Origin of the sequence: Polaromonas sp. YR568 (assembly GCF_943369675.1) — a bacterium.
In the GTDB taxonomy this organism is placed as follows: Bacteria; Pseudomonadota; Gammaproteobacteria; order Burkholderiales; family Burkholderiaceae_C; genus Polaromonas.
Genome location: NZ_CALROB020000037.1, coordinates 1 through 52,462 on the forward strand (window position 1 = coordinate 1; position 52,462 = coordinate 52,462).

Annotated in this window: 48 protein-coding genes, 3 tRNA genes and 1 pseudogene; 28 read left to right on the forward strand and 24 right to left on the reverse strand. The window is 63.3% G+C overall.

Translation table 11 applies throughout. From position 1 onward, the window contains the following. Positions 1–2: 2 nt before the first annotated feature. The 4 genes from tuf to ACLV8F_RS18460 form a co-directional block, all read right to left on the reverse strand. Positions 3–1,193 carry an elongation factor Tu gene (tuf, locus tag ACLV8F_RS18445; RefSeq protein ID WP_411885659.1) on the reverse strand — a complete coding sequence of 397 codons (1,191 nt, stop codon included), beginning with the start codon at positions 1,191–1,193 and terminating at the stop codon, positions 3–5. 91 nt (positions 1,194–1,284) lie between these two features. Continuing rightward, positions 1,285–1,359, reverse strand: a tRNA-Thr gene (locus tag ACLV8F_RS18450). A 96-nt stretch (positions 1,360–1,455) separates the two neighbouring features. After that, positions 1,456–1,529: transfer RNA gene (locus ACLV8F_RS18455), tRNA-Gly, on the reverse strand. A 98-nt stretch (positions 1,530–1,627) separates the two neighbouring features. Then, positions 1,628–1,713 (reverse strand) — tRNA-Tyr (locus tag ACLV8F_RS18460). A gap of 130 nt (positions 1,714–1,843) precedes the next feature. Between ACLV8F_RS18460 and ACLV8F_RS18465 the strand changes: the two genes are divergently transcribed. Continuing rightward, positions 1,844–2,947, forward strand: coding sequence for a patatin-like phospholipase family protein (locus ACLV8F_RS18465; protein ID WP_411885660.1), 1,104 nt, complete (start codon positions 1,844–1,846; stop codon positions 2,945–2,947). Between the two features lie 47 nt (positions 2,948–2,994). Here ACLV8F_RS18465 and ACLV8F_RS18470 read toward each other — a convergent pair whose 3' ends face one another. The 8 genes from ACLV8F_RS18470 to trpE are packed head-to-tail and all read right to left on the reverse strand — an operon-like array spanning position 2,995 to position 9,774. Then, entirely contained in the window at positions 2,995–3,723 is a 729-nt protein-coding gene (locus tag ACLV8F_RS18470) for a uracil-DNA glycosylase (RefSeq protein ID WP_411885661.1), read from the reverse strand. Between the two features lie 18 nt (positions 3,724–3,741). Next, positions 3,742–4,548, reverse strand: a complete 807-nt coding sequence (gene trpC, locus ACLV8F_RS18475; protein WP_411885662.1) for an indole-3-glycerol phosphate synthase TrpC — start codon at positions 4,546–4,548, stop codon at positions 3,742–3,744. 5 nt (positions 4,549–4,553) lie between these two features. Next, positions 4,554–5,597 (reverse strand): anthranilate phosphoribosyltransferase, encoded by a 1,044-nt coding sequence (trpD, locus tag ACLV8F_RS18480; RefSeq protein WP_411885663.1) that lies wholly within the window; start codon positions 5,595–5,597, stop codon positions 4,554–4,556. Between the two features lie 33 nt (positions 5,598–5,630). Then, positions 5,631–6,296: a LysE family translocator gene (locus tag ACLV8F_RS18485; RefSeq protein ID WP_411885664.1), complete on the reverse strand. Its 666-nt coding sequence runs from the start codon at positions 6,294–6,296 to the stop codon at positions 5,631–5,633. A 31-nt stretch (positions 6,297–6,327) separates the two neighbouring features. Beyond that, complete coding sequence (gene ltaE, locus ACLV8F_RS18490; RefSeq protein ID WP_411885665.1) at positions 6,328–7,377, reverse strand: low-specificity L-threonine aldolase; 1,050 nt, start codon at positions 7,375–7,377, stop codon at positions 6,328–6,330. Next, positions 7,374–7,955, reverse strand: coding sequence for an anthranilate synthase component II (locus ACLV8F_RS18495; protein WP_411885666.1), 582 nt, complete (start codon positions 7,953–7,955; stop codon positions 7,374–7,376). Before ACLV8F_RS18495 ends, ltaE begins: the two co-directional genes overlap by 4 nt. A gap of 2 nt (positions 7,956–7,957) precedes the next feature. Beyond that, the gene (locus ACLV8F_RS18500; protein ID WP_411885667.1) at positions 7,958–8,278 is read right to left on the reverse strand and encodes a chorismate mutase; all 321 of its coding nucleotides are present in this window, start codon (positions 8,276–8,278) and stop codon (positions 7,958–7,960) included. Then, positions 8,275–9,774, reverse strand: coding sequence for an anthranilate synthase component I (gene trpE, locus ACLV8F_RS18505; RefSeq protein WP_411885668.1), 1,500 nt, complete (start codon positions 9,772–9,774; stop codon positions 8,275–8,277). Before trpE ends, ACLV8F_RS18500 begins: the two co-directional genes overlap by 4 nt. 446 nt (positions 9,775–10,220) lie before the next feature. Between trpE and ACLV8F_RS18510 the strand changes: the two genes are divergently transcribed. Continuing rightward, entirely contained in the window at positions 10,221–10,808 is a 588-nt protein-coding gene (locus ACLV8F_RS18510; protein WP_411885669.1) for a chalcone isomerase family protein, read from the forward strand. A 59-nt stretch (positions 10,809–10,867) separates the two neighbouring features. Here ACLV8F_RS18510 and gph read toward each other — a convergent pair whose 3' ends face one another. Further along, positions 10,868–11,560, reverse strand: a complete 693-nt coding sequence (gene gph, locus ACLV8F_RS18515) for a phosphoglycolate phosphatase (protein ID WP_411885670.1) — start codon at positions 11,558–11,560, stop codon at positions 10,868–10,870. A 168-nt stretch (positions 11,561–11,728) separates the two neighbouring features. On the opposite strand from gph, the gene ACLV8F_RS18520 reads away from it, so the two are divergent. After that, positions 11,729–12,298 carry a hypothetical protein gene (locus ACLV8F_RS18520; RefSeq protein ID WP_411885671.1) on the forward strand — a complete coding sequence of 190 codons (570 nt, stop codon included), beginning with the start codon at positions 11,729–11,731 and terminating at the stop codon, positions 12,296–12,298. 27 nt (positions 12,299–12,325) lie between these two features. On the opposite strand, the gene ACLV8F_RS18525 is transcribed toward ACLV8F_RS18520, so the two are convergent. From ACLV8F_RS18525 to rpe, 4 genes are all read right to left on the reverse strand, one after another. Further along, positions 12,326–14,842, reverse strand: coding sequence for a PAS domain S-box protein (locus ACLV8F_RS18525; protein ID WP_411885672.1), 2,517 nt, complete (start codon positions 14,840–14,842; stop codon positions 12,326–12,328). Positions 14,843–14,903: 61 nt separating this feature from the next. Next, on the reverse strand, positions 14,904–15,656 hold the full coding sequence (locus tag ACLV8F_RS18530; protein WP_411885673.1) for a response regulator transcription factor: 753 nt from the start codon (positions 15,654–15,656) through the stop codon (positions 14,904–14,906). A 152-nt stretch (positions 15,657–15,808) separates the two neighbouring features. Continuing rightward, positions 15,809–17,521, reverse strand: coding sequence for an adenylate/guanylate cyclase domain-containing protein (locus ACLV8F_RS18535; protein WP_411885674.1), 1,713 nt, complete (start codon positions 17,519–17,521; stop codon positions 15,809–15,811). 88 nt (positions 17,522–17,609) lie between these two features. Then, complete coding sequence (gene rpe / locus ACLV8F_RS18540) at positions 17,610–18,305, reverse strand: ribulose-phosphate 3-epimerase (protein WP_411885675.1); 696 nt, start codon at positions 18,303–18,305, stop codon at positions 17,610–17,612. A gap of 114 nt (positions 18,306–18,419) precedes the next feature. Here rpe and apaG point away from each other — a divergent pair, with 114 nt between their 5' ends. From apaG to thiL, 5 genes are all read left to right on the forward strand, one after another. Continuing rightward, entirely contained in the window at positions 18,420–18,839 is a 420-nt protein-coding gene (gene apaG / locus ACLV8F_RS18545) for a Co2+/Mg2+ efflux protein ApaG (protein ID WP_411885676.1), read from the forward strand. Positions 18,840–18,860: 21 nt separating this feature from the next. Continuing rightward, positions 18,861–20,822 carry a site-specific recombinase gene (locus tag ACLV8F_RS18550; RefSeq protein ID WP_411885677.1) on the forward strand — a complete coding sequence of 654 codons (1,962 nt, stop codon included), beginning with the start codon at positions 18,861–18,863 and terminating at the stop codon, positions 20,820–20,822. Positions 20,823–21,179: 357 nt separating this feature from the next. Then, a complete protein-coding gene (locus ACLV8F_RS18555; RefSeq protein ID WP_411885678.1) occupies positions 21,180–22,448 on the forward strand; it encodes a cation:proton antiporter in 1,269 nt (422 codons plus the stop codon). Next, the gene (locus ACLV8F_RS18560) at positions 22,438–23,577 is read left to right on the forward strand and encodes a YbdK family carboxylate-amine ligase (RefSeq protein WP_411885679.1); all 1,140 of its coding nucleotides are present in this window, start codon (positions 22,438–22,440) and stop codon (positions 23,575–23,577) included. The genes ACLV8F_RS18555 and ACLV8F_RS18560 overlap by 11 nt, the downstream gene beginning before the upstream one ends. Positions 23,578–23,620: 43 nt before the next feature. Continuing rightward, positions 23,621–24,607, forward strand: a complete 987-nt coding sequence (gene thiL / locus ACLV8F_RS18565; protein ID WP_411885680.1) for a thiamine-phosphate kinase — start codon at positions 23,621–23,623, stop codon at positions 24,605–24,607. 13 nt (positions 24,608–24,620) lie between these two features. Here the strand turns inward: thiL and ACLV8F_RS18570 are convergent, their stop codons facing one another. Beyond that, positions 24,621–25,994 carry an esterase-like activity of phytase family protein gene (locus tag ACLV8F_RS18570; protein ID WP_411885681.1) on the reverse strand — a complete coding sequence of 458 codons (1,374 nt, stop codon included), beginning with the start codon at positions 25,992–25,994 and terminating at the stop codon, positions 24,621–24,623. 135 nt (positions 25,995–26,129) lie between these two features. Between ACLV8F_RS18570 and ACLV8F_RS18575 the strand changes: the two genes are divergently transcribed. The 11 genes from ACLV8F_RS18575 (at position 26,130) to ACLV8F_RS18625 (ending at position 39,780) form a co-directional block, all read left to right on the forward strand. Beyond that, entirely contained in the window at positions 26,130–26,648 is a 519-nt protein-coding gene (locus tag ACLV8F_RS18575) for a phosphatidylglycerophosphatase A (protein WP_411885682.1), read from the forward strand. Continuing rightward, positions 26,645–27,118 carry a CinA family protein gene (locus tag ACLV8F_RS18580; RefSeq protein ID WP_411885683.1) on the forward strand — a complete coding sequence of 158 codons (474 nt, stop codon included), beginning with the start codon at positions 26,645–26,647 and terminating at the stop codon, positions 27,116–27,118. The genes ACLV8F_RS18575 and ACLV8F_RS18580 overlap by 4 nt, the downstream gene beginning before the upstream one ends. 136 nt (positions 27,119–27,254) lie before the next feature. After that, positions 27,255–29,750 carry an N-6 DNA methylase gene (locus ACLV8F_RS18585; protein WP_411885684.1) on the forward strand — a complete coding sequence of 832 codons (2,496 nt, stop codon included), beginning with the start codon at positions 27,255–27,257 and terminating at the stop codon, positions 29,748–29,750. Between the two features lie 208 nt (positions 29,751–29,958). Continuing rightward, entirely contained in the window at positions 29,959–31,779 is a 1,821-nt protein-coding gene (locus ACLV8F_RS18590; protein ID WP_411885685.1) for a restriction endonuclease subunit S, read from the forward strand. A gap of 9 nt (positions 31,780–31,788) precedes the next feature. Continuing rightward, complete coding sequence (locus ACLV8F_RS18595; RefSeq protein WP_411885686.1) at positions 31,789–33,207, forward strand: ATP-binding protein; 1,419 nt, start codon at positions 31,789–31,791, stop codon at positions 33,205–33,207. After that, a complete protein-coding gene (locus ACLV8F_RS18600) occupies positions 33,204–36,326 on the forward strand; it encodes a type I restriction endonuclease subunit R (RefSeq protein ID WP_411885687.1) in 3,123 nt (1,040 codons plus the stop codon). The genes ACLV8F_RS18595 and ACLV8F_RS18600 overlap by 4 nt, the downstream gene beginning before the upstream one ends. Continuing rightward, positions 36,326–37,045: a M48 family metallopeptidase gene (locus tag ACLV8F_RS18605; RefSeq protein WP_411885688.1), complete on the forward strand. Its 720-nt coding sequence runs from the start codon at positions 36,326–36,328 to the stop codon at positions 37,043–37,045. The genes ACLV8F_RS18600 and ACLV8F_RS18605 overlap by 1 nt, the downstream gene beginning before the upstream one ends. Before the next feature lie 156 nt (positions 37,046–37,201). Continuing rightward, complete coding sequence (locus tag ACLV8F_RS18610) at positions 37,202–37,693, forward strand: nuclear transport factor 2 family protein (protein ID WP_411885689.1); 492 nt, start codon at positions 37,202–37,204, stop codon at positions 37,691–37,693. A gap of 19 nt (positions 37,694–37,712) precedes the next feature. After that, the gene (locus ACLV8F_RS18615; RefSeq protein WP_411885690.1) at positions 37,713–38,645 is read left to right on the forward strand and encodes an alpha/beta fold hydrolase; all 933 of its coding nucleotides are present in this window, start codon (positions 37,713–37,715) and stop codon (positions 38,643–38,645) included. A 20-nt stretch (positions 38,646–38,665) separates the two neighbouring features. After that, positions 38,666–39,139 carry an OsmC family protein gene (locus ACLV8F_RS18620; RefSeq protein ID WP_411885691.1) on the forward strand — a complete coding sequence of 158 codons (474 nt, stop codon included), beginning with the start codon at positions 38,666–38,668 and terminating at the stop codon, positions 39,137–39,139. Then, entirely contained in the window at positions 39,136–39,780 is a 645-nt protein-coding gene (locus ACLV8F_RS18625) for a DUF2238 domain-containing protein (protein ID WP_411885692.1), read from the forward strand. Before ACLV8F_RS18620 ends, ACLV8F_RS18625 begins: the two co-directional genes overlap by 4 nt. Here the strand turns inward: ACLV8F_RS18625 and corA are convergent. From corA to ACLV8F_RS18640, 3 genes are all read right to left on the reverse strand, one after another. After that, positions 39,755–40,741 carry a magnesium/cobalt transporter CorA gene (gene corA, locus ACLV8F_RS18630; protein ID WP_411885693.1) on the reverse strand — a complete coding sequence of 329 codons (987 nt, stop codon included), beginning with the start codon at positions 40,739–40,741 and terminating at the stop codon, positions 39,755–39,757. The two genes, ACLV8F_RS18625 and corA, sit on opposite strands and share 26 nt — an antisense overlap. Positions 40,742–40,983: 242 nt before the next feature. Then, entirely contained in the window at positions 40,984–42,201 is a 1,218-nt protein-coding gene (locus tag ACLV8F_RS18635; RefSeq protein ID WP_411885694.1) for a patatin-like phospholipase family protein, read from the reverse strand. Continuing rightward, positions 42,168–42,491: a hypothetical protein gene (locus ACLV8F_RS18640; RefSeq protein ID WP_411885695.1), complete on the reverse strand. Its 324-nt coding sequence runs from the start codon at positions 42,489–42,491 to the stop codon at positions 42,168–42,170. The genes ACLV8F_RS18635 and ACLV8F_RS18640 overlap by 34 nt, the downstream gene beginning before the upstream one ends. 161 nt (positions 42,492–42,652) lie before the next feature. On the opposite strand from ACLV8F_RS18640, the gene hpf reads away from it, so the two are divergent. The 3 genes from hpf to hprK all read left to right on the forward strand — a co-directional run bounded on the left by hpf (position 42,653) and on the right by hprK (position 44,655). Beyond that, entirely contained in the window at positions 42,653–42,982 is a 330-nt protein-coding gene (gene hpf, locus ACLV8F_RS18645) for a ribosome hibernation-promoting factor, HPF/YfiA family (protein ID WP_007872838.1), read from the forward strand. Positions 42,983–43,197: 215 nt separating this feature from the next. Further along, positions 43,198–43,671, forward strand: a complete 474-nt coding sequence (locus tag ACLV8F_RS18650) for a PTS sugar transporter subunit IIA (protein ID WP_411885696.1) — start codon at positions 43,198–43,200, stop codon at positions 43,669–43,671. 33 nt (positions 43,672–43,704) lie between these two features. After that, positions 43,705–44,655: an HPr(Ser) kinase/phosphatase gene (gene hprK / locus ACLV8F_RS18655; RefSeq protein WP_411879630.1), complete on the forward strand. Its 951-nt coding sequence runs from the start codon at positions 43,705–43,707 to the stop codon at positions 44,653–44,655. A gap of 156 nt (positions 44,656–44,811) precedes the next feature. Here the strand turns inward: hprK and fur are convergent, their stop codons facing one another. Then, positions 44,812–45,264 (reverse strand): ferric iron uptake transcriptional regulator, encoded by a 453-nt coding sequence (gene fur, locus ACLV8F_RS18660; RefSeq protein ID WP_411885697.1) that lies wholly within the window; start codon positions 45,262–45,264, stop codon positions 44,812–44,814. A 126-nt stretch (positions 45,265–45,390) separates the two neighbouring features. Here fur and ACLV8F_RS18665 point away from each other — a divergent pair, with 126 nt between their 5' ends. From ACLV8F_RS18665 to lptE, 6 genes are all read left to right on the forward strand, one after another. Beyond that, positions 45,391–45,945: an outer membrane protein assembly factor BamE gene (locus ACLV8F_RS18665; RefSeq protein ID WP_411885698.1), complete on the forward strand. Its 555-nt coding sequence runs from the start codon at positions 45,391–45,393 to the stop codon at positions 45,943–45,945. Positions 45,946–45,956: 11 nt separating this feature from the next. Continuing rightward, positions 45,957–46,775, forward strand: a complete 819-nt coding sequence (gene dapB, locus ACLV8F_RS18670; protein WP_411885699.1) for a 4-hydroxy-tetrahydrodipicolinate reductase — start codon at positions 45,957–45,959, stop codon at positions 46,773–46,775. 40 nt (positions 46,776–46,815) lie between these two features. Then, positions 46,816–47,457 carry a MotA/TolQ/ExbB proton channel family protein gene (locus ACLV8F_RS18675; RefSeq protein ID WP_411885700.1) on the forward strand — a complete coding sequence of 214 codons (642 nt, stop codon included), beginning with the start codon at positions 46,816–46,818 and terminating at the stop codon, positions 47,455–47,457. A gap of 2 nt (positions 47,458–47,459) precedes the next feature. Next, positions 47,460–47,894 (forward strand): ExbD/TolR family protein, encoded by a 435-nt coding sequence (locus tag ACLV8F_RS18680; protein WP_411885701.1) that lies wholly within the window; start codon positions 47,460–47,462, stop codon positions 47,892–47,894. Positions 47,895–48,010: 116 nt separating this feature from the next. Further along, on the forward strand, positions 48,011–50,638 hold the full coding sequence (gene leuS, locus ACLV8F_RS18685; protein WP_411885702.1) for a leucine--tRNA ligase: 2,628 nt from the start codon (positions 48,011–48,013) through the stop codon (positions 50,636–50,638). Between the two features lie 29 nt (positions 50,639–50,667). Continuing rightward, positions 50,668–51,168, forward strand: coding sequence for an LPS assembly lipoprotein LptE (gene lptE, locus ACLV8F_RS18690; RefSeq protein ID WP_411885703.1), 501 nt, complete (start codon positions 50,668–50,670; stop codon positions 51,166–51,168). Positions 51,169–51,183: 15 nt separating this feature from the next. Here the strand turns inward: lptE and rocF are convergent, their stop codons facing one another. Both rocF and ACLV8F_RS18700 read right to left on the reverse strand, forming a co-directional pair. After that, entirely contained in the window at positions 51,184–52,098 is a 915-nt protein-coding gene (gene rocF, locus ACLV8F_RS18695; RefSeq protein ID WP_411885704.1) for an arginase, read from the reverse strand. Further along, positions 52,098–52,462, reverse strand: a pseudogene (locus ACLV8F_RS18700) (ornithine cyclodeaminase); the annotation flags it as partial. The pseudogene ACLV8F_RS18700 and the gene rocF, both read right to left, overlap by 1 nt.

A 52,462-nucleotide genomic window follows, 5' to 3' on the forward strand; every position in this document is an offset into this window, starting at 1 on the left:
AATTACGCAATGATCTTGGCAACGACGCCGGCGCCGACGGTCTTGCCGCCTTCGCGGATGGCGAAGCGCAAGCCCTCTTCCATGGCGATCGGGTTGATCAGCTTGACGGTGATCGACACGTTATCGCCTGGCATGACCATTTCCTTGCCTTCTGGCAACTCGATCGCGCCCGTCACGTCCGTCGTGCGGAAGTAGAACTGGGGGCGGTAGTTGTTGAAGAAAGGCGTGTGGCGGCCGCCTTCGTCCTTGCTCAGGACGTAGATCTCGCCGGTGAAGTGCGTGTGCGGCTTGATGGAGCCGGGCTTGCACAGCACCTGGCCGCGCTGCACGTCTTCGCGCTTGGTGCCGCGCAGCAGGATACCGACGTTGTCGCCAGCCTGGCCCTGGTCCAGCAGCTTGCGGAACATTTCCACGCCGGTGCAGGTGGTCTTTTGCGTGTCGGCAATACCGACGATCTCGATTTCTTCGCCGACCTTGACCACACCGCGCTCGACACGGCCGGTCACGACGGTGCCGCGGCCGGAGATGGAGAACACGTCTTCCACGGGCATCAGGAAAGCACCGTCAACAGCGCGCTCTGGCAGGGGAATGTAGGTGTCGAGGGCTTCAGCCAGTTTCATGATGGCCTCTTCGCCCAGGGGACCCTTGTCGCCTTCCATGGCGAGCTTGGCCGAGCCGTGGATGATGGGGGTGTTGTCGCCGGGGAAATCGTATTTGTCGAGCAACTCGCGCACTTCCATTTCGACGAGTTCGAGCAGTTCGGCGTCGTCAACCATGTCGCACTTGTTCAGGAACACGATGATGTAAGGCACGCCGACCTGGCGGGCCAGCAGGATGTGCTCGCGGGTCTGGGGCATGGGGCCGTCAGCGGCCGAGCACACCAAAATAGCGCCGTCCATCTGGGCTGCGCCGGTGATCATGTTCTTCACATAGTCGGCGTGGCCTGGGCAGTCCACGTGAGCGTAGTGGCGGTTGGCCGTTTCGTACTCGACGTGCGCGGTGTTGATCGTGATGCCGCGCGCTTTTTCTTCCGGCGCCGCGTCGATCTGGTCGTAGCCCTTGGCTTCGCCGCCGAATTTAGCCGCCAGAACCGTCGTGATCGCCGCCGTCAGCGTCGTCTTGCCATGGTCCACGTGGCCGATCGTGCCGACGTTGACGTGCGGCTTGGTCCGCTCAAATTTGCCTTTTGCCATTTTTCAACTCCAGAAATTTATAAAGAGTTACAAAACCAGTGAATCACTACAACCGGCAACAGCGCTTTGCGCGCCGCGCCAGCTCAAAATATGGTGCCCTTTGCGGGAATCGGACCCGCGACCTCCCCCTTACCAAGGGGGTGCTCTACCACTGAGCCAAAAGGGCTGAATTCAAAAAGCCAAAAGACTTCAAAACCTCTCACTGCAGTCCGGCGCAAGATCAACCAGCAGAGCCCGCAAACACCCCAAAACCGCAGTTTCGTGGAGCGGGAGACGGGAATCGAACCCGCGTCATTAGCTTGGAAGGCTAGGGTTCTACCATTGAACTACTCCCGCGCAGCTCTGCCAAATTCAACTCACATCAAACCACTCACAACCCAAACCCGCTTTACGCGAATGTTTGCGCCGGCCGCTTGCCAAAAATCAACAAAATCTGGTGGATGAGGCTGGATTCGAACCAGCGTAGGCGTTAGCCAACAGATTTACAGTCTGCCCCCTTTAGCCACTCGGGCACCCATCCTTCAAGCGAACCTCGGATTATGCCACGGTTTTATGTCGAACGAAATGCCGGGGCATCGCAAAAACATTAAAAAGTGCCGCCCAGGCCGGTTCCATGGCTGTCGCGGGTTTGTGCCTGTCAAACTACCGCCATGAGCGCCACACCCACCTCCCACCCGCCGCCAGAACCATCCTCCCTGCGCCGGGTCAACCTGGCGTTGCAGGGCGGGGGCTCCCACGGCGCATTCACCTGGGGAGTGCTGGACGCCCTGCTGCAGGATGAGCGCATCCAGTTTGACGGCATCAGTGGCACCAGCGCGGGCGCCGTCAATGCCGTGGCGCTGGCGCACGGGTTTGCCGCCGCCACGCAGCCGGACAGCGGAACGCCCAATCCCCGGGAAGCAGCCCGCGTATCGCTGGCGCGGATCTGGCAAGGTGTAGCCGCCATGGGCAGCCTGGGGTCCATGGCCGACGGCATCAGCAAAATGCTCCTGGGTGGCTGGCCTTCTGACAAAGTAGGCGCTAACTTTTTCAGCAATGCAATGAGCCAATGGCTCTCGCCTTACCAATCCAACCCGCTGGACATCAACCCCCTGCGCAAGCTGCTGCAGGCGGAAATCGATTTTCCCGCCATTGCCGGTCTGGACGTGCCCAGGACTTTTGTGTCGGCGACCCATGTGACGACAGGCCGGGCCGAGATTTTCTCGGGCAAACGCCTGACGCTACAGGCTGTGATGGCCTCCACCTGCCTGCCCACTCTCTTCAGGGCGGTCGAAATTGAGGGCCAATCGTACTGGGACGGGGGTTTTTCCAGCAATCCTTCGCTGCTGCCGCTGATCAGCGAGTGCAGCAGCCGGGACATCATCGTGGTGCAGATCAATCCCCTGCGGCGCCCCGAGACGCCCAACACGCCGCACGACATCATGGACCGCGTGAACGAGTTGACCTTCAACGCCAGCCTGCTGTCGCAGATGCGCACTATCGATTTCATCAACCGGCTGCTGGCCGACGGACGTTTGCAGGAAGGCGTGAAATACAAAAGCCTGCTGCTGCACCGCATCGACGGCGGCGAGGCCCTGGAGGACCTGCCCTCGTCGAGCAAGATGTCGGCCGACGGCGCCATGATTGAAAAGCTGTTCGACATGGGCCAGGGCGCGGCCAAACGCTGGCTGCGCCGCCACTTTGAGGCGCTGGGCCAGCAAAGCACGGTCAATATCCGGCGCGATTACGTGGGCAGCCTTCAGCAGCAGTTTTAACGAGGCCGGTCGGAGCCTCTATTTATCAGTGCGATGTTTGCGGCCCGCTAGCCTTTGGGATGCGCGTCGCGCCATTCCCGCGCCTGCGAAAAATGGCCGCAACCGATAAAAGGCAGCGGCGGACGCAAGGCGGACAGCGGCGAGGGATGGTTGGCCACCAGCACCTTGTGGCGCTTCGCGTCGATCAGGGCCCGCTTGCTCTGCGCATGGGCGCCCCACAGCATGAAGACCACCGGGTGGTCGCCGTCCGCCACCTGGCGGATCAGCGTGTCGGTCAGCACCTCCCAGCCCTTGCCGGCATGGCTGGCCGGAAGCCCCTCCTCCACAGTAAGACAGGTATTGAGCAGCAGCACGCCGTGCGTGGCCCACTTCACCAGGCTGCCGCCGGGCACCGGAAAGGCGGGCGGCGGCGTGCCCAGGTCGCGCTGCAATTCCTTGAAGATGTTGCGCAGAGAAGGCGGCAAGGCCACGCCGGGCGCGACGGAAAATGCCAGCCCTTCGGCCTGGCCGCGGCCATGGTATGGGTCCTGGCCCAGGATGACCACACGCACGTCTTCGGGCGGCGTGAGTTCCAGCGCGCGCAATGGCTGGGGCGGGAAGATCGTCGCGCCTTCCGCAAGCCGGCCTTGCAGGAAGTCCAGCAGCTTGCGGCCGGTAGGACTCTCAAAAAAGGCCTCCGCGGTGGCGCGCCAGCCCGGCGCCACCAGCCAGTCCGCCGGGTCCGCGCTCGCCAGTTGGTCGGGTGCGTTTTTTGACGTTTCAAGCGGAGGGCTCATAGTTGCCGCCTCAGGTAGTTACTTGCTGCCAAACAACTGGGCCAAAGCCAGCCCCGGATCTTCCGCACGCATAAAGGCCTCGCCGACCAGGAAGGCATTCACGCCGGCGTCGCGCAGGCGCTTCACGTCGGCAGGCGTGGCGATGCCGGACTCGGTGACCAGCAGTCGGTCCGCCGGAATCTTGCCGAGCATGCCCAGCGTGGTGTCCAGCGAGACCTCAAAGGTCTTGAGATTGCGGTTGTTGATGCCGATCAGCGGCGTCTTGAGCTTGAGCGCGCGCTCGAGTTCGATCTCATCGTGCACTTCGACCAGCACCGCCATGTCCAGCGACATGGCCAGCGCCTCGAGGGACTTCATCTGCGCATCGTCCAGGCAGGCCGCGATCAACAAAATGCAGTCCGCGCCCATCACGCGCGCTTCGTACACCTGGTATGGGTCGACCATGAAATCCTTGCGCAGCACCGGCAAGTCGCATGAAGCCCGGGCCTGCTTGAGGTAGTCGATGCTGCCCTGGAAAAACTGCTTGTCGGTCAGCACCGAAAGGCTGGCCGCGCTGAGCGTGCCGTCGCCCTCGGCGTAGCTTTGCGCGATGTCGGCCGGAATGAAATCGGCGCGCAGCACGCCCTTGGACGGGCTGGCTTTTTTGACTTCGGCGATCACCGCCGGCTGGCCGGCCGCAATCTTCGCGCGCAGCGCGCCGACGAAGTCGCGTGTCAGCACGCGCGATTCGGCGTCTTCACGCATGACGTCCAGCGGCTTGCGGCGAATCGCTTCGGCGATTTCCTGCCGCTTGACGGCGATGATTTTGTCGAGGATGTCGGACATGGTGTTCAGGCTGCCAGTTGTTGGGTGGTGGAAATCAGTTGCTGCAGGCGGGCCTTGGCGGCGCCCGAGTCCAGCGCCGCCCGGGCCAGCACGATGCCGGCTTTCATCGAGTCGGCCACATTGGCGGCATACAGCGCCGCGCCGGCGTTGAGGATGACGATGTCGCGTGCCGCGCCGGGCTGGTTGTCCAACACGCCCAGCAGCATGGCCTTGGACTGCTCGGGCGTTTCCACGCGCAACGCGCGGTTGCTGGCCATGGGCATGTCGAAGTCTTCCGGGTGGATTTCGTATTCGGTGATTTCACCGTTCCTGAGCTCGCCAACCACGGTGGCGGCGCCCAGGCTGACCTCGTCCATGCCGTCCTTGCCGTAGACCACCATCGCATGCTCGGCGCCCAGGCGCTGCAGCGCGCGGATCTGGATACCCACGAGATCGGAATGGAACACGCCCATCAGGATGTTGGGCGCGCCGGCCGGATTGGTCAGCGGGCCCAGGATGTTGAAGATGGTGCGCACGCCGAGCTCCTTGCGGATGGGCGCGACGTTTTTCATGGCCGGGTGGTGGTTGGGCGCGAACATGAAACCCACGCCGACCTGCTCGATGCACTTCGCGATGGCTTCCGGCGTCAGGCCGATGTGGATGCCCAGCGACTCGATCACGTCGGCGCTGCCGGACTTGCTGCTGACGCTGCGTCCGCCGTGCTTGCTGACCTTGGCGCCCGCGGCGGCGGCCACAAACATCGAGCAGGTGGAGATGTTGAAGGTGTGAGAGCCGTCGCCGCCCGTGCCGACGATGTCGACCAGGTGCGTCTTGTCGGCCACGTGGACTTTGGTGGAGAACTCGCGCATCACCTGCGCAGCGGCGGTGATCTCGCCTATGGTTTCTTTCTTGACGCGCAGGCCGGTGATGAGCGCGGCCATCATCACGGGCGACATCTCGCCGCTCATGATCAGCCGCATGATGTGCAGCATCTCGTCGTGGAATATTTCGCGGTGCTCGATGGTGCGCTGCAGGGCTTCCTGCGGCGTGATCTTGTGGGTATGGGGCATGAGGTTCTCCTGGTCGTTCTTATAAAGGCCGCATCAGCGGGCCGGATTTTCGGAAGTCGCGAGTTTGAGGCCGAAGCCGATGAACATCAGGCCCGCTCCGCGTTCCAGCCAATGCATGCCGCGCTGCACTGCGCCCACTCTTTTGGCCAGCCAGGCCGCCGCGAGCGCCCAGCCGAAATTGACCCACAGGCCGTTGAAGTTGAACAGCAGGCCCAGCAGCAAAAACGCCAGCGGCTTGTTCGTCATGTCAGGCGTGATGAACTGCGGCACAAAGGCCAGGAAGAACAGCGCGACCTTGGGATTGAGCGCGTTGGTCCAGAAGCCCTGGAAGAAGATGGTCTTCAAGACTGGAGCAGTCGAAGCGCGGACCTCATCGGCCGCGAGATTCATGGCGGAGGCTTCACCGGCTGCGGGCACCTTGGCCAGCAGCATGCGCAGCCCGACATACACCAGATAAGCCGAGCCAGCCCATTTGAGGACGGTGAAGGCCGTGGCGGACGCCGCCATCAAGGCGCTGACGCCCACGGCGGCCGCAAAGATGTGCACAAAACAACCGGCCGTGATGCCGAGCGCCGCCACCATGCCGGCGCGCGCGCCCGAGCGCAGGGCGTGGGTGACGATGTAGAGCACGTCCGGGCCGGGCGTGAGGTTGAGCAACAGGCCGGCGGCGATGAAAAAGAGCAGATGGTGAATGTCCATGGCGGTCTTTCAGCGTGAAGACGTGAAGAGTTCAGGCCTTGAAGAATTTCCGGATCGCTGCCACGGCGCGGTCCACGCCGTCCGCGTCCACGTCAAGGTGCGTCACAAAACGCAGGCGGTACAGGCCCGTGGCCTGTATGCCCTGGCTGCCCAGGTGCTTGAGCAGCGCCGCCGATTGCTCGCGCGCCGCGCCCGTCAGGTCGACGAACACGATGTTGGTCTGCGGCACTTCAACCTGCAGGCCCTCGATGCCGGCCAGGCCGTCGGCCAGGTGTCTGGCGAGCGCATGGTCTTGCGCAAGGCGCCCGACGTGATGCTCCAGCGCGTGCGAGGCCGCCGCCGCCAGCATGCCGGACTGGCGCATGCCGCCGCCCGCCATCTTGCGGATGCGGTGCGCCCGCGCGATGAACTCGCGCGAGCCGCACAGCGCCGAGCCGACCGGCGCGCCCAGGCCCTTGCTGAAGCAGACGGAAACGCTGTCAAAACAACCGGCAATGCGCTTGGCCTCGGCCAGCGCGCTGCTGCCGGTTTGCGCGGCCTGCGCAACGGCGGCGTTGAACAGCCGCGCGCCGTCGAGGTGGCGGCTCAGGCCGTGCTTTTTCGCGAGCGCGGTGGCCTGCTGCACATAGTCGAAGGGCAGCAGCTTGCCGCCCAGGGTGTTTTCCAGCGCCAGCAGCCGGGTGCGCGCGAAGTGCGCGTCGTCGGGCTTGATGGAGGCCTCGATTTCGGCCAGGGCCAGGGTGCCGTCGCTGTGGTGGTTCAGCGGCTGCGGCTGCACGCTGCCGAACACCGCCGCGCCGCCGCCTTCCCAGCGGTAGCAATGCGCCATCTGGCCGACGATGTACTCGTCGCCGCGCTGGCAGTGGCTCAGGATGGCGCACAGGTTGCTCTGCGTGCCCGTGGGCACGAACAGCGCCGCTTCAAAGCCCAGCAGGCCGGCGATCTTTTCCTGCAGCGCGTTGACACCGGGGTCGTCGCCGAACACGTCGTCGCCCAGCGGCGCGGCCAGCATGGCCTCGCGCATGGCGGCCGTGGGCCGGGTGACGGTGTCGCTGCGCAGGTCTGTGAAAGCTTGGCTCATGCGGTTTGCTCCAGGAAGTTTTTCAGCATGGCGTGGCCGTGCTCGGTGAGGATGGATTCGGGATGGAACTGCACACCCTGGATGGGCAGCTCCTTGTGGCGCACGCCCATGATCTCACCGTCGTCTGTCCAGGCCGTGACAGCCAGGGCATCGGGACAGGACGATTTTTCAATCGCCAGCGAGTGGTAGCGGTTGACGGTGAACTGCTCGGGCAAATCGGCGAACACGCCTTGCCGAATCGTGGTGATCACGCTGGTCTTGCCGTGCATGAGCTGCTGGGCGCGGATGATCTTGCCGCCGAAGGCCGCACCTATCGCCTGGTGGCCCAGGCAGACGCCCAGGATGGGCAGCTTGCCGGCGAAGTGTTTGATCGCCGCGACCGAAATGCCTGCCTCGGCCGGGGAGCACGGGCCGGGCGAGACCACCAGCAGGTCGGGCGCGCGCGCGGCGATGTCCGCCACACTGATTTCGTCATTGCGAAACACCTCGACCTCGGCGCCCAGCTCACCGAAGTACTGCACGATGTTGTAGGTGAAGCTGTCGTAGTTGTCGATCATCAAGAGCTTGTTGCGCTTCATGTTCAGGCCTCCTGGCGCAGGCGCTTGAATTCGCCGCGCTCAAAGTCAATGGATGCGGCAATCATGGCGCGGTAGGCCGCTTCCATGACACCTTCGGGAGCGCCGGCCGCGCGGGCCTGCGCGCGCACGCGGTCGACGATGAATTCGATGCGTACCTCGTCGACGATGTCGTCCGCGCTTTGTTTGATGCGCGCCGCCTGGGCGACATAGGCGCTGCGTTCGGCGACCAGCGCCACGATGCGGTTGTCGAGCGCGTCGATGTTACGGCGCACGTCGGCCATGCTGTGGCAGTGCTCGACGGTTGGGTGCCTGGACGTGCTCATTCCAGGCCCTCCTCGACCAGTTCGGAAGCCCGCAGCAGCGCGCGCGCCTTGGCTTCGGTTTCCTTCCATTCCAGCTCGGGCACCGAATCGGCGACCACGCCGGCCGCCGCCTGCACGTAGAGCGTCTGGTCCTTGATGATGCCGGTGCGAATGGCGATGGCCACGTCCATGTCGCCGGCATAGCTGAGGTAGCCGCAGGCGCCGCCGTAGAGGCCGCGCTTGGTGGGTTCAAGCTGGTCGATGATTTCCATGGCATGGACCTTGGGCGCGCCGGTCAGTGTGCCGGCCGGAAAAGTCGCTTTGAGCACGTCCATATTGGTCATGCCGTCAAGCAGCACACCTTCGACATTGCTCACGATGTGCATCACATGGCTGTAGCGCTCGACCGCAAAGGCCTCGGTGACCTTCACCGTGCCGGTCTTGGCGATGCGGCCGATGTCGTTGCGCGCCAAGTCTATCAGCATGACGTGCTCGGCGCGCTCCTTCGGGTCGTTGACCAGTTCGTGCTCGACGGCCTTGTCGGCTTCGGGTGACGAAGCGCGGGGGCGGGTGCCGGCGAGCGGCCGAATCGTGATCTTCTGGCCTTCCGCGACCTGTTCCTGCCGCACCAGGATTTCAGGCGAAGCCCCCACCACGTGGAAATCCCCGAAGTGGTAGTAATACATATAGGGAGAAGGATTGAGCGAACGAAGCGCGCGGTACAGGCTCAGCGGCGACTCGGTGTAACGCTTCTTGATGCGCTGGCCGACCTGCACCTGCATGAAGTCGCCGGCTTCGATCAGGCGCTTGGCCTTTTCCACGGCGGCGATGTAGTCGGCCTTGGCGAAATCACGTTCAGCCGGGTAACCCTGCGACGGCTTGACGACCGGCGCGCTGACCGAGTACTTGAGTTTTTCCTTGAGTTCGCGCAGCCGCTTCTTGGCGTTGGCATAGGCCTCGGGCTGGGCTGGATCGGCATAAACGATCAGGTAGAGCTTGCCCGAGAGGTTGTCGATGACGGCCAGTTCTTCGCACTGCAGCAACAGGATGTCGGGGCAGCCCAGGGTGTCGGGCGGACAGCTGGCCTCGAGTTTTTTCTCGATGTGGCGTACCGCGTCGTAGCCGAAGTAACCGGCCAGGCCGCCACAAAACCGCGGCAGGCCGGGCCGCAGCGCGACCTTGAAGCGCTTTTGGTAGTCGGCGATAAAGTCCAGCGGATTGGCCGCCGAGGTCTCCACGACACGGCCGTCCGTCACCACCTCGGAGACCCTCTCGGCGCCGAAGCCCGAGGCGCGCACCAGCGTGCGGGCCGGCAGGCCGATAAAACTGTAGCGGCCGAAACGCTCACCGCCGACGACCGACTCCAGCAGGAAGCTGAATTTGCCGCCGTCCTTGGAATGCGCAAGCTTGAGGTAGAGGGATAAAGGCGTTTCAAGGTCGGCAAACGCCTCCGCCATCAGCGGAATGCGGTTGTAGCCCTGGCCGGCCAGGCTTTTGAATTCGAGTTCTGTGATCACGTTGCTTCCTTCGCAAGGGGGCAAGGCACATGGGAGCGCCGCCGCCTGTCATTCAAAACGCCCCGAAGACCGGGGCCGGGATGCTGCGCGCTGGCTGCGCGAAGGCATCGATAAAAAAAGGGGGGTGCCGCGAAACCTGCGGCAAGTGCGCGGGCCGATGGCAGCGTTTCAGCGTGCCGGCCCGCATGCGCCTCAGGCGTGCGAGAAATGACAGGTACGCCAGGGCCAGGCTCCCCGGTCGCCACAACCTGTTTGAATGATGCGATGAATGAACATGAGGGGCAAAGTGTAGCAAACGGCAGCAAGGCCCCAGGCGCCGTTGGCAAAGTTACAACAACTGGTAGCAATGCCTATCGCAAACCCTGTTGTAAGGATCAGTAACTGAATTCAGAATTGGCTTATAAAAAAGAACGCTCGTTCTATTCCACCACCTTTGGAGACAAGCCATGATTTTGACCACACGATGCATGGCCGGCCTTGCCGGTTTGATGCTTTCATTCAGCGCCCTTGCCGCCCCCATGGAGGTTTCGGGCGTCAAGCTCGACGACCCGATCGAGGTTCAAGGCACCAAGCTGCAGCTCAACGGCGCCGGCATTCGCTACAAGGCCGTGTTCAAGGTCTATGTGGCCGCGATGTACCTGCCCAAAAAGGCCGCGACGCCCGACGAGGTCTACGCCATGCCCGGCCCCAAGCGCATCAGCATCACCCTGCTGCGTGAAATCGACTCCAATGAGCTGGGAAAAAGCTTTACCACCGCCTTCACGGAAAACGCGCCCAAGGCGGAAATGTCCAAGCTGATCCCTGGTCTGATCAAGATGGGCCAGCTCTTTGCCGACCAGAAGAAGCTGGTGGCCGGCGAAGGCTTCACCATCGACTGGATCCCCGGCACCGGCACCATCATTTCAGTCAAAGGCAAACCGCAAGGAGAGCCGTTCAAGGAAGTCGAATTCTTCAACGCCCTGGTGCGTATCTGGCTGGGCCCGCAACCCGCCGACTGGAAACTCAAGGACGCGATGCTGGGCAAGACGAACTGAGCACCAAGTCGGAGTTCAAACGATCAACGGGCGCAAGCCCCGTTGCCATTTGTGCCCGCTTATTTTTGAAAGCGCAGTTCGGCCAGCGAGTCGACAAAGCCGTCCGCATCCACACCGCGCACCGGCTCGCCATGGTTGTAGCCATAGGTCACCAGCAGCACCGGGCAGCCGGCAGCCCGCGCCGCCTGCGCATCGTTGCTCGAATCACCGACCATCAAGGTGCGAGCCGGCACGGTGCCCAGCGCTTGACAGGTCTTGAGCAAGGGCAGGGGGTCGGGTTTTTTGCGTTCAAAGGAATCACCGCCGAAAACTTCACTGAAGAAGCCCTCCAGGCCTTTGAGCTTGAGCAGCTGGCGCGCCATGGCCAGCGGCTTGTTGGTCAGGCAGGCCAGCTTGAGCCCGGCCTGCTGCAAGGTGCGCAGGCCTTCCAGCCCGCCGGGGTAAACCACGGAGTGCCGGCCGTTGATGGCGGCGTAGTGATGCTGGTAACTGCGGAAGGCCTGGTCGTACCGCGCAGGGAAATCCGCCGCCGCGTGTTCCAGCACCGCCTTCACGAGATTTTCCGAGCCTTTTCCGACCATGCGGCCCACGGTCGCGGCATCCAGTGGATGGTGCGCCTGGCCCGGCGTGTGAAGGTCGGCCAGCATGGCGTTCACCGCGGCCACAAAATCGCCGAGGGTGTCCACCAGCGTGCCGTCCAGGTCCACCATGGCGGCGTCGAAGTGGCTGCGGGTCAGGTCAAGAGGGTTCATGCAAAACGGCAGTGGCAGGTGGACCGGTGATCATGCCAGACCCCGGCCGCCCTCTCGCGGCAGGCCGGCTTTCTGCGGTACGCTAGCGCCATGCCCGGGTGATGTGCGCCGCGCAGGGCATGCCTGTTCAACTGCCTCAACTGCCGCCGGGCACATGCCGGGAATGCCATGAATTCTTTTTCTCAAGACAGCCGCAAACAGGCGGCCCGAAAACTGGCGGTGGTCTGCGCCGCATTGCTGGCCGCGACGGCGCCCGGGCCCACGATGACCCAGCCAGCACCACCGCCGCTGGCCGCCGCGCCGCCCGGCGCCAACACCTTTGAACGGCTCGCGACCGGCGCCGGAATCACCAGTTGCTCCAAAGCACTGCGCACGCTGGGGCCGGTGCTAACGGGGCCCGAAGGCAGTTATGCCGTGATGCTGATGGCCAACCGCGTGGCGCCCGCAACCTCGACCTTCTCGGCTTCGATTGAAAAAAACGGGCCCGCGGGAACGACGCTCGTCAGCGCGTTTTTCAGCCCGGGCCTGATGGGCGGCTGCGACGTCGGCTACGACACCGTCAGCACCTGGAACAAGTCCTGCCAGGACGTTGCCGAGCAGGATTTCCGTTATGCGCAGCCGCTCAACGTGATAGGGCGCAACGTCAGCGTCCTGCCCTATTCGGCGACCCACCATGTGTACCTGATCAGGATGCCGGGCGGCTGCATCAGCATCAACAAGGAAATGCTGTACCCCTGAACACGAGGGGCCGCGCGCGGCCGGGTGTCAGGCCGGCCTGGCGCCGGGCCGCGCCTTGATCGCCCGGCGCAGGCTGTCGAGCAGGCGCTGCTCATCCAGCGGTTTGTCCAGCCATCCCGAAATCCCCAGCGCCTGGTTGCCGGCATGCTGGCGCGCCTCCGCGGCGGTGACCGACAGCACCAGCACCGGCAGGCGGGCCGTGCGTTTGTTCGCCCGCATTCCGCGTATCAGCGAAAGCCCGTTTTCATAGGGCAGCTTGATGTCCACCGTCATCGCCGCGTACGACTCCATCTTGAGGTAGTCGCGCGCCTGCTCGGCGGTGTGCGCCATGTCGGCGTCATAGCCGCCCTTGTCCAGCATCATGCCGATCAGCTTGGCCACGTCCGGGTCGTCTTCGCAGACCAGCACGCGCGGGCGCGCGATCTCGTAAAGCCCCATGGGCGCGGTGACCGGCGGGGCTTCGCGCCACACGGGAAACTCGAAGAAAAAGGTCGTTCCTACCTGATCTTCGGTCGTGAAGCCTATGCTTCCGTCCATGCGCTCGACAATGGCCTTGGAAATGCTCAGGCCCAGGCCGGTTCCGCCTTTCTGGCGCGTGTCGGAAGAGTCGGCCTGTGAAAACTTCTGGAAGATGCGCTCGCGGAATTCGTCGGGGATGCCAGGGCCCTTGTCGCTGATCTCCACCCGGGCGCGGCCCGCATGCACGTTCAGCGCCACCTGCACGGCAGTCCCGGGCAGCGAGAACTTGATGGCATTGGACAGCAGGTTGGTGACGACCTGGATCAGGCGGTCGCTGTCGACGCAGACCCGCACGGGCGCCTTGGCCTTGTGCAGCACCAGCTTCACGCCGTGCTGTTCCGCGAAGCCCTCATTGTCGGCAATGGACTGCTCCAGCAGCGGCTCCAGCTCCATCGCCTGCAGCTCAAAGCGCATGTTGCCGGATTCGATTTTTTCGCTGTCCAGGATGTCGTTGATGAGCCGGATCAGGCGTTCGCAGTTGTTTTTGGCGATGCCCACGAGGTTCCTGGCCTGCGCCGGCAACTCCCCGGTCACGCCGCCCCAGACCAGCCCGAGCGAGCCGCGTATCGAGGTCAAAGGCGTGCGCAGCTCATGGCTGACGGTGGAGACGAATTCGGTCTTCATGCGGTCTATGCGCTTGAGTTCGGTGACGTCGTTGCCCAGCGAAGAAAAACCGATGATGGTGCCCTGCTCGTCGCCCTCGCCGTAGCGCGGGAAATAATTCATGACGTACTCGCGCCGCTCGCCGCCCGGTGTCACGTGTTCGCGCTCGTAGCGCACGGAATACCCCGCGAGCGCCTCCTGCACGTAGCCCTTGACCCGCCCGTACAGTTGCGGCCCCAGGACTTCCAGCATGGTCCTGTTCTGTATCTGCTCGCGCTGCAGGCCGAACACTTCTTCATAGGCGCGGTTGTGGAACTGAAAGCGCTCTTCCCTGTCGACATAGGCAATCAGGGCCGGCACGGCGTCGGTCAGTTCCCGCAACTGGGCTTCGCTGTCGCGCAGGGCCTCGCTGATGCGGTTGCTTTCGGTGATGTCGTGGATGATGGCGGTGAAGAGCCTGCGCCCGCTCACGTTCACGTCGCCGAAAGACACGTTCACCGGAAATTCAACGCCGTCGTGGCGCAGGCCCAGCACTTTGACGTCCCACTCGCGAAAGCCGCGGTGGCGATTTCCCAGGCTGGAGAAGAAGGCGGCAAAGCCCATGCGGTAGCGCGTGGGCAGCAGCATGGCAACGTCCTGGTCCACCAGGTCCTCGAGGCGGTAGCCGAAGAGATGGCGCGCGGCGCTGTTGGCGTTGACGATACGGCCCTCCTGCGTGGCCGTCACCAGGCCTTCGGCCATGCTCTCGGTCACGGCGCGGCTCATGGCTTCGCTGTCGGAAAGCCTGGCCTCGATGCGGCGGCGCTTTTCCTGCGTTTTGGAGATCATCTGGATCGCCCAGCCGAACACACTCAGGCACAGCAAGCCGCCCAGCAGGATGAGTTGCTTGACGGTCTGCGCGGTCTGCCGCGTTTCCTCTTTCGAGCGTTCCAGGGCCTGTGATTCAGCCAGCTTGATGCCGTTCACCAGCGCGTCGACTTCGTCGTGCAACTGCCGGTTCGGGCGGCTGCCGACGATGGCCGCGGCCGCCTCCTGCCCTTGCTGCTGCCGCGCGGCCGTGGCCAGCTCCATGAGTTCGAAGCGCCGGGTCATGACCTCCTCGAGCGCGCGCCAGTCCGGGCTTGCGCCGCTTGCGGTGCGCCCGCGCTCCAGCGCCTGCCGGCTCAACACGAGGGATTGCCGGTAGGCCGCAAGATCCTGGTCGGCGTTGGTCAGCAGGTGGCGCCGGTGCGAGGACTCGGCCGTCTTGAATTCCGAGACGACCTGCTCCAGCAGCAGCATGGTTTCGCGGGCCCGCGTTTCGCTCTGCGTGCCGCTGATCAGCGCGTTGATGGTGAGGTAGGAGGCGGCAATGCTCAGGATGATCAGGATCATCCCGGTGGCCAGGGCGACATTGATGGTCGCGCGGGAAGCCAGCTTCATGGCGCTTGAGCCGACAGGCCTGGGTCACAGGAAAAGCGGCTCATCTGGCGATGCCCGCGCGCTACTGCGAACCCAGCACGGTGCGCACCGCCTGGAGCAACGACTCGGTCTCCACGGGCTTGGTGATGTAGGCATCGGCGCCGCTGGCCAGGCCCTTGAGCACGGCCTCGCGGGTGGCTTTTGCCGTCAGCATGATCACCGGGACGTCCTTGAGCTGCGGGTGCGATCGTATGCGCAGCAGGATGTCAAAACCGTCGGCGTCAGGCAGCATGACGTCCAGCAGCACCAGGTCGGGAATCGGCGGCTTGCGGAATTCGGCCACCACCTCGGCGCGGGTGCCGGCGACCCGGACATCAAAGCCCTCGAAGGTCAGGTAGTGGTGCAGGAACTTGGCCAGGGTCGGTTCGTCGTCGACGACGATGGCCGACAGGCGCTCGCCCGGCGCGCGCACCCGGGGCGTCCCGCGCTGGCGCGCGATGCGCACGTAGTAATTGGACGTTTTCAGCGAAGCCGCGCAGGCGTCGGCTTCAGCGTCGACCGCGGTGATGGCCGCCGGGCTCAGCTGGAATTGCATCGTGATGGCGAACGGGTCCACCTGAACCAGGGCCACCAGGCCTTTGGCCAGCAACAGGCCCATGGTGCTTTCGATCATCGCAGCGGCGGGCTCGCCGACGCTCTGGCGGATCTGGGCGATGGACAGGATGCCGTCCAGGCGCACCAGGAGTTCGACCTCGGTCGGCGAGATCGTGGTGGCGGCGCTGCGCAGTTCCTGCTGGCCTTTGGGCGTTACTGCGAAAACGTCGTTGTAGTGCACGGTGTAGCTCCTTTCCCGGATAAGGGGCATGACATGCGCCTGGGCGCCCTGCCTGATTCTAATGGTCTGTGTATGGGGGCGGGTGTAGGGACTACGCTCGAATGGCGTGCACCCGCAGGACGAAGATACACCAAGTGGGCCCGGCCGGCCGTTTAGCGGGTTTCCCCGGGGCCCGCCGTCGGCAGGCCCGCGTGAAGCGCCGCCATCAATTCCGCCAGCGACGCCTCCATGCGCAGCAGCAATTCCTCGATGCCGGCGCGCGGCGCGTTGGCGTGAAGCGCCTGCTCCAGCGCGTCGGCATCGCCCGGCAAGTGCGTGGCGCCGATTTGCGCCGCAACCCCGCGCAGCGAGTGGGCAAGCAGCTCAGCCGCTTTCGGGTCGCCGGCCTGCAGCGCCTCGCGGATGCGCGCCGGCGTGTCCGCGCGGCCGTCCATGAAGCGGCGCAGCATCGAGAGGTAAAAGCCTTTCATGTCCATGGCGCGGCTCAATCCCAACGCCATATCCAGGCCGGTGATGCTGTCGGGCAGCACGGCATCCTCCGAATCGGCCGCATCCGCCGCCTGCACGGCGGCAAGGCGGGAAGCCGGGGTGCCGGCCGCGGCGGCGGGCCTGGCTGCAATCGCCGCTGCGGCGGGAGCCTCCAGGCTGCCCAGCGCCTTGCGCAGTTCGGTGGCGGCATCCGCACGTTGTGCGGGCGTGAGGCGGCCCAGGTCGATTTCCAGGCGCATGCCAGGCCGGTCGCATTGGATCATCCCGCCCGGCGCGGACGGCGAAACCGGCGCCTGGCGCACCGCATACACCGTGATGGGCTCGGCAAATCCCTTGGCGATCACGGGCTTGCGCGCGTCGGCCTCGACGTCGTCCTGCACCAGGTCGTGGGTTTCCCGGGACATCAATATTTCGCCGGGCTCCGCGGCCTGCTCCAGCCGGGCGGCGAGGTTCACCTCGCGCCCGATGATGGTGTAGTCCATGCGCAGGTTGCTGCCGAAATTGCCCACGTCGCAAAAACCGGAATTGATGCCGATGCGGATTTCGAAGGCCTTGTGGATGCCCATGTCCTTCCAGCGCTGCTGCAGCACACCCATGCGCTGCTGCATGGCGACGGCCATCCTGACACACTGCACCGCGTCCTGCCGCGGCCCCAGGGTATGCGGGTCGCCGAAGAAGATGACGATGGCGTCGCCGATGAATTTGTCCAGGGTCGCGCCGTATTCGGCGGCGATCTGCGACATTTCCTCAAAGTAACTGTTGAGGAGAAACGTAACTTCCTCCGGCTGCCACTGTGCCGTGGAGGCCGTGAAGTTTTTGATGTCGGAGAAAAACACCGTCAGGCGCTTGCGCTGCGTCTGTATTTCGGCCTGGCGGGATCCGTCGAACAGCGACTGGTAGACCTGCGGCGCGAGGTAGCGCGAGAGCTGCTCGGACAAGGTCTTCAGGCGCTTGGCATTGGCGCTGCGCTCCAGGTGCAAACGCACGCGCGCCAGCAGCACGGGCGGGCTGATGGGCTTGGTGATGTAGTCGGTGGCGCCCAGGTCCAGCCCGAACTGCTCTTCTTCCACGCTGCCGAGTGCCGTGAGGAAAATGACCGGGATGTCCGCCGTGCGCGTATCGCGCGCCAGCCGCCGCATGACCTCGTAGCCGTCCATCCCGGGCATCATCACGTCGAGCAGGATGATTTCGGGGCGCTTGTCGGACAGCGCGGCCTGCAGGCCTTCTTCGCCCGAGGCGGCGGCCGTCACTTCATAGCGATCCTGCAGCAGGGTGGTGAGGAAATACCGGATGTCCGCCGTGTCGTCCACCACCAGGATGCGGGAGCGGCGCACGGGGCGCGGCCCGCCTTGCGGCTGGTTCACAGCTTCCATCATGCGGCTCCTCCATGAATGACGGGGCCGGCGTCCGGCCTGGCCGGTTACCGGGACTGGCGCGTGCGGGTTCGCATCGCCGCGCTCTGGCTCATTTCACCAGTTCCGCCCGCATGGCGTCAATCACCGCCTTGTAATCGGGTTTTCCAAAGATGGCGCTGCCGGCCACAAAGGTGTCGGCGCCGGCCGCGGCCACACGCGCGATGTTGTCGGTCTTGATGCCGCCGTCGACTTCGAGGCGGATGTCCTTGCCCGAAGCGTCGATGCGCTTGCGCGCCTGTTCGATCTTGCGCAGCGCCGAGTCGATGAAACTTTGCCCGCCGAAACCGGGGTTGACGCTCATGATCAGGATCAGGTCGATGTCCTCGATCACCCAGTCCAGCACGTCCAGCGGCGTGGCCGGGTTGAACACCAGGCCGGCCTTGCAGCCCTTGGCCTTGATGGCCTGCACGCTGCGGTGCACGTGGCCGGAGGCTTCGGGGTGGAAGCTCACCAGGTCGGCGCCGGCGTCGGCAAAGGCCGCGGCCAACGCATCCACGGGTTGCACCATCAGGTGCACGTCCACCGGCACCGGCGTGCCGTCGGCTTTTTTGGCGTGCGGCTTGAGGGCCTGGCAGATCATGGGCCCGAAAGTCAGGTTGGGCACATAGTGGTTGTCCATCACGTCGAAATGGATCCAGTCGGCGCCGCCGGCGATAACGGCCTTGATCTCGTCACCCAGGCGGGCGAAATCGGCGGACAGGATGGAGGGGGCGATCCGGTAGGTGGGCGGCTGGTTTTGAGGCATCCCGCGATTGTCGCAGCAAGCCGCGGCCCGCGCCTTCCCGTTCTGGGGGCGGGGCTGTTTCGCCGGGCCAACAGCCGGGGCGGGCGGTTAACATGGTCGCCAATCCCTTGCACCATGCCCAAATACCAATTTTCCTGCGAAGTCATTCCCCAATACCAGCCCGAGCAGTCGGCGCCGGAAGACCATGTCTACGGGTTTTCCTATACCGTCACGGTCACCAACACCGGTGACGTCACGGCACAGCTGATCTCGCGCCACTGGATCATCAGCGACGCCAAAGGCCACAACGAGGAGGTCAAGGGGCTGGGCGTGGTGGGCCACCAGCCGCTGCTCAAGCCCGGCGAATCCTTCCAGTACACCAGCGGCTCGCGCTTGCGCACGCCCAGCGGCACCATGCACGGCAGCTACTTTTGCGTGGCCGAGGACGGCGAGCGTTTTGAGGCGGCGATCCCCATGTTCGTGCTGGAGGCCTATAACGTCAATGACAACGGCCATGGCGGCGGCGCCGCGCTTCCGCGCCGCGTCCTGCATTGAGCGCACGGCCCTGACCGCCCGATGAAAGACCTGGCCTCCCTGCTCAAGGCGCTGGACCCGGACGCCGACCTGGCGGCGCGCCACATCTGGCTGATCAAGCTTTTCGAATGGATACGCGGCGACCAGACCTCCGTGCCGGCCGCCGTGGCGCGCGTGCAGGCTTTCATGGACGCCGTCGAGAGACAACCCGAGTTGCGCGCGCGCCTGCAAGCCTGGTGGCAAACGTTGATGCAGACCGTCGACATCACCACCTTGCTGGCCGATTTCGGTTTCGCGCCGCGCACGGCCTTCGTCAGCGAGCTGGCCGAACGCCTGCGCCGCAAGCTGTTGCCCGGCACGCCCGAAACGATTGACGCTTCCGAGCTGTTCCCCCTGGTGGCGCCCACCCGCTTCGATGCGCAATGGATGGGCGCGCTCGAGGAGCCGCAGGTCGCCCGGCTCACGCTGCTGCTGTCGGCCAGCCCCGAACTGGACGCGCTGCACTGGCACTACAGCCTGATGGACGCGCTCACCTACTGCACGGCGCAGATTCGCGCCACCGGCTTTGCGCCCGAGCTGCGCCTGCGCATGAACCGCGCCACGCCGCATGCGCGCGCCTTCCACGCGCTGCCGGCCGACATCGACGGGCTGCGCAACGCCTTCTTCAAACCCGAGCGCGACGACGCGCAACTGCAGGCCGCCATCGGCCAATACCGCGAACGGCTGGACGCCTGCCGCCAGGCCGTCAACAGCATCTACACCCACCTGGAAGACAACGGCATCTCGGTCGGCATGGTGTTTCGCCTGCGCCAGCTGCGCGAGCGCATCCTGCGCGTGCGCGAACTGCTTGACAGCCTGCTGTCGCCCAAGCCCGCGATGGCGGCCGTCAAGCTGCTGGGGCGCCGCGTGGTCACCGCGCAAGAGAGCAAAAGCATAGGCGCGCTGATCAGCGCCAATTCCACGCTGCTGTCGGCCAAGGTGGCGGAGCGCAGCGCGGAGACCGGTGAAACCTACATCACCCGCACGCGCGGCGAATACCGCGAAATGCTGGGCAAGGCCATGGGCGGCGGCGCCGTCACGGCCTTCACCACGCTGCTCAAGTTCATGATCGTGGGCATAGGCCTGTCGGCCTTCTGGAGCGGCTTCTGGTCCGGCGTGATGTACGCGGCCAGCTTCATCCTGATCCAGCTGCTGCATTTCACGCTGGCCACCAAGCAGCCCGCCATGACGGCGCCGGCCATGGCGGCCAAGCTCAAGGACCTCGGCTCGGCCGACGCCAGCGGCACCATCACGGCTTTTGTCGATGAAGTCACGCACCTGGTGCGCTCGCAGGTGGCGGCGGTCTTCGGCAACGTGTTCATGGTGGTGCCGGCGGTGCTGCTGGTCAACACGCTGATCCAGCTGTTGCTGGGCCGGCCCATGATCAGCAACGCCGAAGCCCAGCATGTGCTGGGCACGCTGACGCTGCTGGGCCCCACGCTGATGTGGGCCGGTTTTACCGGCGGCATCCTGTTCGCGGCCAGCATGATCGCGGGCTGGACCGAAAACTGGTTCGTGCTGCACCGCCTGGACTCGGCCATGCGCCACAACCCGCGCATCACCGCCTTCCTGGGCGGCGAGCGCGCGGCGCGCTGGTCCACCTTCATGCGCGACAACATCTCGGGCTTTGCTTCCAACATCGCGCTGGGTTTCATGCTGGGGCTGATACCGCCTTTCACCGGCTTCTTCGGCCTGGAACTCGAAGCGCGCCACGTCACGCTGTCGACCGGCCAGCTCGCCGCGGCCGGCGCCTCGCTGGGACTCGATGCCTTCAGGCACCTCGCCATCTGGTGGTGCATCGCCGCCATTCCACTCATAGGCGCACTGAACCTCGGCGTGAGTTTTTACCTCGCGTTCCGCCTGGCCCTGCAGGCGCACAACGTGAGCAACGTGGACCGCGCCCGCATTCGCGCGGCGATCTGGGCAAGATGGCGCAGCCATCCCCGCAGCTTTTTTATGCCCTGAATAGGCTCCCCCCTGTCCAGGCTCACTGCGTGTAGCCTGTTCCCCCCTCGAGGGGGCGGCGCCTTGGGCCGGCGAAGCCGGACCCTTGGCCCCCGCTGGTTTGTACTCACTGAACTCTTCAAACAATGTGCATGGCTTGCAAAGCCCTGCGCATTACATGCGGTGACAAGCGCTAGGGCTTTATTTCCGGTGTTGTCCTACAGGCCCCTGTGCAAGTGGCCGGTAAATTAATGCAACAAGTTTCGTTTCACGCAAACCCCACCGGGCCTCACGCCATCATGGCTGGCCGACAACGCGCAACATGCCGCCTCCAAGGGCTGTCTGCAGAGTTCCAATCAGAGTGGAGACACATTCCCCATGAATGAAATCCTGGCCATCTGGGCCGAATGGATCAAGCCTTCGGCGGGCTTGCCGACGGTGCAGTGGTCCATCCTGCTCGCGCTGGCCGCCGCTTCGGGCCATCTGCTGAACCGCTACACCGGCCTGCCCAAGGTGGTCGGCTACTCGCTGGTAGGCGGCTTCGCGGGCCTGGCCGGTTTCACCGGCGCCGTCTGGCCCTTGCAGGGCACAGGGCTTTTCCTGCTGGAGCTGGGCGTGGCCGTCGTGCTGTTCGAAGCGGGCGGGCGCATTCCGCTGCGCTGGTTCCGCCACAACCCCATGGTGCTGGTGCAAAGCCTGGCCGAATCGGCGCTGACTTTCATCCTCGTCTACTGGGCCCTGAGCGCGATGAGCGTGCGCGAGGCCGTGGCCGAACCGCTGGCCCTGCTGGCCATGGCTGCCTCGCCGGCCGTGCTGTCGCGCGTGGCCATCGACACGCGCGCCGCCGGCCCCGTCACCGAGCGCGCGCTGGTGCTGTCCACGCTGGGCACGCTCTACGCCCTCACGCTGTGCAGCGCGCGCGCCGGCATGATGCACCGTCCCGAATCGGGTGCGGCCGGCGTGCTCAGCACGCTCTACCCGGTGCTGGTGGTGCTGGGCCTGTCGGTGGTGGTGGGCGCGGTGCTGGCCCTCACGCTGCGCACCGCGCTGCGCGTGATGAGCCCCACCAGCGAAAACACCGCCATCCTGCTGCTGGCCCTGATCGCCGCGGGCGCCGCGCTGGCGGCCCACTTCGGCGGCTCGGCGCCGCTGGCGGCACTGCTGGGCGGCATGCTGCTCAAGCAGCTCAACCCGCGCCCCTGGTCCTGGCCGCGGCAGATGGGCACGGCCTCGTCCATGCTGACCATGCTGATGTTCGTGCTGGTCTCCGTCGTGGCCGCGCAGGCCGACTGGAGCGGCCCGGTGGCCGGCCTGGTCATCGCGCTGGTGGTCGCGCGCATGGTCGCCAAGATCGCCGGCGTGGCCCTCGGCAACGTCGGCAGCGGCGCCAGCTGGAAGCAGGCTTTGTGGGTGGGCTGCGCGATGTCGCCGATGTCCTCGGTCGCGCTGCTGCTGGTCTCGCAGTACGTGGCGGCCTCGGGCTCCCTGGGCCGCCAGATCGCCGGCGTGGCCCTGCCCGCCATCCTGCTGATGGAAGTGCTGGGCGCGGTGCTGGCCACGCTGGCCATCTACCGCGCCGGTGAAAGTTCCAAACCCTGGGCGCCGCTCACCCGCGGCCCCGCATCCGGACCCGTCCATGAGCCTTGAACCCTTCCAGAAATCCGCCGCGCTGTCGCTGGGCGTGGAGCTTGAGCTGCAGCTCGTGAACACCCACGACTACGACCTGGCGCCCTACGCCGAAGACATGCTGCGCCTGATGTCGAAAATCCCGCTGCCCGGCGCCGTGGTGCCCGAGATGACGTCGAGCATGATCGAGATATCGACCGGCGTGTGCCACAACGCCTCGGAGGTGCTGGGCCAGCTCTCGCAGATCCGCGACGCGCTGGTCAAGAGCGCCGACAAGCTCAACATCGCCGTGGTGGGCGGCGGCACCCACCCCTTCCAGCAGTGGCATGAGCGCCGCATCTACGACAAGCCGCGCTTTCGCGAGCTGTCGGAACTCTACGGTTATCTCTCCAAACAGTTCACCATCTTCGGCCAGCACGTGCACGTGGGCTGCCCCGATGCGGACAGCGCGCTGCTCACGCTGCACCGCATGTCGCGCTACATCCCGCACTTCATTGCGCTGTCGGCCTCCTCGCCTTACGTGCAGGGCCAGGACACGGCCTTCGATTCGGCGCGGCTCAATTCGGTGTTCGCCTTTCCGCTGTCGGGCCGCGCGCCTTTCGCGTTGACCTGGGACGACTTCACCGTCTACTTCGACAAGATGACGCGCACCGGCGTGGTCAAGAGCATGAAGGATTTTTACTGGGACATCCGGCCCAAGCCCGAATTCGGCACCATTGAAATCCGCGTGTTCGACACGCCGCTCACGGTCGAGCGCGCCACAGCGCTGGCCGGCTTCGTGCAGTCGCTGGCCTCGTGGTTCATGCATGAGCAGCCCTTCATGCCCACCGAAGACGATTACCTGGTCTATACCTACAACCGCTTCCAGGCCTGCCGCTTCGGCCTGGACGCGGTCTACGTGGACCCGGCCACCGGCGGCCACATGCCGCTGCGCGAGCACATCCTGCTGACCATGGCGCAGATCGAGCGCCATGCCACAGGCATGGGCGCCGGCGCGTCGCTGCACCTGCTGCGCAGCAGCGTGGAGCGCGGCGACAACGACGCGCGCTGGCTGCGCGAAAAGCAGGGCGAGGAGCGCCTGCTGGCCGAGGTCATACGCCAGGCGGCAGAGCGTTTCCGCGGCGGCGTCACGCACCAGCAGTACCCCTGAGGTTTCCCCTGAGATCAGCGGCGCAGCCTGTATGCTCTGCGCCATGGGTGAATTTGACCTGATCGCACGCTACTTCACGCGACCCGCGGCGCGCGCCGTGCTGGGCGTGGGCGACGACTGCGCGCTGCTGCAGCCGGTGCCGGGCACACAACTGGCCATCTCCAGCGACATGCTGGTCGAGGGCCGGCACTTCTTTGCCGGTGTGGACCCTTTCACACTGGGCCACAAGGCCCTGGCTGTCAACCTGAGCGACCTCGCCGCCTGCGGCGCCAAACCCCTGGCTTTCACGCTGGCACTGGCTTTGCCGCAAGTTGATGAAGCCTGGCTCGCGGCTTTTTCGAAAGGCCTGTTCGCGCTGGCCGATGCGCACGGCTGCGAACTGGTCGGTGGCGACACCACACAAGGGCCGCTCAACATCTGCATCACCGTGTTCGGCGAGGTGCCCGTGGTGAGCGGCAAGAGCCAGGCGCTGCTGCGCTCGGGCGCCAAAACCGGCGACGACGTCTATGTGAGCGGCACGCTGGGCGATGCCCGGCTGGCGCTTGACGCGCTGCGCGGCACGCTGGCCCTGCCGGCGGATTTGCTGGCGCAGGCGCGTAGGCGGCTGGAGCAGCCCGCGCCGCGCGTGGCGCTGGGCCAGGCGCTGCGCGGCATCGCCTCGGCGGCCATCGACGTGAGCGACGGCCTGATCGGCGACCTGGGGCACATCCTGCGCGCAAGCGGCGCGGGCGCGACGATCAACATCGCGGCCGTCACGCCCTTGCTGGCTTCCCGTGCTCATGCCGATTGGGCCTCAGCCGGAATCGGCGATGACAGACAACTCGAATGCGTGCTGGCCGGCGGCGACGACTACGAGCTCGCCTTCACCGCGCCGGCTTCGGCGCGTGAAGCCGTGCAGGCCGCGGCTCAGTCAGCCGGGACACAGGTCACCCGTATAGGCCGCATGGATGCCGAGCCGGGTCTGCGGTTGGTCGATGCGCAGGGAAAAGCGTTCATACAGCGCTTTTCATCCTTCGACCATTTTCAGTAAAACCGCAGGCGCCTTACTTCGCCTCCACCAGGGCGCGAATATCCAGCAAGGTCAGCTCATTGGCATCAGGCTTGCCGATCTCGCGTCCCGACGAATACGGGAAATTGTTGTCGTTGACCAGCACGATGTGCGTGGCATCGACAATCGCCAGCCCCTCGGGGCCCAGGTGCGGCAGCGAAAACATGGCTTCGTTGGGCCCCAGCTTTGCCAGGCGATCCGGGTTGGCGATGCGGGTCAGGTCGATGTAGGCCACCTTGCGCACAAAACCATCCGAATCTGCCGCGGCCAGGTCGATCTTGTAGACACGCTTGAAACGCGCGGGCCGTGTGAAGCAGTCGGTGCGCGCTTCATTGGCGCATACGGGCGCCTGCCCTTCGGTGCTGTCGTCGCGTTCTATCACCAGGCCCGTCGTGGCATCCAGCAGCTGGAAGTCGGCGGCGACGTTGCCCACCTCTTCCAGCAGGTACTTCCACTGTTTGCCTGTGTAGCGGCCTGAGGCGGCGTCCACCTCGTGGATGCGCACATAAGTCTTGTCGCCCGCTTTTTCCACACTTTTGCTTGGCGCGTCGAACAGCGGGCCTTCAAACATCGGATAGAGCCTGCTGCCGTCGGGCGACTTCGCCATGGCCTCAAATCCGTTGGAGCGGCGCACCTCGAACAAGGCCTCGCCGGGCAGGTTGGGCAGGCGGCCCTGCATGTAGTGGTCGGGCGAGGCCGGCAGCTTGCCGTTGATGACCGTCTCGATCACGCCCAGCACGCGTCCCTGGGAGTCGGTGCGCAACAGGTAAGGCCCGTATTCGTCGCCTATCCACCATTCATTGCCCACCACCTGCAGCGATTCCGGATCGAAGTCGATGCCCGTGAGATAGCGGCGCGAGGTGTTTTCGTTCTGGATGTGGAAGGGTATGCGCTTGTTCGGGTCGCTCAGGAAGGTGGTGCTCCGGCGCACGACTACGCCCTTGCCCCAATCGGCCGACAGCCGGTGCACCATCAGCAGCGCGTCCTGCGAGTTGACCTTGTTGCCGAAGCCGTTGTCGGTCAGCGCGAGGAACTCGCCCTTGCCCAGGGAAACGATGCCCGAGAAGCCCTGTACCGATTGCCCCTTCATGGGCAGCGTGCCGCCGGAAGCGCGCGGGTATTGCGGGTCGCCGACAAAGGTGTTGGCGCTTTCGCTGCCGAGTTTTTCATTGCGCTGGCGTTTGGCATTGGCGAACTTGCCCGCCGTGGCGAAGAAGGCGCCCGCGTCGCGCGTCGCGGGCACGGAGGCGTTGGCGGGCAGGGCCGCATGGCCCGCCAGCGTGGCTTCCACTGCCGGTGCGCTTTGCGCGCGGCCGCTCCCGGCCGCGAGGCACAGCGCGCAGGCGGCCACCAGGGTCAATGTGTTCATCCTGGCCAAAACCTTTTTCTGCTTGCTCATCCCGAACCCCTCTTGTCTGTGAATCGCTGGACTGTGCAGGCCGCATGTGAAACCGGTGTGACAAAATCAGCCACAACCCCGGGCATCGCGCCCGACACTCCCACCATGACCGACACCACGCCGCCGCCCGCCTTCCGGCCCACCGCGAAATTTTTGCTGGCGCATCCCGCGCATTTCATCGCCCTGGGCTTCGGTTCCGGCCTCAGCCCTGTTGCGCCCGGCACGGCCGGCACGCTGTGGGCCTGGCTGGCCTTCCTGGTGCTGCAGCAGTGGCTCACGCCGGCCGACATGGGCTGGCTGATCGCCGCCTCCACCCTGGTCGGCTGGTGGGCCTGCACGGTGACCGCCAAGGCCATGAAGGTGCTGGACCCGGGCAGCATCGTCTGGGACGAGGTTGTGGCCTTCTGGCTGGTGCTGTGGCTGGTGATGCCCGCCGGCTTCTGGGCGCAACTGGCCGCGTTTGCGCTGTTCCGCTTTTTTGACGCCGTGAAACCCGGCCCCGTGGCCTGGGCCGACCAGGCCTTCAAGGGCTTTAACTGGCGCGGCGGTTTCGGCATCCTGTTTGACGATTTTGTGGCGGCCTTCTGCGCGCTGCTGGTGATTGCCGCCTGGAGGTTCTGGTGAGCAGCGCGCCGGCAGAACAGCTGGCCGCCCTGCTCCAGGCCCAGGGCCGGATGCTGGCCACCGCCGAAAGCTGCACGGGCGGCATGATCTCCGCCGCCTGCACCGACCTGGCCGGCTCCAGCAACTGGTTTGAGCGCGGCTTCGTCACCTACTCCAACGAGGCCAAGACGGAATTGCTGGGCGTGGACGCCGCGCTGATCGCAAAACACGGCGCCGTCAGCGAGGAAGTGGCGCGCGCCATGGCCTCCGGCGCCATCAAGCATTCACGCGCCCAGGTGTCCGTGGCGGTGACGGGCGTGGCCGGCCCGACGGGCGGTAGCGCCGCCAAGCCCGTGGGTACGGTATGGTTTGGCTTCAGTGTGGGTGGCCAGCTAAGCAGCGAGATGAAGCGTTTTGACGGCGACCGCGCCGCGGTGCGCGGCGCCACGGTGCAGCACGCGTTAACGCGGCTGCTGGAGTTGCTGGCCTGAGCGGCGGCGCAGCCGGTCAAAGACCGCCGCCAGGCCCATGGCCGTGACAGCGAGTTCAGGCGCTGAGAAATGTTCTTTTAAGCAATAGACTAGCAAGTTACGCCCGAACACCACTCGACATCCCTGAAAAACCGCAATGGCGATCAAGAAATCCGACCTCTACTCCTCCCTTTGGGCATCCTGCGACGAGTTACGGGGTGGTATGGACGCCAGTCAGTACAAAGACTACGTCCTGTTTTTGCTGTTCATCAAATACATCAGCGACAAGTACGGAAACAGCGAGGACTTCGCGCCGCCCGTCATCATTCCTGCGGGCAGCAGCTTCAAGGACATGATTGCCCTCAAGGGCAACGCCGAGATCGGCGACAAGATCAATACTCAGGTTATCGCGCCGCTAATCGCTGCCAACGCAAAACTGGCGCGTAGTGATTTTCCCGATTTCAACGACCCCAACAAACTCGGGGAGGGCAAGGACAGAGTTGAGAAGCTCTCCAAGCTGATCGGAATTTTCCAAAATCCTGCTCTCGATTTTTCCAAGAACCGTGCCGAGCACGACGACATCCTGGGAGACGCCTACGAGTTCTTGATGCGACACTTTGCCAGCGAAAGCGGCAAAAGCAAGGGCCAGTTCTATACCCCGTCCGAAGTCAGCCGTATTCTCGCCAGCGTCATTGGCATCTCACCCAAAAATACCAAAGGCGCCACCACTGCATACGACCCCACATGCGGCTCGGGATCGCTGCTTTTGAAAGTGGCGGCACAAGCCGGCAAGCACATCACGCTGGAGGGGCAGGAAAAAGACGTGACCACGGCGGGCCTCGCGCGCATGAACATGATCCTGCATGACTTCCCAACCGCCACCATCCTGTCGGGCAACACGTTGGCCGCACCTAAATTCAAGGATGGTGAAAGTCTGCGCACCTACGACTATGTGGTAGCCAACCCGCCCTTTTCAGACAAAAGCTGGAGCACCGGCCTCACCTTGGGTGACAACGGAGAAGACGACGCCTTCCAGCGCTTTTCCTGGGGCGTTCCGCCCCCCAAACAAGGCGACTACGCCTACCTGTTGCACATCATCCGCAGCATGAAAAGCAACACGGGCAAGGCTGCCTGCATCTTGCCCCACGGCGTGCTGTTTCGCGGCAATGCAGAAGCGGTTATCCGCGAACAATTGGTGCGCTCCGGCATCCTCAAAGGCATCATCGGCTTGCCTGCCAACCTGTTCTATGGCACCGGCATTCCGGCCTGCATCCTGGTACTAGACAAGGAAAACGCCACTGCAAGGGCAGGAATTTTCATGGTGGACGCGTCCAAGGCTTTTATCAAGGACGGCAACAAAAACCGTCTGCGCGAGCAAGACATCCACAAAATCGTGGACACCTTCACCCGGCAGATCGACACCGCACGCTACGCCCGCATGGTTCCGCGCAGTGAAATTGCCGATGCCAAGAATAACTACAACCTCAACCTGCTGCGCTATATCGACAGCTCCGCACCCGAAGACCTGCAAGACATAGACGGCCACTTGCGCGGTGGCATTCCGGAGCGCGACCTGGATGCCTTTGCTGCTGACTGGCAGGTGTTCCCTGGCGTGCGTGCCGCCTTGTTTGCATCCGCTGGCCGGCCCGGCTATGCCAGCCTCAAGCTGCCCATTGCCGAAGTCAAGCCTGCTATCTTGAGCCATTCCGAATTCACCGCCTATCACCAAAGCGTGACGGCGCTGTTCACCAAATGGCGCAAGGCCATCACCCCCCGCATCACCGCATTCGCGCAAGACGATCACCCCAAGGAACTGATACACACGGTGTCCGAAGTCTTATTGGCGGCTTTTCAGGCAGTGCCATTGATCGACGCCTACGACATCTACCAGCACCTGATGGACTACTGGGCAGCCGCCATGCAGGACGATGCCTACCTGATCGCTGCTGACGGCTGGGTACAAGGCGCACAGGCACGCGAGATCGTGCAGGTCAAAGACAAAAACAGCAAACTCATCTGGCCTGAGCTACATGACTACGCGCTAGGCAAACGCCGCTTCAAGTCAGACTTGGTGCCCGCCAGCATTCTGGTGGCCAAATACTTTGCATCCGAGCGCGCAGCCATAGACGCACTGGATGCCCAAATCGCCTTGTTGGAGCAGAAACTGGATGACATGCTGGAACAGCACAGCGGCGATGAAGGGCTGCTAAATGAAGTGATTGAGGGCGGAGGCGACAAGCAAAAGATCACTACCAAGGCCGTGAAAGCCCGCCTAAAAGAAATTGGTAAAGACCCGGACTATGCAGACGAACACAGGGCACTCACCGCCTACGCTGACGTACTGGACCAGCAGGGCACATCTAAAGCCCAGCGCAAAGCCGATCAAGAAGCGTTGGACAAGAAGATCGCTGCCAAGTACCTAAAGCTAACTGAAGCGCAAATCAAGACCCTGGTGGTGGACGATAAGTGGATGGCGCACCTGAGCGCTGCTGTACAGGGGGAGCTGGACCGCGTGTCGCAAATCCTCACCGGTCGCATTCGTGAACTGGCGGAACGCTATGCCAGACCGTTGCCACAACTCATTAATGAGGTAGCCACACTGGCTGCGCGAGTGGATGCCCATCTACGGCGCATGGGGGCGGTATGGAATTGAACCGGCGTGACACCACATTTACTATATTTTTGATAGCCGCTTACGCACGTTTTACAAGCGCCGGCGGGCGATTTGATATGCAATCTCGGCGGCGGCAGCCATTTGACCTATCTTTGATTTCCGCTTTTGAGGCGGGAGCGGTATGAGTGCGGGTTTGCGAGCTGGGTACAAGCAGACTGAAGTGGGGGTGATTCCAGAGGATTGGGTGGTGAAGCCATTTTCTGACCTCTTCGAATTAAGCAATGGCGTTAACGCCGACAAAGCGTCATATGGGCAAGGACTTCCCTTCATCAATGTTTTGGAGCCCATAACTCACTCGCACCTGTACGGCCCGGAAATTACTGGTCAAGTTACCTTACCCGAGGCCATCGCAGTTTCGTATGCAGTTCGCCGAGGAGACGTGCTCTTTAATCGTACGTCGGAGACGCAGGATGAGGTCGGTCTGGCGGCGACTTATCTAGGCACTGAGTTGGTTGTATTCGGAGGCTTCGTTATTCGCGGCCGCCCAACAGGCCAAAGCTTCGATCCTGTTTATTCAGGCTATGCGTTGCGTGCGCCCATTATTCGATCGCAGATTATCCCCATGGGGCAAGGCGCGATTCGCGCAAACATCGGGCAACAAAACCTTGGCCTTGTTGTTGCACCAGTCCCTCCGCTCCCGGAACAACGCGCCATCGCGACGGCGCTAGGTGATATGGATGCACTGTTAGGCGGGCTAGATAGCCTCATCGCCAAGAAGCGTGACCTCAAACAGGCAGCCATGCAGCAACTCCTCACCGGCCAAATTCGTCTCCCTGGATTTGATGGGGAGTGGTCTAGAACCGAGTTAAAGCAGCTTGTCTTGATCCCCATCACTGATGGACCTCACATGACTCCGAGGTTTTACAACAGCGGTGTTCCTTTTCTTTCGGTGAATAACCTCGTTGACAACCGAATCGATCTAACTGACCTTCGGTACATCTCAAAAGTAGACGACCAAATCTTCGCAAAAAAGTGCAAACCAAGGGTTGGTGATGTGCTCTTGGGAAAAGCCGCATCAGTAGGAAAGGTTGCCATAGTCGAGGAGGAGTTCGACTTTAATATTTGGTCTCCGATTGCTTTGGTAAGAGCGAATGAAGAAATCCACGCAAAATTTCTGTACTACCAACTACTAAGCACCGATTGTGTTGGGCAAATTTCCTTGCTCACCAACTCGTCATCGCAAGGCAATATCGGCATGGGCGATATTGAGAAGCTTCAAATTTCTTACCCAGAGCGAGAAGAACAAACTGCAATCGCCGCCGCCCTCTCCGACATGGACGCCGAACTCGCCGCACTGGAAGCTCGCCGCGACAAGACGCGCAATCTCAAACAGGTCATGTTACAAGAGCTACTGACCGGCAGAACAAGACTAATCGAACCCGCCTCTAAGGTCATCGCTGTGGATTTCTCCGCAAAGCCCAAACCCGCAGCGGTTCAGCAGCCTGCAGCCGGCACGCATAACTGGGCCATTAACGAAGCCGTGGTGGTAGCGGTGCTGGTCAAGCAGTTTGGATCGGAGCAATATCCGCTGGGGCGCAAGCGCTGCACCAAGCTCTCTTATCTGATGCACAGGCACGTGGAGCATGTGGCGCAGGGCTATCTCAAAAAAGCGGCGGGCCCCTACAACCCGTCGGTGAAATACAAGGGGCCAGAAGGCATTGCCCAGAAAAACGGCTATATCCGCACCCACTCCCAGGGAAAATTCGCCGGCTTTGTGGCCGCCGGGAAGATAGCCCAGGCCGAGGGTTATTTTGAGAAGTGGTACGGGGCCGACGTGCTAGCCTGGCTGGAGCAGTTTCGCTACAAGTCCAATGACGAGCTGGAATTGCTGGCGACGGTGGACATGGCGGTAGAAGATTTACGCCGTACGGGCAAACCGGCTAATGTGGATGCAGTCAAATCCGTGATCCACGACAACCCGGAATGGGAGGCCAAGCTGGAGCGGGAGATTTTCTCCGGTGCCAACATTGCACGGGCCATTGCACAAACAAGGGAATTGTTTCACTAGAAGTCCAACATGAAAGAGTCGCAACACACCGAATGGAAAGAATCCTGGCGCGACGACTACCTGCGCTGGGTGTGCGGCTTTGCCAATGCCGAGGGTGGCATGCTGGTGATTGGGCGCAATGACCGCGGCGAGGTAGTCGGCATACCCGATGCGGCCAAGCTGCTGGAAGACCTGCCCAACAAGGTGCGTGACTTGCTGGGAATCCTGGTGGACGTGAACCTGCGCAGCGAAAGCGGCAGGGAATATCTGGAGCTGGTAACACCGGCCTACCCGTCACCCATCAGCTACCGGGGGCATTACTACCAACGCAGCGGCAGCACCTTGCAAGAACTCAAGGGCGCGGCGCTGGACCGCTTTTTGCTGCGCAAGCAGGGACGCACCTGGGATGGCGTTCCCGTACCGGGAGTGACGGCTACAGACTTGTCGCCTGCAGCGATGCAGGTGTTCAGGCAACTGGCCCTGGACAGTGGCCGTATGGACCCCGCCGCGCTGAAAGAAACCGATGCAGGTTTACTTGAAAAACTCCAGTTGACAGAGGGCAGCTACCTCAGGCGTGCAGCGCTGCTGCTGTTTCACCCCGACCCGCAACGCTTCGCGACGGGAGCCTTTGTCAAGATAGGGTTCTTTCGTTCGGAGTCTGATCTGGTCTACCACGACGAGGTGGCTGGTGATTTGTTTGGCCAGGTGCGTCAAACCACAGACCTGCTGCTCTCCAAGTACCTCAAGGCTGCCATTCGCTATGAGGGTCTGCAGCGCATTGAGCGCTTCCCCGTGCCACGGGCGGCCCTGCGCGAGGCCTTGCTCAATGCCTTGATGCATCGTGACTACGCGGTGCCGGCACCCGTGCAGATCCGCGTTTACGAGGACAGGCTGAAGATATGGAACCCGGCCGCGCTGCCGGAGGGTTGGTCACTGCAAAAGCTGCTGGGGGAGCACCCCTCTTTGCCGTTTAACCCGCTGATAGCCAATGCGTTTTTCCGGGCGGGTGAGATTGAGGCCTGGGGGCGCGGCATCGACCGGATTTTTCAGGCATGCCGGGAGGCGGGGGTACCACCACCGCAATGGCGGCATGAAGCCAACGACCTGTGGGTGGAGTTTCCTTTCTCATCGGAGTACCTGGCGGCGATGGGTGGACAGCGTCAAATAGTCACCCCGGAAGTCACCCCGGAAGTCACCCCGGAAGTCAGGTTGCTGCAGGCCATGGCTTCGGTGAATGTTCTAGCCTGGCCGCGTCGCGCTTTGCAACAGGCATTAGGACTGAGCGACGCCGAGCATTTTCGCAAGAGCTTTCTGCAGCCCGCTCTGGCCAGCGGCTTGATTGAAATGACGCTGCCAGACAAGCCGACCAGTCGCATGCAGCAATATCGCCTGACCGATGCGGGTCGTGCCCATCTGCAAATCCTTGCAAGCAAAGGCAAGCCACCATGACCGAGCCAACCCGCTCCGAGCGCAAGACACAAAACCGTGTCATGGATCTCTTCACCAACACGGCGAGGGCCGACTGCCTGGGCTACCGCAATCTGGGCGAGTGGAACAAACGTGAGGGCAATCGCCCGATTGAAACCACCCTGCTGCGCGAAAACCTTGCGGCGCGTGGCTACTCCCCCGCCCACATTGCTGCCGCCTTGCAGAAACTGGAGGCAGCAGCCGACACCACCGGAATCACGCTGTACCAGGCCAATCTGCGCACCTATCAGCTGCTGCGCTATGGCGTGCCGGTGCAAACTTCTGCGGGCCAGGCGCATACAACGGTGCATTTGATTGACTGGAGCGTTCCCGACAAGAACGACTTTGCGCTGGCCGAAGAGGTGACGCTCAAGGGTGGCCACCAACGCCGGCCAGATATCGTGCTGTACATCAATGGCATTGCCATAGTGGTTATCGAACTCAAACGCAGTTCGGTAGAGCTGGCCGGTGGGGTGCGCCAACTTATTACCAACCAGGAGGAAATTTTCAACAAGGGGTTTTTCAGCACCGTGCAGTTGGTACTGGCAGGCAGCGACTCCCAAGGCTTGCGAGTGGGCACCACGGGCACGTCGGAGCAGTTTTTTGTGGAATGGAAAAGTGATGTGCCTCAACAGCCTGGCACGACACCGCAGGCAGGAGCGCTGCTAGACGCGCCGTTGGCGCTGTGGTGCAGCAAGCATCGGCTGTTGGACCTGCTGCGCAATTTCATCATCTTCGACGGCGGCCAGAAGAAGGTGCCACGCCCACACCAGTACGCGGGGGTGAAGGCGGCGCAAGAGCGCGTTGCCAAGCGAGAGGGTGGTGTGATATGGCACACCCAAGGCAGCGGCAAGAGCATTTTGATGGTGCTATTTGCCAAGTGGCTGCTGGAGCATGACCCCGAGGCACGCATTCTGGTGATTACGGATCGCGACGAGTTGGACAAGCAAATTGTTGGGGTGATGCGCAACGCGGGGGTGATTGGTAAAAACACGCCGTCACCCCGAATCAACTCGCGGGCTGAGTTGATCGAGAAGTTGGGCTCTACGACCACGCGGCTAATGTGTGCGCTGATCCACAAGTTTGATGTCTCGGACCTAAACGACCCACCGCCCAATGTACATGGCCGTGTCTATGTGTTTGTCGATGAATGCCACCGCACTCAGGGCGGTGACATGAACAAGCAGATGAAGCGCTGGCTGGAAGGGGCCATCTTCATCGGCTTTACCGGCACACCACTGCTGCGCAAAGACAAGACCATGACGCGCGATGTGTTCGGCACTTACATCCACACCTACAAGTTTCACCAGGCAGTGGCCGACAAGGTGGTGTTGGACTTGAAGTACGAGGCGCGCGACGTGTCAGAGCGGCTCACATCCCAAAGGAAGATAGACGAATGGTTTGAGCGGGCAACCCGCAACCTCAACAACTTTCAGAAGGCCTTGGTGCGAAAGCGCTGGGCCACCATGGAAGAGTTGATGAGCGCGGCGGGCCGCAAGCGCGAGATCATTGCGGACATCATTGGTGATTTCGCCCTCAAGCCGCGCCTGAACAATGACCGGGGCACGGCGATTCTTGTGGCGGCATCCATCTACGATGCCTGTCACTACTACCGGCTGTTCCTGGGCACAAGCTTTGGCCCCTACTGCGGCATCATCACGTCGTTCGAGCCGAACCACAATGCGGTTTCTCGGGAACCAGCGAACAGCGACGAGCGCTATAAGTTCGACACCTATTCCCAGCATGTATTGAAAAACTTCCCGACGACCGAGAAGTACGAAACAGAAATGAAGCGCCGCTTCATTGAAGAGCCGGCCAACCTGAAGTTGCTGATTGTTGTCAGCAAACTGCTCACCGGCTTTGACGCTCCAAGCTGCAGCTACATCTATTTGGACAATGAGCTGCATGACCACAATCTGTTTCAAGCCATTTGCCGAACCAACCGCTTGGATGGTGACGACAAGGACTACGGCCATATCGTCGACTATAAAAAACTGTTTGGCGATGTGCAAGAGGCGATTGCTGTCTATAGCTCCGATGAGCTGGACATTGACCAGGGCAATGGCGGCGATAACAATGTGCGTCTTAAGGGGCTACTGGAAGAAAGCAAGAAGCAGCTGGATACTGCTCGTCAAGCCATTGCTTACCTGTGCGAACCGGTGGGCCAACCGCGGGAGGTGGAGCAATACCTGCATTATTTCTGCGGGGATGCAGCGGACCCTGGTGCTCTGCTCAAAACCGAAGCACTGCGGGTGTCGTTCTACAAAGCGGTGGCCATCTTCGCGCGTACCTACGCGGATCTCGGCCAAAACCTGGCAGAGGCGGGATATTCGGACGAAGACGCGGCTGCACTGCACAAGGAAGTGGGGTTCTACGCCGATATTCGCTCCGCCATCAAGAAACACTCCGGTGAGGAGCTGGACATCAAGCCTTTTGAGGCGGACATGCGCCACCTCATCAATACCTACATCCAGGCGGACCCCGCCGCGGAACTGGGTGAACTGGGGGAGATGTCGCTAACCGAACTGATTATTGAGACGGGTATCCACGATGCGATTGCCAGGAAACTCAATGCGAAAGGCAAGCTCTCGAAGAATTCAGTTGCCGAGGGCATTATCAACAACGTCCGCAAAACCATCATTCGTGATCAACTGACCGACCCGAGGTTCTACGCGCAAATGTCCAAACTGCTGGACGATCTGATCAAGCAAAGCCGTGCTGACGCTACAGCCTATGAAGAGTTTTTGCGAAAAGCCGAAGACCTGGTCAGACGGCTAGCGGCCAAGCAGCCCGAGGATGGACTGCCAACAGAACTGCATGGCAAGCATGAGGCAACGGTAATCTATAACAACCTGGAAACCATACTATCAGCGTCAACACCTGCAGATGTATTGCAGGAAGATCAACCCGGGTATGGAAATGAACGAGTATTGCTGGCACTGGAAATTGACCATGCGATGCGATTGCAAGCGCCCGCCGACTGGAAGGGCGACGAGACCAAGGAACGTGTTGTTCAAAACTTTCTGTTTCCACTGTTGAGGAAAAACCGTGCCGCAACGCTGGCCGTTTTCGAGTTGATCAAGAACCAGTCGGGTTACTGATGATGGAAACCATCGTGCTTGGTGATATCAGAATCGCAGTCACCCGAAAGGCGGTGAAAAATGTACACCTCTCTGTGCATCCACCACTGGGAAATGTCACGCTGGTTGCGCCCACCGCAACGCGTTTGGATGTGGCCCGCGCCTACGCAATCTCCAAACTCGGCTGGATTCGTGATCAGCAAACAAAGCTGCTGGCACAGGCCCGCGAGACACCGCGACGGTTCGTAGAACGGGAGACGCACTACCTTTGGGGTCGCCGTTACTTGCTGTCGGTCATCAAGAAGGACGCCAAGCCCGCCGTCACACAAGACCATCGACGTATCACACTCACTGTTCGCCCCGACAGCATGCTCACCAAGCGGAAAGAGGTGATGGATGAATGGCATCGCGCTCAGATGCACCGGGTAGTGCCGGCCTTAATCGAGAAATGGGAGAGGAAATTGGGCGTTAAGGTTTCTAGCTACTTCTTGCAACGCATGAAGACCAAGTGGGGGAGTTGCAACTACCTTACGGGAAACATCCGCTTAAATACTGAACTGGTGAAAAAGCCCAAAGACTTGCTGGAGTACGTTGTGGTGCACGAAATGCTGCACTTGATAGAACCGAACCATAGCGAGCGCTTTGTGGCGCTGCTGGAGCATCACTACCCAACATGGCGCGAGGCGCGAGCCGAACTAAATGAGTTGCCACTGGCGGCTGAAACATGGGGTGTGCCATAGGGTATTTAGCACTTTGGTCAAACACAAAGGGTTAGCAGCCTAAACGGCGGCGACCCCACCGGGTGATCACTTTTACAGGCGATGGCGCCTACGCGACGGCCCAACCGCACCAGACGGGTATAAAGTCCTCACAGAATCACCCCCCGAGGAGACAGCATGCACACCAATCAGACCACCCTCGAGAACTTCTACGCGGCCTTCGCCCGCCTCGACTCCGGCGCCATGGCCGCCTGCTACGCGCCCGACGCCCAGTTCGACGACGAGGTTTTTTCCTTGCGCGGCCATCGTGAGGTCACCGGCATGTGGCACATGCTGTGCAACCTCACCAAGGCCAAGGGCGCCGACGTCTGGAAGCTCACGTCAAGCGGCATCGAAGCCGATGCGCGCACCGGGAAATCTCACTGGGAGGCCGACTACCGCTTCAGCACCACCGGGCGCATGGTGCACAACGTGATAGACGGTGTGTTTGAATTCAACGAACAAGGCCTCATCATCCGCCACCGCGACCGCTTCAATTTCTGGTCGTGGTCGCGCCAGGCGCTGGGCACGCCCGGCCTGCTGCTGGGCTGGACGCCCTTTCTGCGCGCCAAGGTCAAAGCACAGGCGGCGGCGAATCTGCAAAAATACCTGGCCCAGCGTAACCATTAAATTTCAGCGGGAGTCGCCCATGCCCTGGTTTGACGGCTTTGAATCGCGCAGTTTCGAGGTCAATGGCGCCTCCATCCATGCGCGCGTCTCCAAAACCATCCTGGGCGAGCCGCAGCGGCCCGCGTTGCTGCTGTTGCACGGCTTCCCGCAATCGCACGTGATGTGGCACCGCGTGGCCCAGCGCCTGGCCCGGGACTACTTCCTCGTGATGCCCGACCTGCGCGGCTACGGCGACTCCTCCAAGACCGCCGGCCTTCCCGACCACAGCAATTACAGCAAGCGCAACATGGCGCACGACATGGCCGGCGTGATGGACGCGCTGGGCATCAACCGTTTCCTCCTGTGCGGCCATGACCGCGGCGGGCGCGTGGCGCACCGGCTGGCGCTGGACCATGCCGCGCGCGTGCTCAAGCTTTGTGTCATCGACATCGCGCCCACGCTGGACATGTACGAGGGCCGCAGCATGAGCGAGCCCTACATGGTTTTTGCGCGCGCCTACTACCACTGGTTCCACATGCTGCAGCCGGCGCCGCTGCCCGAGATCATGATGGGCGCCAACCACCCTGAAACCGCCAAGGCCTACCTGCACGCCAAGCTGGGCGGCTGGGGCAGCGCGGGCATGAACTACATCGAGCCGCGCGCGCTGGCCGAATACGAGCGCAGCTTTTGCAATGCCGAGGCGCTGCACGCCGCCTGCGAGGACTACCGCGCCGGCGCCGGCATAGACCTCGATCACGATCGCGACAGCCGCGCACAGGGACAGAAACTGGCCTGCGACCTGCTGGTGCTGTGGGGCGAACGCGGTGTGGTGCACCGCCTGTTCGACCCGATGGCCTTGTGGCGGGCACAGTGCGGCGGTGAAGTCACCGGCCAGGCCATGCCGGCCGGCCATTTCATTCCCGAAGAGCAGCCGGAGGCGACCGCGCGGGCGCTGCGGGATTTTTTCAACTGATTCACCCGGAGCTTCAGGCCATGTCGCACTACAGCGCAGAAACCTTGTGGGAACGCAAGGATGCCGACTTCCTGGACAACCGCTACAGCCGCCTGCACCTGCTGCGCTTTGACGGCGGCCTGGAAGTGCCGGGCTCGTCCTCGCCTTCCGTCGTGCCGCTGCCGATGTCCGACGCCTCGGCGCTGGACCCGGAAGAGGCCTTTGTCTCCTCGCTGTCGAGCTGCCACATGCTGTGGTTCCTGACCATGGCCGTCAAGCGCAAGTTCCGCGTGGACCGCTACTTCGACGCGGCGACCGGCGTGATGGAAAAGAACGCCGAAGGCAAGGTCGCGATGACCGTCGTCACCCTGCACCCCGAGGTGACGTTTTCCGGCGAGCGCCAGCCCAGCCGCGAGGAACTGGACAAGCTGCACCACGACGCGCATGAGGCCTGCTTTATCGCCAACTCGGTGAAGACCGACGTGCGCTGCGAACCGGTATACGGCGGCGCATGACGCAGCGGCGCCCGCTGCTGATCGCTCTCGGTCTGCTCGTGCTGGGCGCGCTGCTGTGGTCGGGCCTGGCGCCCTACGACCGCGGCACCTGGGTGCTGGAAGTCGCGCCGGCCGTGATCGCCGCACCGGTGTTGCTGGCGACAGGGCGGCGCTACCCGCTGACCACGCTGCTTTACGTGCTGATCGCGCTGCACATGCTGGTGCTCATCCTGGGCGGCGCCTACACCTACGCGCGCGTGCCGCTGGGCTTCTGGATGCAGGAGGCGCTTCACCTGGGCCGCAACCCTTACGACAGGATAGGCCACCTCATGCAGGGCCTGGTGCCCGCGATGGTCGCGCGCGAACTGCTGCTGCAGCGCGCTTACCTCACCAGCCGGCGCATGGCCGCTTTCCTGTCGGTGTGCGTCGCCATGGCGATCAGCGCCGTCTATGAGCTGCTGGAATGGTGGGCGGCGCTGGCGCTGGGCCAGGGGGCCGACCAGTTCCTGGGCACGCAGGGAGACCCATGGGACACGCAGTCCGACATGTTCATGGCGCTGATAGGCGCGACGCTGGCGATGGCCCTGCTGACCCGCTGGCAAGACCGGCAGATGCGGCCGCTTGCCGGCGCATGGCTTACTTCAGCCAGCCGCGCTTCCTGAAATACCACATGGGCACCACGGCGCTGGCCACCATCAGCACGATCGCGTAGGGGTAGCCCAGCGCCCAATCCAGCTCGGGCATGAGCTTGAAGTTCATGCCGTAAACGCTGGCGATCAGGGTGGGCGGCAGCAGCGCGACGCTGGCCACCGAGAAGATCTTGATGATCTTGTTCTGGTTGATGTTGATGAAACCGACCGTGGCGTCCATCAAAAAGTTGATCTTGTCGAACAGGAAAGCCGTGTGCGAATCCAGCGAGTCGATGTCGCGCAAAATCTGCCGCGCTTCCTCGAACTGCTCGGCGTTGAGCATCTTGCTGCGCATCATGAAGCTGACGGCACGGCGCGTGTCCATCATGTTGCGGCGTATGCGGCCGTTCAAGTCCTCGTGGCGGGCGATGGCGCCCAGCACCTCGCCGGCCAGCGCGTCGGTCACGTCGCCCGACAGCACCTGGGCGCTGACTTTTTCAAGCTCGACGTAAATGCCTTCGAGCGTGTCGGCCGAGTATTCGGCGTCGGCGTCGAACAGCTTGAGCAGCACTTCCTTGGCGTCTTCAAGCAGGCCGGGCGCGCGGCGCGCGCGCATGCGCAGCAGCCGGAACACCGGCACGTCCTCGTCATGGATGGAAAACAGCACACCCTTGCTCTTGAGGTCGTCGTTGACGAGGTTCAGGATGAAGGCGACGCGCACGGTGCGCGGTTCGGCGTCGTCGGCGATCAGGAAGTCGGAACGTATGTGCAGCTCGCCGTTGTCTTCCTCATAGAAGCGCGCGGACTCCTCGATGTCCTCGTCCATCGCGTCTTCGGGAATGGACAGGCCGTAGTACTGCTTGATCCAGCGTTTTTCTTCGAGGGTGGGAGATTCCAGGTCGACCCAGATGGGCTGGAACTTGGAGAGCTCTTCCAGGGATTCGATCTCTTCCTGGAAAAGCCGGCCGTTGGCGAGCGTGAAAATATTGAGCATGACTGACTGCCTATCGGTTCAGGGGCCTGCACAAGGCGTACGCTCGGGCCTTGCGCGAAAGCGCGGTAAAGGGGCGGGATGATGGCATCGCTTTCAACCCCCTTTTGAACGTCGGCTTTTGCGCGGCCTGGCGTCAGTCTGCGGTGTTGAAAGCTAGCGACTAGGGCTGCTTTCCAAGGATGTCTCCGTAATGAATCAGCGGCGATTATGGCATTTCAGGCCAGTCCAAGCTACCGCGCGAGCTACATAAAAAAGGCGAGAAGCTCGTCTTTACGCGCGTAGGCATCATGCTCACCGAGCGCCATCAGCGCCTTCACACAGCCCGGCTCGAACAGCAGGTAGCTGGCCAGCGCGGCGCCGCCTGGGCTGCCCTTGGCGCCCAGCGCGCCGAGGCCGGCCAGCGCGTTGTAGGTGGCCGCGGGCAGCTCGCTCGCATGGGCCTGCGCCAATGCGTCCAGCGATTGCGAGGGCGCGATGGCCAGGATGTCCACCGGCCGGTAAGGCATGAGCGCGGCGATTTCGCGCGGCATCTGCCGCACGGTCTTGCTGACGCGCTGGGCCTGCTCCACGTCGGCCTGCAAGGTGTCCTGGAAGACGCTGGCCATGGCATGGCCGGCAATCGCGCCCAGCGTGGGCCGGCCGCTGACGTGGGCGCCGTTGCCGCCGCCCACAAAACCGGCGCGCTCGGGCTGCCCGACGCCGATGACCAGCACCTTGCCGGCGCCCAGGTGCAGCGCCGGCGACAGCGGCGAACTCTGGCGCATGGAACCGTCGCCGAAGAACTCGGCATGGCCGTCTACCCACAGCGGCGTGGACGGAAACAGGAAGGGAATGGCGCTGGAGGCCATCAGGTGCTCGATGGTGATGGGCTGGAATTCGGCGCGGCGGCCCGGCCGGCTCCACAGGTCGGACTGCCGGCCCGCCGCCATCTGGCAAAACGTCCAGTGCACGCCGCTGGTGTAACTGGAGGCGGTGACCGCCACGGCGCGCAGGGTCCGCTCCTGCAGGGCCTGCTCGATGCGGTCCAGCGAGATGACACGGTGCAGCGTGTCGACCAGCGGCGTGTTGTCCAGCAAGGCCTGCTGCGCCCGCACCTGCTGCGACAAAAACAATGCCGCCGCGATGCGGCTTGAACGTATCCAGGCCGGCACCTTGAGTTTGTAGACCTGCGAGGAACGCAGGGTGGTCCAGAAGTTGGCAAGCTGGGAAAAGGCCTGCAGGCCCTCGCCGGCGCGGCTGGCCAGGAAAGCCGCGTTGAGCGCGCCGGCCGAAGTGCCCACCAGGATGCTGAACGGAAAGCGCTCGCCGGCCGCGCCGCCCTGCAGGCTCAGCATGGTCGACAGCGCATGCAGCACGCCGGCCTGGTAGGCGGTGCGCGCACCGCCGCCCATGAGCACCAGGGCATTGCGGTCCTCGTCGGGCCGGGTCAGCGCGGAGGAAATAATGGTCTCAAGCGACATGGGACCGGAATTGCGGCGAGCGTGATGGAAACGGGCGGTGCATTGTCTTCAGAAGGCTGCTTGTTATGGTTTTCTTGCCGCACGGTACATGCTGTCCCGTCCTTGCCGAGGGCCCGGTCGCGGTCGCGGTCGTCGCCAGGAAGCATGATGCCGCCGGCGCGGAGTTCCCGCAAGCCAGGGGGCTTTTCACCCGCATCGCGCGGCTTCAAAAACACCAGCGAAATCAAGGGCTTGCCGTGCCCTTCATGCCGTGCATTTGCCGCCCCATGCCCAATGGAATCCAGGGTCAAGGGGTTTTTCACAAGGTTTCATATTTATTGCAAGCCCGGTTGCAAATGACGGCCTTCGGGCGCATAGTGAATCCAAGAGCGTTGTCCCCGTCTGCCGCCCTCCCTCACGGGCCGGGTGGTGTTTTAAAACCCAGTTCCAAACTTGGAAAAGGAGTCTCTTTATGAACTTGACGATCAGCGGTCACCATCTTGAAGTTACCCCCGCGCTGCGCGGTTACGTGACCAGCAAGCTGGATCGGATTACCCGGCATTTCGACCAGGTAGTGGACGTAAAAGTCCTGTTGACAGTGGACAACATGAAAGAAAAGGAAAGACGCCAGCGGGCCGAGTGCAATGTACACGTCAAGGGCCGCGACCTGTTTGCCGAGAGTTCCCACGCTGATCTCTACGCCGCCGTTGACGAGTTGACCGACAAGCTGGACCGCCAGGTCGGACGTTACAAAACCAGAACCCAGGACCACCACCACGTTGCCGCCAAACGCCAGGCCTGAAGGGCCTCCCCGTTTTTTGCCTGATCCGGTGCGCCGCCCTGCGGGAGTGCGCATTTTTTGCGGCGCGATACGGTGGAAGATTCCGCCCTGTCGCCCTGTAGCGGGCTTGCACGGATCGCATAAAAAAGCCGCTTGAGGCCTCAAGCGGCTTTTTTATGCCTCTTTTTCCAGCAAACCCGCTGCAAAGTGCATAATTCGGCGACTAAAAGATTGTTATGAACCGTCTTTCGCAAATATTGCCCCCCTCCCAAGTGCTGGTAGCCGTTGAAGCGACCAGCAAAAAGCGCGCTTTTGAAGAAGCCGGACTGCTGTTCGAGAACCAGCACGGCTTGAACCGCGCGCTGATCACCGACAGCCTGTTCGCCCGTGAACGCCTGGGCTCGACCGGCCTGGGTCACGGCGTGGCGATTCCGCACGGCCGCATCAAGGGCCTCAAAGCGCCGATGGCTGCGGTGTTCCTGCTGCAGGCCCCCATCGGTTTCGATGCACCGGACGAACAGGCCGTGGGCCTGCTGATTTTCCTGCTGGTGCCCGAAGCCGCCACGCAAAAGCACCTCGAAATCCTCTCGGAAATCGCCGAGCTGCTCAGCGACAGCACCTTGCGCGAACAGCTCAAGACCAGCACCGACGCCGCGGGCTTGCACCACCTGATCGCTTCCTGGCACTCCGTCCACGAAGTCAGTTCCTAGGTCCAACGGGCCTTCCCCGAGTCACAGGCAGGCATGAAGCCCACCGTTGTCAGCGCCGACGTTTTATTTGAAGACCACCGCGCCTCCCTGAAGTGGGAATGGGTTGCCGGCCTGGGCGCCTCCGAGCGGCGCTTCGACGAAGTAGCCGTGCGGGCCGCGCGCTCCGGCGCCGACCTGGTCGGTTACCTCAACTACATCCATCCCTACCGCGTGCAGATCCTGGGCGAGCGCGAGGTCGCCTACCTGACCAACGCAAGCCCCGAGGACTGCGCCCGCCGCATCTCGCGCATCATCACGCTGGAGCCGCCGGTGTTGATCGTGGCCGACGGCCAGGTAGCGCCCGACACGCTGCTGTCCATGTGCGAGCGTGCGCAGCTGCCGATGTTCGCCACGCCGGAGTCGGCCGCCTTCGTGATCGACGTGCTGCGGGCCTATTTGTCCAAGCATTTTGCCGACCGCACTTCGATGCACGGCGTGTTCATGGACATCCTGGGCATGGGCGTGATGATCACCGGCGAATCGGGCCTGGGCAAAAGCGAGCTGGGCCTGGAGCTGATTTCGCGCGGCCACGGCCTGGTCGCCGACGACGCGGTGGACCTGTATCGCATCAACCAGACCACGATCGAAGGGCGCTGCCCGGAATTGCTGCAAAACCTGCTGGAGGTGCGCGGCATAGGCCTGCTCGACATCAAGGCGATTTTTGGCGAGACGGCGGTGCGCCGCAAGATGCGCCTGAAGATGATCGTGCACCTGGTGCGCCGCGAGACGCTGGAGCGCGACTACGAACGCATCCCTTATGAGCCGCTGACGCAGGACGTGCTGGGCATCCCGGTGCGCAAGGTCATCATCCAGGTGGAGGCCGGCCGCAATATCGCCGTGCTGGTGGAAGCCGCAGTGCGCAATGCGATTTTGCAGCTGCGCGGCATCAATACTTACCAGGAGTTCGTCGAAAGGCATCGCCGAGCCATGGAACAAGACGACTAGAAGGCGAATAAACCTACTGCGCGGCCCGATCTTGCGCCTGCGGTCCTCACCGTACGGGTGTACGGTTCCGGTCCTCGACGCAAGCTCGGACCGCTCGCTACGGTTTCTTGCGCTTTCTAGGCCGCCCTGCTTATTCCCCGGAGATTCTTCGACCCATCAAGCGTGGTGATGCCTGACCGGTGCGCCGTTGCGGTTCGGGCATTTGTCCTTGGTGCAGTTGGCGTAGATCGACAGGGAGTGGTCGGCGATGGTGAAGCCCTTGGTTTTGGCGACCAGCTGCTGGCGTTTTTCGATCTCGGCGTCATAAAACTCCTCGACCTTGCCGCAGTCCAGGCACACCAGGTGGTCGTGGTGCTGGCCTTCGTTGATCTCGTAGACCGCCTTGCCGGACTCGAAGTTGCTGCGATTGAGCAGGCCGGCCTGCTCGAACTGGGTCAGCACGCGGTAGACGGTGGCCAGGCCGATGTCGGAGCGGTCTTCGAGCAGCACGCGGAACACGTCTTCAGCCGTCATATGGCGCTGTTTGCCCGCCTGAAAAATCTCCAGGATCTTCAGGCGCGGCAAGGTTGCCTTGAGGCCGGTGTTTTTCAGTTCGTCGATGTTGCTCATGGGAAAACTCTCTGGGTGAAACCGGTGTGACGCGGCGGTTGTGACCCTTCAGGGCAGGTGCCGGCCGGGAGCCCCCAGCCGCTACAATGAACAATCATATCGCTACACCCCCTTACTATGTCAGCCATGCCTGCAAATCATCGTTACAGCGCTCAAACCGCTCTCCTGCTCCTGGCTTGCACGGTGCTGGCGTCTTGCGGCAGCATGAGCAGCAGCTCGGCCAATCCCGTCAATTGGGTCACCCCCTACAAGATCGACGTCATCCAGGGCAACTTCGTGTCGAAAGAACAGGTCGAGCAGCTGCGGCCCGGCATGACGCGCGACCAGGTCAAGGCCACGCTGGGCACCCCGCTGATGGCCAGCCTGTTCCACGCCGACCGCTGGGACTACGTCTTCACCCTGAAGCGCCAGGGCGTGGAACCCCAGTCCTACAAGTACACCGTGTTCTTCAAGAACGACCAGCTGGAGCGCTTTGAAGGCGACACCATGCCGAGCGAGGCCGAGTTCATCGCCAAGCTGGGCAACCGGCGCAAACTCGGCGAGGTGCCCGTGCTGGAAGCCACCGAGGCACAGCTCAAGGCCGCGGAGAAACCCAAATCGACGGCTGCCGCGGCGCCCGCGAACGTGCCGTCCGGCGCGCCTGCCGGCAGCTACCCACCCCTCGAGAGCCCGAAACAGTGAGCGGGGCCGGCTTGACCCAGGCCCGCCCCCACCGGGTCGCGGTGGCGGGCGCCAGCGGCCGCATGGGCCAGATGCTGATCGAAGCGATCACCGCCAGCACCGATTGCCGGTTGACCGGCGCGCTGGATATCGCCGCAAGCCCGGCCATAGGCAGCGACGCCGCCGCGTTCACAGGCCGCGCCAGCGGGGTCCCCATCAGCGCCGACATCCGCCAGGGCCTGAAAGATTCCGCCGTGCTGATCGACTTCACCCGCCCCGAAGGCACGCTGGCCCACCTGGCCGCCTGCCGCGACATGGGCGTCAAGCTGGTCATAGGCACCACCGGTTTTTCCGAGGCGCAGAAAGCCGAAATCGCGGCAGCCGCCAAAGACATCGCCATCGTCATGGCCCCCAACATGAGCGTGGGCGTCAACGTCACGCTCAAGCTGCTCGAGATGGCGGCCCAGGCCCTGTCCACCGGCTACGACATCGAAATCGTCGAAGCGCACCACCGGCACAAGGTCGACGCGCCTTCCGGCACCGCGCTCAAGATGGGCGAGGTGATCGCCCAGGCGCTGGGCCGCGACCTCAAAGACTGCGGTGTCTACGCCCGCGAAGGCGTGACCGGCGAACGCGACCCCTTGTCCATCGGCTTTTCCGCCGTGCGCGGCGGCGACGTGGTGGGCGACCACACGGTGATGTTCCTGGGCACCGGCGAACGCATAGAGATCAGCCACAAGTCATCCAGCCGCAGCAACTATGCCCAGGGCAGCCTGCGCGCCACGCGTTTCCTCGACGGGCATGCCACCGGCCTTTTTGACATGTTCGACGTGCTGGGCCTGAAAAAATGAATCCGGCGCGGGGCGCGGCAGCTTCAAAGGTTTAACCCAAATGGACTTCTTCAGCCTCATGACCCAGGGCGGCATCGTCAGCCAGCTGGTGGCCGTCCTGCTGCTGGCCATGTCGGTCGCAAGCTGGGTGGTGATCCTCTGGAAAAGCTGGCTGCTCAGGCGCGCCACCGGCGACGTGGCGCGCAGCACCGCCGCCTTCTGGCAGTCGGCCTCGATAGAACAATCCCGCGAAAAAGTCGCCGCCTTCGACCGCGAAGCGCTGGTGCTGCCGCTGATCGCCGCGACCGACATCCAGGCCGGCCACACGCTGGCCACGGCGGGCGACAAATCCCAGCAACTGACCCGCGTGCTGCGCGACGCCCTTCATGGCGTCCTGCACAAGCTGCAGTTCGGCCAGGTACTGCTGGCCACCGTCGGCTCCACCGCGCCCTTCGTGGGACTGCTGGGCACGGTCTGGGGCATTTACCACGCACTGGTCGGCATCGCCTCGGCGGGCCAGATCACCATCGACAAGGTCTCCGGCCCCGTCGGTGAAGCCCTCATCATGACGGCCGCCGGCCTGGCCGTGGCCATCCCGGCCGTGCTGGCCTACAACATCTTCGGCCGCTACATAGGCCGCATCGAAGCCGACCTCGAAGGCTTCGCGCGCGATTTGCGCGAACTCCTCGCGCACAAAGGTTGACCATGGCTTTTGGCCGCCTTGAACGCACACCCGGCCCGCAGCCCATGAGCGACATCAACGTCACGCCGCTGGTGGACGTGATGCTGGTGCTGGTGGTGATCTTCATCATCACGGCGCCCCTGCTGGCCAGCACCGTGCGGCTGGACCTGCCAAAAACCGACGCCGCCAAGCCGGCCGATGCCCCGAAATTCGTCACGCTGGTCATCGACAAAGCCGGCCAGGCCTTTCTGAACGACCAGCCGATGAACCTGGACCAACTGGCGGCCCGGCTGGCCGAGACGGCCCGCCAGAGTCCCGAAACCGAAGTCCAGTTGCGGGCCGACGAGGGCGTTCCCTACGGCAAGGTGGTGCAGGTGATGGGCGTGGCGCAAAAGGCCGGCCTTAACCGCATCGGCTTTGTGGCCGACAGCCCTTCCGCCCCGGCTGTGAGCCGCTAAGCGGCGCGGGTACGGCCCAGCCCCTAAAATCGGGGATTCGCGGCAATCGGCCGCGCGGCCCGTGCCGCCCCCACCTCGCTTATTTCCTGTCCCGTTTTCCGCCTTCCCGGTTTTCCATGCAAGACAAATACAACCATCTCGACGTTGAGCGCGACGCTCAAGCCCACTGGACCGCTGCCGACGCCTACCGCGTGACGGAAGACGCCAGCCGCAAGAAGTATTACGCCTGCTCCATGCTGCCTTACCCCAGCGGCAAGCTGCACATGGGCCATGTGCGCAACTACACCATCAACGACATGCTCACGCGCCACCTGCGCATGAAGGGCTACAACGTGTTGATGCCCATGGGCTGGGACGCCTTCGGCCTGCCGGCCGAAAACGCCGCCATGAAAAACAGCGTGCCGCCGGCCCAGTGGACCTACGACAACATCGCCTACATGAAAAAGCAGATGCAGGCGATGGGGCTGGCCATCGACTGGAGCCGCGAAGTCGCCACCTGCGACCCGGCTTACTACAAGTGGAACCAGTGGCTGTTCCTGAAGATGCTGGAAAAAGGCATTGCCTACCGCAAGACCCAGGTCGTGAACTGGGACCCGGTCGACCAGACCGTGCTGGCCAACGAACAGGTCATAGACGGCAAGGGCTGGCGCACCGGCGCTACCGTCGAGAAGCGCGAGATCCCGGGCTACTACCTGAAGATCACCGCCTACGCCAACGAGTTGCTCGACAGCGTCAGCCACAAGCTGCCCGGCTGGCCCGAGCGCGTCAAGCTGATGCAGGAAAACTGGATAGGCAAGAGCGAAGGCGTGCGCTTTGCGTTCACCCACGACATCCAGGACGCCTCCGGCAAGCTGATCGGCGATGGAAAGATGTACGTCTTCACCACGCGCGCCGACACCATCATGGGCGTGACCTTCTGCGCCGTGGCGCCCGAGCACCCGCTGGCCCTGCACGCCGCCGCCTCCAGCCCCAAGGTCGCCGCTTTCATCGAAGAAAGCAAGGCCGGCGGCACGACGGAAGCCGAGCTCGCCACGCAAGAGAAAAAAGGCGTGCCCACCGGCCTCTTCGTCACCCATCCGCTCACGGGCGACAAGGTTGAAGTCTGGGTCGGCAACTACGTGCTCATGAGCTATGGCGACGGCGCTGTGATGGGTGTGCCTGCGCATGACGAGCGCGACTTCGAGTTCGCCAAAAAATACGGCCTGCCCATCCAGCAGGTGATCGACGTCAAGGGCCAGGCCTACAGCCTGGACGCCTGGGCCGACTGGTATGGCGACAAGCAGCAGGGCGTGGTCATCCACTCGGGCAAATACGACGGCCTGGGCTTCAAGGCCGCCGTCGATGCCGTCGCGGCCGACCTGGCGGCCAAGGGCCTGGGCGAGAAAAAAACCACCTGGCGCCTGCGCGACTGGGGCGTGAGCCGCCAGCGTTACTGGGGCACGCCGATTCCCATCATCCACTGCGAAGAGCACGGTGCGGTGCCGGTGCCCGAAAAAGACCTGCCGGTGGTGCTGCCGCAGGACTGCGTGCCCGACGGCTCGGGCAACCCGCTGCACAAGCACGCGGGCTTTCATGCCGGCGTGGTCTGCCCCGTCTGCGGCAAGCCCGGCCGCCGCGAAACCGACACCATGGACACCTTTGTCGATTCGTCCTGGTACTTCATGCGTTACTGCGACCCCAAAAACGGCGAGAAGATGGTGGCCGAGGGCGCCGATTACTGGATGCCGATGGACCAGTACATAGGCGGCATCGAGCACGCCATCCTGCATTTGCTGTATGCGCGCTTCTGGACCAAGGTGATGCGCGACCTCGGCTTGGTGAAAGTCGACGAGCCCTTCACCAAGCTGCTGACGCAGGGCATGGTGCTCAACGAAGCCTTCTCGCGCACCACCACCGGCAAGCAGTATTTCTGGGCACATGAACTCGACATCGTGCGCGACGAGCACGCCAAGGTGATTTCGGCAACCGCCAAGGCCGACGGCCTGCCGGTGCCCTACGAAGGCTGGACCACCATGTCCAAGTCCAAGAACAACGGCGTCGACCCGCAGGACCTGATCGAGAAGTACGGCGCGGACACCGCCCGCCTGTACACCATGTTCACCGCGCCGCCCGACACCACGCTGGAGTGGAACGACGCCGCGCTGGAGGGCTCCTACCGCTTCCTGCGCCGCGTCTGGAACTTCGGCGCCAAGCTGCAGGCCGCGCAACAGCCTGGGGATGCCGCAGCCCCAGGCAACAAGGAAACCAAGGCGCTGCGCCTGGAAATCCACACGGTGCTCAAGCAGATCGACTACGACTACCAGCGCATGCAGTACAACACGGTGGTGTCGGGCAACATGAAGCTGCTCAACGCGCTGGAAGACTTCAGAAACGACGGCTCGGCGGCCAGCCATGCGGCGCTGCGCGAAGGCTTCGGCATCCTGCTGCGCTGCCTGTACCCCGCGACACCGCACATCGCGCATGCCTTGTGGTCCGCCCTGGGCTACGCGGACGGCGAAAAAAACGGTCTGCTGGACGCCGCATGGCCCGAAGTGGACGCGGCCGCCCTGCAGCAGGATGAAATCGAACTGGTGCTGCAGATCAACGGCAAGCTGCGCGGCTCCGTCACGGTGCCGGCCGGCGCCGACAAGGCCGCCATCGAGGCGGCCGCGCTGGCATCCGAAGCGTTCACCAAACAGGCCGCGGGTGCGCCCGCCAAGAAGGTGATCGTGGTGCCCGGCCGGCTGGTGAACATCGTTATCTGAGACCGCATCCAAAAAGAGAAGGCAAGCCCATGCAGCGTCGCGCATTCCTCTCCGTGTCGGCCACCGCCGCCGCCCTCATGCTCAGCGGCTGCGGCTTCGCGCTGCGCAAGGCGCCCAGCTTCGCCTTCACGACGCTGTATTCCTCCATCAACTCACAGCTGGGGGTGGGACTGAGGCGGTCGCTGCAGTCCACCCGCAAGGTGGAGGTCATCTCCGACCCGCGCAGGATGGCCGAGGCGCAAGTCATCCTTGAAGTGCTGGGTGACCAGCGTGAAAAAGTGGTGCTCAGCCTCAATGCCGCGGGCCAGGTGCGCGAATTCCAGCTGCGCCTGCGCTTTCGCTTCAGGCTGCGCACACCGGCGGGCAAGGAACTGATTCCCGACACCGAAATCCTGCAGCAACGCGACATCAGCTTCAACGAGTCCGCCGTGCTGGCCAAGGAAGCCGAAGAAACCTTGCTTTACCGCGACATGCAGAACGACGTGATCCAGCAGATCATGCGCCGCCTGGCGGCCGTGACGGAGCTGTAGCCAGCCAGGCGAGGATCAGGCCCGCATCAGCGTGCTCTTGCCGAACAGGCTCTCGATCAGGTCCACCGCGACTTCGGCCGTGCCGTTGCGCACGTCCAGCGCGGGGTTGAGTTCCATCACGTCGAGCGAGCCCAGCAGGCCGGTGTCCGCGATCATCTCCATGCACAGCTGGGCCTCGCGGTAGGTCGGCCCGCCCTTGATGGCGGTGTCCACGCCGGGCGCGATGGACGGGTCCAGGAAATCCACGTCGAAGCTCACGTGCAGGTGGGTGTCGGCGTCCATGCCGGCCAGCGCTTTTTCCATGGTGTGGCGCATGCCCATCTCGTCGATGTAGCGCATGTCGAAGACCTCCAGGCCCTGCTGGCGCACAAAACGTTTTTCGCCTTCGTCCACGCTGCGGATGCCGATCTGCCGGATGGCCGAGGGGCTCATGGCCGGCGTGGCGCCGCCTATGCCGGTCAGCTCGGCCGGGCCGTGGCCGCACAGCACGGCCACCGGCATGCCGTGCACATTGCCGGTGGGCGTAAGGGCGTTGGTGTTGAAGTCGGTGTGCGCGTCCAGCCACAGCACGCGCAGCTTTTTGCCGGTGGCGCGGCAATGGCGCGCCACCGCGCTGATGGAGCCTATACCCAGGCAATGGTCGCCGCCCAGCAGGATGGGCAGGCGGCCGGCGGCCAGGCTCTGGTACATGGCCTCATGCACCGCCTTGTTCCAGTCGACCACTTCGTCCAGGTGCCGGTAACCGTCCGCCGGCGGCAGCCAGGGATTGGTCGGCCCGGCCAGGTTGCCGGTGTCGGCGACCTCCAGGCCGCGCGCCTGCAGCGCCTCGCGGATACCGGCCACGCGCAGGGCCTCGGGCCCCATGGAAGCGCCGCGGCTGCCCGCGCCTATGTCGGTGGGAGCGCCTATCAGGTCAACGGTGGTGGTCATCAACGGGCCATTTCAGGGATGGTGGCTGGGCGGGTTGGCCTGACTGTACGGGCTGCGGCCGGCGCCAGCAAGCCGAACAGGTCCTTGGGGTTGTCCAGGCGCGGCACCAGGTCGATCTGCCGGCGGTTGGCCGCGTCAGCCAATTGCAGCTTGTGCAGGTAACGCAGGGCTGAATAGTCTTCCAGCGCAAACCCGACCGAATCGAAAATCGTGACCTCCTGGGGCGAGGCGCGCCCTGTCGCCGTGCCCTTGAGCACATCGGCGAATTCAGCCACCTTGAAATCCTCCGGCATCTGCTGGATTTCGCCTTCGATGCGCGACTGCGGCTCGAACTCGACCACCACGCGGGCGTCCTTGCGCAGCA

Excerpts from the sequence above, each read along its gene's own strand:
- ACLV8F_RS18465 (WP_411885660.1), top strand. The coding sequence starts at position 1,844 with ATGAGCGCCACACCCACCTCCCACCCGCCGCCAGAACCATCCTCCCTG.
- fur (WP_411885697.1), bottom strand. The coding sequence starts at position 45,264 with ATGAGCAACATCGACGAACTGAAAAACACCGGCCTCAAGGCAACCTTG.
- ACLV8F_RS18495 (WP_411885666.1), bottom strand. The coding sequence starts at position 7,955 with ATGAAGCGCAACAAGCTCTTGATGATCGACAACTACGACAGCTTCACC.
- lptE (WP_411885703.1), top strand. The coding sequence starts at position 50,668 with ATGCAGCGTCGCGCATTCCTCTCCGTGTCGGCCACCGCCGCCGCCCTC.
- leuS (WP_411885702.1), top strand. The coding sequence starts at position 48,011 with ATGCAAGACAAATACAACCATCTCGACGTTGAGCGCGACGCTCAAGCC.
- ACLV8F_RS18560 (WP_411885679.1), top strand. The coding sequence starts at position 22,438 with ATGAGCCTTGAACCCTTCCAGAAATCCGCCGCGCTGTCGCTGGGCGTG.
- ltaE (WP_411885665.1), bottom strand. The coding sequence starts at position 7,377 with ATGAGCCAAGCTTTCACAGACCTGCGCAGCGACACCGTCACCCGGCCC.
- ACLV8F_RS18625 (WP_411885692.1), top strand. The coding sequence starts at position 39,136 with ATGACGCAGCGGCGCCCGCTGCTGATCGCTCTCGGTCTGCTCGTGCTG.
- ACLV8F_RS18585 (WP_411885684.1), top strand. The coding sequence starts at position 27,255 with ATGGCGATCAAGAAATCCGACCTCTACTCCTCCCTTTGGGCATCCTGC.
- ACLV8F_RS18525 (WP_411885672.1), bottom strand. The coding sequence starts at position 14,842 with ATGAAGCTGGCTTCCCGCGCGACCATCAATGTCGCCCTGGCCACCGGG.
- tuf (WP_411885659.1), bottom strand. The coding sequence starts at position 1,193 with ATGGCAAAAGGCAAATTTGAGCGGACCAAGCCGCACGTCAACGTCGGC.
- trpC (WP_411885662.1), bottom strand. The coding sequence starts at position 4,548 with ATGTCCGACATCCTCGACAAAATCATCGCCGTCAAGCGGCAGGAAATC.
- trpD (WP_411885663.1), bottom strand. The coding sequence starts at position 5,597 with ATGCCCCATACCCACAAGATCACGCCGCAGGAAGCCCTGCAGCGCACC.
- ACLV8F_RS18600 (WP_411885687.1), top strand. The coding sequence starts at position 33,204 with ATGACCGAGCCAACCCGCTCCGAGCGCAAGACACAAAACCGTGTCATG.
- ACLV8F_RS18575 (WP_411885682.1), top strand. The coding sequence starts at position 26,130 with ATGACCGACACCACGCCGCCGCCCGCCTTCCGGCCCACCGCGAAATTT.
- ACLV8F_RS18620 (WP_411885691.1), top strand. The coding sequence starts at position 38,666 with ATGTCGCACTACAGCGCAGAAACCTTGTGGGAACGCAAGGATGCCGAC.
- hpf (WP_007872838.1), top strand. The coding sequence starts at position 42,653 with ATGAACTTGACGATCAGCGGTCACCATCTTGAAGTTACCCCCGCGCTG.
- rocF (WP_411885704.1), bottom strand. The coding sequence starts at position 52,098 with ATGACCACCACCGTTGACCTGATAGGCGCTCCCACCGACATAGGCGCG.
- ACLV8F_RS18595 (WP_411885686.1), top strand. The coding sequence starts at position 31,789 with ATGAAAGAGTCGCAACACACCGAATGGAAAGAATCCTGGCGCGACGAC.
- ACLV8F_RS18555 (WP_411885678.1), top strand. The coding sequence starts at position 21,180 with ATGAATGAAATCCTGGCCATCTGGGCCGAATGGATCAAGCCTTCGGCG.
- ACLV8F_RS18470 (WP_411885661.1), bottom strand. The coding sequence starts at position 3,723 with ATGAGCCCTCCGCTTGAAACGTCAAAAAACGCACCCGACCAACTGGCG.
- ACLV8F_RS18550 (WP_411885677.1), top strand. The coding sequence starts at position 18,861 with ATGAAAGACCTGGCCTCCCTGCTCAAGGCGCTGGACCCGGACGCCGAC.
- ACLV8F_RS18665 (WP_411885698.1), top strand. The coding sequence starts at position 45,391 with ATGCCTGCAAATCATCGTTACAGCGCTCAAACCGCTCTCCTGCTCCTG.
- ACLV8F_RS18675 (WP_411885700.1), top strand. The coding sequence starts at position 46,816 with ATGGACTTCTTCAGCCTCATGACCCAGGGCGGCATCGTCAGCCAGCTG.
- ACLV8F_RS18650 (WP_411885696.1), top strand. The coding sequence starts at position 43,198 with ATGAACCGTCTTTCGCAAATATTGCCCCCCTCCCAAGTGCTGGTAGCC.
- ACLV8F_RS18485 (WP_411885664.1), bottom strand. The coding sequence starts at position 6,296 with ATGGACATTCACCATCTGCTCTTTTTCATCGCCGCCGGCCTGTTGCTC.
- hprK (WP_411879630.1), top strand. The coding sequence starts at position 43,705 with ATGAAGCCCACCGTTGTCAGCGCCGACGTTTTATTTGAAGACCACCGC.
- corA (WP_411885693.1), bottom strand. The coding sequence starts at position 40,741 with ATGCTCAATATTTTCACGCTCGCCAACGGCCGGCTTTTCCAGGAAGAG.
- ACLV8F_RS18610 (WP_411885689.1), top strand. The coding sequence starts at position 37,202 with ATGCACACCAATCAGACCACCCTCGAGAACTTCTACGCGGCCTTCGCC.
- thiL (WP_411885680.1), top strand. The coding sequence starts at position 23,621 with ATGGGTGAATTTGACCTGATCGCACGCTACTTCACGCGACCCGCGGCG.
- ACLV8F_RS18510 (WP_411885669.1), top strand. The coding sequence starts at position 10,221 with ATGATTTTGACCACACGATGCATGGCCGGCCTTGCCGGTTTGATGCTT.
- ACLV8F_RS18635 (WP_411885694.1), bottom strand. The coding sequence starts at position 42,201 with ATGTCGCTTGAGACCATTATTTCCTCCGCGCTGACCCGGCCCGACGAG.
- ACLV8F_RS18535 (WP_411885674.1), bottom strand. The coding sequence starts at position 17,521 with ATGATGGAAGCTGTGAACCAGCCGCAAGGCGGGCCGCGCCCCGTGCGC.
- ACLV8F_RS18680 (WP_411885701.1), top strand. The coding sequence starts at position 47,460 with ATGGCTTTTGGCCGCCTTGAACGCACACCCGGCCCGCAGCCCATGAGC.
- ACLV8F_RS18605 (WP_411885688.1), top strand. The coding sequence starts at position 36,326 with ATGATGGAAACCATCGTGCTTGGTGATATCAGAATCGCAGTCACCCGA.
- ACLV8F_RS18570 (WP_411885681.1), bottom strand. The coding sequence starts at position 25,994 with ATGAACACATTGACCCTGGTGGCCGCCTGCGCGCTGTGCCTCGCGGCC.
- apaG (WP_411885676.1), top strand. The coding sequence starts at position 18,420 with ATGCCCAAATACCAATTTTCCTGCGAAGTCATTCCCCAATACCAGCCC.
- ACLV8F_RS18520 (WP_411885671.1), top strand. The coding sequence starts at position 11,729 with ATGAATTCTTTTTCTCAAGACAGCCGCAAACAGGCGGCCCGAAAACTG.
- rpe (WP_411885675.1), bottom strand. The coding sequence starts at position 18,305 with ATGCCTCAAAACCAGCCGCCCACCTACCGGATCGCCCCCTCCATCCTG.
- ACLV8F_RS18500 (WP_411885667.1), bottom strand. The coding sequence starts at position 8,278 with ATGAGCACGTCCAGGCACCCAACCGTCGAGCACTGCCACAGCATGGCC.
- gph (WP_411885670.1), bottom strand. The coding sequence starts at position 11,560 with ATGAACCCTCTTGACCTGACCCGCAGCCACTTCGACGCCGCCATGGTG.
- ACLV8F_RS18615 (WP_411885690.1), top strand. The coding sequence starts at position 37,713 with ATGCCCTGGTTTGACGGCTTTGAATCGCGCAGTTTCGAGGTCAATGGC.